The sequence below is a fragment of the Exiguobacterium sp. s26 genome (assembly GCF_018618235.1).
Classification (GTDB): Bacteria; Bacillota; Bacilli; order Exiguobacteriales; family Exiguobacteriaceae; genus Exiguobacterium; species Exiguobacterium chiriqhucha.
Genome location: NZ_JACSLS010000012.1, coordinates 1 through 53,631, shown reverse-complemented (window position 1 = coordinate 53,631; position 53,631 = coordinate 1). Strand labels below are relative to the sequence as shown.

The following is a 53,631-nucleotide window of genomic DNA, read 5'->3' as shown; positions in this document are numbered from 1 at the left end:
CCGCCAGCGTTCGTCCTGAGCCAGGATCAAACTCTCCAAAGAATTTGATATAGCTCTTTAAAAATGACGAAGCTTGCGCTTCATTCAAACATTGTAAAACTTTTTTTGCCTCATCGTTCAGTTTTCAAAGACCAAATGTTGTCGTGTTAGCGACTTTTTAATAATAGCGATTTGACCTTTTAAAGTCAACCGTTTTTTATTATTTTTTTAATTCGCATTCTGTTGTTCGTGTGTGAACAGCAGCGACGTTTATTAATATATCAGCGCCCCCTATTTTCGTCAACTGTTTTTCTAAAAAAACTTTATTTTTTGTTTTACGCTCTGTAACTGAACGAAAGAACGTTTCAAACAAACAAGCCCAGACGAATGTCTGAGCTTGTACTAGTACGCTGTCATGATGATTTAGATGACACACGTTTCTTCGTTTTGGCCTTTCCCGCTGTCGACGGTTTGACGCTCTCTGCCTGAGCAGGTGCTTGGAAGCGATGCAGCATCAAGACTTGATACGCATTGGCAAACACGAGCGTCGCTAACGCCGGCCACAAGAGGGCGATTTCATCCGTCGCCTGTAGGGCTGGAATCCATTCGATTAACGTGATGACGATCATCAAGAAGAGCGTCGGGATGAACGCACTCGCGTTCGTCTGCTTCGCCTTACTCGTCGCGATAATCCAAGATACCATCACCAACACGACCATTTCACCGATATAGCGCCACATATGATCGTTGCCGAACGCGAGCATGCGAAGATATACCGCATCAAATAACGCAAAGGCGATCAATAGCACTTGCACGCGATTCCATAACCTTGGTCCTCGGAACAAGTCCAATCCAACCCGGTGGACAATCAAATAAGCAAAGAATCCCATCATGCTAATTCCCGTCCACGTGCTCGAGTAGCTAAGCGCCGTGACGATCGCTTCCCAAGATTGACTCACTAAATAACCTGGATTGGCCAGTAAGTTCATCACAAACCCAAATAACGTCCCGAAGACGAGCGTCGTCCAAAACAACCTTAAAAATCCTTGTACCTTCATTTGTGAACCATTACCCTTCTATCTGTTGAATGACCGCTTGTGCCAATCCATCGTATGTTTTCTCAAACGGATGCCCGTCCCGATAAACCGATGGGGCAAAGTCTTCTTCGTTTTCGTACGGCTGACCGAGCGGAATTTGAGCGAGCAACTTGCTCTTCAATGCCTCGGACAACTTTTCGCCTCCGCCGTAACCGAAGACATACTCTTTCTCTCCAGTCACTTTGCTTTCGAAGTACGCCATGTTCTCGATGATGCCAAGCACTTTGTGGTTCGTCTTAATCGCCATCGCCCCAGCCCGTGCAGCGACGAACGCAGCCGTCGCATGCGGTGTCGTGACAATCAACTCTTGGCATGCCGGGAGCATCGAATGAATATCGAGCGCGACATCACCCGTCCCTGGCGGTAAATCGAGGAGCAAGTAATCTAGGTCGCCCCATTCGACGTCGTTAAAGAAATTATTGAGCATCTTCCCGAGCATCGGTCCACGCCAGATGACCGGCGCGTTATCTTCGACAAAGAAGCCCATTGAAATGACTTTCACACCGAACCGCTCGACCGGGATGATTTTTTCTCCACGCACGACTGGTCGTTCTTCGATTCCGAGCATATCCGGCACACTAAAGCCATAAATGTCCGCATCAATCAATCCGACTTTTTTCCCGGCCCGCGCGAGCGCGACGGCTAAGTTGACGGAGACCGTCGATTTCCCGACGCCGCCTTTCCCTGATGCGATTGCGATGAACGTCGTACCGGCGTTCTCACGAAGAATCGCCGGCTTTGTCGCTTCTTTCAAGCTCTCGTCATTGAGCGCCTCGAAGCGGAGGCCGACCGTCTTGAAACCTTTTCCTTTGAGCAACGTGACAATCTCTTGTTGAAGTTGAAGCTGTTCCCCGCTCCCGGTTTGACCGAGCGCGACTTTAACACTGACATAATCTTCTTTAATGCGAATATCCTTCACGCCAGCTGTATCTCCAAGCGTACGGTTGATTGTTGGATCGATCAACCCCGCCAATTCTTCACGAACTTGTTCTACTGTAAGCATGTGGTTTCCCCCTAATTTCTGTCTCGCTAACAGTATATCAAAAAAAGCGTTTTCTTGAGGGAACGGAATGCAACAATTTCATGAGCAACAAAAAAACTCTCCGCCCCAATGGACAGAGAGTTTGAACCAAATTGTTCGAAGATTAACGCTTCGAGAATTGTGGTGCGCGACGTGCAGCTTTAAGACCGTATTTTTTACGTTCTTTCATGCGAGCGTCACGAGTCAAGAAGCCTTTTTCTTTGAGGCTTGGACGGAATTCTGGGTCCGCTTGAAGAAGCGCACGTGATACGCCGTGGCGAATCGCTCCAGCTTGTCCTGTGAATCCACCACCGTTAACGTTAACGATTACATCGTATTTACCTTCTGTTTCAGTCAATACGAGTGGTGATTTTGCCATCATGATCAAAGTCTCATGACCGAAGTATTCTGAAATATCACGGCCATTTACAACAACTTTGCCGTCACCTGCAACGAGGTGAACGCGAGCCACCGAGTGTTTGCGGCGGCCTGTTCCGTAGTAACGTACATCTGCCATCGTTTAGTTCCTCCCTGTGTCCCGATTAACCGCGAAGTTCGTAAACTTCTGGTTTTTGTGCTGCGTGGTTGTGCTCAGCTCCAGCGTAAACGTGGAGTTTGTTGAATGATTGACGTCCAAGTGATCCTTTTGGAAGCATCCCTTTGATTGCGAGTTCAAGCATACGCTCTGGACGTTTTGCGAGAAGCTCTTTTGCAGTTTGTGATTTCAAACCGCCTGGATGACCTGAATGACGGTAGTAAATCTTGTCGTTCAATTTGTTACCAGTCAAGTGGATTTTCTCAGCGTTGATGATGATGACGTGGTCTCCGCAATCAACGTGTGGTGTGAAAGTCGGCTTGTGCTTACCGCGAAGAAGTGATGCTACTTCACTAGTCAAACGACCAAGTGTTTTGCCTTCTGCGTCGATAAGGAGCCATTTGCGTTCTACTTCAGATGCTTTTGCCATGAATGTCGTGCGCATGTGGAATACCTCCTAAAATGTCTGTTTACTTAATTTTTTTAGTGCTTGTTTGATGCTTTATCATAATCCTAGTTTACGGGGCTAAGATTGTGGTTCATCTCTCAATGTGAAAATGAAATGCCAATGAATATAATACGATTTTATAGGGGGAATGTCAATCTACTTTTTCATAATTCACATTCCACAAATATAGACCGTGCGGTGGGGCTGTAATCCCAGCGCTACGCCGGTCTTTAGAAGCGAGCATTCGACTCACATCTGCCGGTTCATATTTCCCTCGCCCGACCTCAAGCAACGTACCAACCATAATCCGAACTTGGTTATAGAGAAAGCCCGAGCCGACGAATCGGAAGTACATCTCATCGCCTGCTTCAACGAGCTCCGCTTCATAAATTGTTCTGACGCGGTCCTCCACTTCCGCCTTCGTCACCGAGAAGGACGTGAAGTCGTGGGTCCCGACTAATAGACGAAGCGCCTGGCGCATCCGCTCATGATCGAGCGTATACGTGACCGTCACGGCATGGTGGCGTCGGAACGGATCGGCGTCGCCTCGGAAGAAATAGCGATACTCTTTCCGTTTCGCCCCGTACCGTGCGTGAAACGAAGCATCGACTTCTTCAGCCGCTTGGACGAGGATATCATCCGGTAACATCGCATTCAACGCTTTGACGAACCGGTCGACCGGCATCGAGAGGTGCGTATCAAAGTGCAAGATTTGCCCTCTCGCGTGGACCCGAGCATCCGTACGGCCCGAGGCCACGACTTTCACGGCTCGGCTATGCATCCGCGCCAAGACGGCTTCTACTTCAGCTTGAATCGTGTTTCCGTTCGGTTGTACCTGATAGCCTGCATAGTGCGTCCCGTCATACGCTACCGTCAGTTTGATTCGTTTCATCCAATCCCTCGCAATCCGATTAGAATGAGTGTCACGATGACAAAGATGAGGAGTAACGCCGTATCACGACGATGCCACGTCATCTCACGCAACCGCGTCCGCCCTTCACCCCCACGGTACCCTCGAGCTTCCATCGCCGTAGCGAGGTCCTCAGCACGTTTAAACGCAGATACGAATAAAGGGATCATGAGCGGGACGACCGCCTTGAGGCGATCCATGATTGGACCGCTCTTCAAATCGACCCCTCTTGCCTGTTGGGCCTTCATGATCCGATCCGTCTCGTCGGCCAACGTCGGCAAGAACCGGAGCGAGATGGACAACATGAGGGCGATTTCATGGGCTGGTACCCGGAACCGCTCTAACGGACGGAGCCCGGCCTCAATCGAGTCGGTCAGTTCCATCGGCGTCGTCGTCAGCGTCACGAGCGTCGTCAACATGACGAGATAGAAGAAACGGAGCGAGACGATTAAGCCCATGCGGACACCTTCCGAATAAATTGCGAACGGTCCGAATGAAATCAACTCGGTTCCCTCGCGATTAAAGAACAACTGCAACAACAGCGTAAATAGGATCAGGAATAGAATCATCTTCAGTCCGTTCCATAAATACCGCCACGACAGTTGAGACAATCGCACGGCGAACAACGTGAAGGCCAGCAAGAATACGTTCGTCCACAAGTTATCCGCCAAAAAGACGATGGGAATGAAGGCGAGGATAAACAACGTCTTGGCTCGCGCGTCGAGTGTGTGGAGCCACGAGTGTCCGGGAATGTACTGTCCGATAATCAAGTCGCTCCCCCCCTTCCTAGCTCGAGCGCAATCCAGTCCGCCAATTCAGTCTCTGTTCGGAGAGACGGTGTGGCGACCCCAAACACAGGGGCGAGTTCATTAGCGAAACGGAGCACGTGTGGAATCTCGAGCTGGAGCGCCTCGACGAGCGCCTCGTCTTTGAATAAATTGAATGGATCTCCGTCAAAGGCGACCTGTCCGCGTTCCATGACGACGACACGTTCCGCATAAGCCAACACGTCATCCATATCGTGCGAGACGAGGATGAGTGTCAAATCGAGTTCTTGTTTTAATCGTTTGAATAACGCCAGCATCTCGCGACGGCCGAGCGGATCGAGCCCTGCCGTCGGTTCATCCACGACGAGAACGTCCGGACGGCTCGCGAGTACTCCGGCGATGGCGACACGGCGCATCTGTCCGCCGGAGAGATCGAACGGCGAACGGCTCCAAAGCGCTTCATCGAGCCCGACAAGGCGTAAGGCGACATGAGCCCGTTCTTTCGCTTCGTCTTCAGACGCCCCGAAGTTACGTGGACCGAACATGACGTCGCGTTCGACCGTCTCTTCAAATAATTGATGTTCCGGATATTGAAAGACGAGCCCAACGCGGCGCCGAAGCGGGAGTAAGCTTTGCTTTTTATCGCGACGCTTCGTGATCGCACGGACTTCGATATCATCGACGACGACACGACCTTTTGTCGGCCGCAACAGGCCGTTCATATGTTGAACGAGCGTTGATTTTCCAGAGCCGGTGTGGCCAAGAAACGCAACAAGCGCCCCCGACGGAATCATCACATTCACATCGCGCAGCGCGGTTCGTTCAAACGGAGTATTCAATTGATATTGGTAAGTCACTTCTTCAATGCTAATCGGCATAGATGGTTCACCAACTCCGAATGTTGTAGCATCAGACGATCGAGTGGTATGCCCCGTTCCTTCAGTTCGAGTTGCATCCGGACAATAAACGGTACGTCGAGCTGAATGGCTCGTAACGCCTCCGGATTTTGAAACACGTCTTCGGGTGTGCCGGTCATCGCGATCTTGCCTTTCGACAACGCAATGATACGGTCGGCAAACAACACTTCGTCGAGCTCGTGGGTAATGGCGACAACGGTCATCCCTTCTGAGACGAGCTGTTGCACCGTTTCAATCACCTCTTTGCGCCCAATCGGGTCGAGCATCGAGGTAGCTTCATCGAGCACGAGGACATGCGGGCGCATTGCGAGAGCCGAAGCAATCGCAACACGCTGCTTTTGTCCACCGGATAACTGATGCGGTTCACGGTCCGCTAGTTCCGATAATCCAACGCGCGCTAGACTGTCATCAATTCGACGAACCATTTCTTGACGTGGAAGTCCCATGTTTTCGAGAGAGAATGCCACATCATCGCGCACGGTCGCCCCGACAAACTGGTTGTCAGGATTTTGGAAGACGACACCGATCCGTTTCCGAACGTCCCACACGTCTGTGGCGTCCGTTGGATCGAGTGTCTCAACCCGGACTTCTCCTTCTTGAGGAAGCAAAAGCCCATTCCACAACTTCGTCAAAGTCGACTTGCCAGAACCGTTATGGCCAACGATTGCGAGCCATTCCCCTTTGTATACGTCGAGTGACAACCCATTGAGGGCTGGCTCGGTCTGTCCCGGGTAACGAAACACGATATCGCGTACCATAATTTGAGATTCCATCTGCCGACTCCTTTCCGATGTGGAAACAGGGCAATACGTCACCGCATGCCCTGTTGACTGCCTAATGAATTAGACGAGTTCGATGATTACGACTTCCGCACCGTCACCGCGGCGTGGGCCGACTTTCATGATGCGTGTGTATCCACCTTGACGTTCAGCGTAGCGTGGTGCCACGTCTTCGAACAATTTTTGGATTGCGTCTTTTTCTCCAGCGTTCTCTTTGCGAACGAATGAAGCTACTTGACGACGGGCATGAAGATCGCCACGTTTCCCAAGAGTGATCAATTTTTCAACGACTGGGCGAAGTTCTTTCGCTTTTTGTTCAGTTGTTTGAATGCGCTCGTTGATAATAAGGTCAGTTGCAAGATCACGTAAAAGTGCCTTACGTTGCGAGCTTGTACGGCCGAGTTTCGAATAAGCCATTACATTTCCCTCCTTCGTTTGAACTTAGTCTTCTTTACGCAAGCCCAAACCGAGTTCGTCCAACTTGAGTTGAACTTCTTCGAGTGATTTACGTCCGAGGTTACGAACTTTCATCATCTCTTCCTCTGATTTGTTTGCGAGTTCTTGAACCGTGTTGATGCCAGCGCGCTTCAAGCAGTTGTACGAACGAACTGAGAGATCGAGTTCTTCAATCGTCATTTCGAGTACTTTTTCTTTTTGGTCTTCTTCTTTCTCGACCATAATTTCTGCATTGAGAGCTTCGTCAGTCAAGCCAACAAAGATGTTCAAGTGTTCTGTCAAAATTTTCGCCCCGAGCGATACCGCTTCTTCCGGACGGATTGAACCATCTGTCCACACGTCTAATAGAAGCTTATCGAAGCTAGCATCTTGACCGACACGTGTTTTATCTACTTCGTAGTTCACGCGTTGAATCGGTGTGTAGATCGAATCGATTGGAATTACGCCAATCGGCATATCATCACGTTTGTTATCTTCTGCCTGGACGTAACCACGACCACGGCGAGCAGTCAAACGCATGCGAAGCGTCGCGTTGTCAGCGAGAGTCGCGATGTGGAGCTCAGGATTCAAGATTTCAACGTCGCTATCATGGGTAATGTCTGCCGCAGTGACAGCACCGGCACTTGAAACGTTAATCTCAAGCGTTTTCTCTTCGTCCGAGTACACTTTGAGTGCTAACTTCTTGAGGTTAAGTACGATTTGCGTGACGTCTTCGACGACTCCGTCAATCGTAGAGAACTCATGAAGTACGCCATCGATTTGAACCGCTGTTACCGCTGCACCAGGGAGCGATGACAAAAGAATTCGACGTAGTGAGTTGCCGAGAGTAGTGCCATATCCACGTTCAAGCGGTTCCACCACGAATTTACCAAACGTAGCATCCTCGCTGATTTCGACCGTTTCGATCTTTGGTTTTTCAATCTCGATCATCTGAACCCCTCCTTGAGTGTATCCTGCCATGCAGCGCGAGCTGCATTGTATATGCTGTTTGTGCTAGGTAAGCCCTTCACACGCACAAGCGATTATACGCGGCGACGTTTTGGAGGGCGGCAACCGTTGTGCGGAACTGGTGTTACGTCACGGATTGCAGTTACTTCAAGACCAGTAGCTTGGAGGGCACGGATAGCCGCTTCACGTCCAGCACCAGGACCTTTAACGTTAACTTCTACTGTACGCATACCGTTGTCCATTGCAACTTTCGCTGCAGTTTCAGCAGCCAATTGTGCTGCGAACGGAGTCGATTTACGTGATCCTTTAAATCCAAGGTTACCAGAAGTAGCCCATGAGATCGCGTTACCTTGCGTGTCAGTGATTGTAATGATTGTGTTGTTGAAAGTAGAACGGATGTGTACCACACCGACTTCAACATGTTTTTTGACTTTACGTTTTGAACGTACATTTTGCTTACGTTTCGCCATTGTTCAATTCCCTCCTTTACTTCTTCTTGTTCGCTACTGTACGGCGTGGGCCTTTACGAGTACGCGAGTTGTTCTTCGTGTTTTGTCCGCGAACAGGGAGACTACGACGGTGACGAACACCGCGATAAGCGCCGATCTCGATCAAACGTTTAATGTTGAGTGAAACTTCGCGACGAAGGTCACCTTCAACTTTGATTCCGTCAATTGCTTCACGGATACGGTTGATTTCGTCTTCTGTCAAATCACGTGTGCGTGAATCTTCAGATACGTTTGCAGTCTTCAAAATTTCTTGTGCTCTTGTTTTACCAATACCAAAGATGTATGTGAGCGAAATAACGATACGTTTTTCGCGTGGAATATCTACACCAGCAATACGTGCCATGTGTGCACCTCCTCTTAGATTAACCTTGTTTTTGTTTGTGTTTCGGGTTTTCGCAAATTACCATTACTTTACCCTTACGACGAATAACTTTACATTTTTCGCAGATCGGTTTTACCGACGGTCTTACTTTCATGATTATACCCTCCTCCTGGAAAAATCGGAGTTACTTGTAACGGTACGTAATCCGCCCGCGAGTCAAGTCGTACGGAGACAACTCGACAGTTACGCGGTCACCTGGAAGGATTCGAATATAGTGCATCCGAATTTTCCCTGAGACGTGCGCGAGCACCGTGTGGCCGTTTTCTAACTCCACTTTAAACATTGCGTTTGGAAGTGGTTCGACAACAGTGCCTTCCACTTCAATGACATCTTGTTTCGCCATCATTTATTCCCCTTTCTATATGAAGATATTTAGGAGCACAGACGATCTATCGCATTGTACTGTGAGAGAAGGATCCGTTACGGATCAGCACGAAGCAATAGAGCCTCATTCACCGGAATCGAGTTTCGTTAAAATCTCGTATCCATCGTCTGTGATGGCGATGGTGTGCTCAAAGTGGGCGCACATGCTACCGTCCACTGTCACAACTGTCCAGTTGTCAGCCAGTGTTCGAACATAGCGTTGACCAGCATTGACCATTGGTTCAATGGCTAACGTCATTCCAGTCTTCAGGCGCGGCCCTTTCCCCGGTGGACCATAGTGCGGAATTTGCGGTTCTTCATGCAAATTTTGTCCGACACCATGACCGACGTATTCGCGGACGACAGAGAAATCATGAGATTCCACATACGCTTGAATCGCATGCGAAATGTCTGTCAGACGCTGCCCAGCCTTAGCGTGCTCCAATCCTTTATACAGACTTTCTTCAGTTACGTCAAGTAACTGCTGCGTCTCTGCTGAGATTGTTCCCACTGGATACGTCCAAGCGGAATCTCCATGGTATCCGTTATAGTAGGCACCGATGTCGATTGAGATGATATCTCCATCGTTCAATACCCGCTTTCCGGGAATCCCATGAACAAGCTCTTCGTTCACTGAAGCACAAACGCTACCGGTAAACCCGTTGTAGCCTTTGAACGACGGTGTCGCACCTTGGCTGCGAATGTATTCTTCCGCGATCCGGTCGAGCTCAAGCGTCGTAATACCTGGTTTGATGTGCTCTTTGAGCACCTGGTGTGTTCGAGCAACAATTTGCCCAGCCTCACGCATAATCGCTATTTCACGAGGCGTCTTCGTGATGATCATTCAGTACCACCGAGTAACGCTTTGACATCGGCGTATACGACATCGATTGGACGATCTCCATCCAATGTACGAAGATACCCTTTTTCAGCGTAAAAGTCAATGAGTGGTTTCGATTGCTCGATGTTGACGTCAAGGCGACGGCGGACCGTTTCCTCTTTATCGTCTTCACGTTGCATGAGAGCCGACCCATCCACATCACAGATGCCTTCCACGTTAGGTGGGTTGAAGATCACATGATATGTCGCACCGCACGTTGGGCAGATCCAACGACCTGTCAAACGCGGGACGAGAATTTCCGCATCCACATCGATATTCACGACATGGTCAATCTGTTTTCCCAAATCTTTAAGCAAACTTTCGAGTGCCTCTGCTTGAGCAACAGTACGCGGGAATCCATCGAGTAGGAAGCCGTTTTTCGTATCATCTTGACTCAAACGCTCACGTACGATTCCGATTGTTACCTCATCCGGTACGAGTTCGCCTTTATCCATGAACGATTTTGCTTCTTTGCCGAGTGGCGTTCCGCCTTTGATTGCCGCACGAAACATGTCGCCTGTCGAAATGTGTGGGATTTGGTACTCTTCGACGATTTTAGCCGCTTGAGTCCCTTTCCCTGCACCCGGTAAGCCCATGAGTACTAGATTCATCTCAGTTAGCCTCCAGTTTTGATTTTCACAACACGTCGTAAACACGACAGGAAGGAAGGGTGTACCCTTCCTTCCGCTTTAACGGATAAAGCCTTTGTAGTGTCGTTTTACAAGTTGACTTTCGATTTGTTTCATCGTTTCGAGGGCTACCCCGATCACGATCAACAAGCTCGTTCCTCCGATTTGCACCGAAGTTGGGAGACCGGCAAGCTTAATGAAGATTGTCGGCATGATCGCAACGAGCGATAGGAAAATCGCTCCGAAGAATGTCAAACGATAGAGCAACTTCGTGATGTACTGTTCTGTTTGCGCCCCAGGACGAATCCCAGGAATATAGCCACCTTGCTTCTGCAGGTTTTCTGCCATCTGTTCAGGATTGACCTGAATGAATGTATAGAAGTAAGCGAATGCGATGATGAGCGCTACGTAGATTGACATTCCGATTGGAGCTGTCGTATCGAAGTAGGTCTGCAACTTCTGCGTCGTTTCCGGAGAAGCAATGAAGCTTGCAACAGTTGGTGGTGTCACCATGAAGGAAATCGCGAAGATAACCGGGATGACACCGGCAGCGTTTAGTTTGATTGGCAAGTGCGTCGACTGTCCGCCCACAGGGGTACGGTTCGCCGTGCGTTTTGCGTATTGAATCGGAATTTTGCGAGCGGCCTGTTGAACATAAATGATCCCCATAGTCACCGCAAGGATAACGAGCAATAGTACAACCAAGTAAACGATGTTAATGAATAACGCATCTCCAGCATTTTGGAGCTTCGTCTCATAAATCTGCGTGAAGATTCTTGGGAACCCAGCGACGATACCGGCGAAGATAATGATGGAAATACCATTCCCAACACCTTTCTCCGTCGTCATCTCACCAAGGAACATCAAGAACGCCGTACCGGCAGTCAGTACGATCGCGATCACGAAATAGGTTGCCGTGCCCCACGTCTCATTGACGAGACCTGGATAGAGGCGGTTAAATCCAAACGACAATGAAGTCGCTTGAATAAACCCTAAGATGATCGTCCCATAGCGCGTGACCGTCGCTAGCTTTTTACGTCCAGACTCGCCTTGTTTTGCCCATTCGGCAAACTTCGGAACGACGTCCATTTGTAAGAGCTGCACAACGATCGATGCCGTAATATACGGCATGATCCCCATTGCGAACAGGGAGAAGTTCTGTAAAGCATTTCCTCCAAACAAGTTCAAGAAGTCGAGTAGACCTCCTGAGTCAAAACGCAACACATCCGTATTCACCATCGGCACCGGGATATGGGCCCCGATGCGGAAAATGATGATGATTGCGAGTGTGAAGAGAATACGCTGTCGAATATCTTTCACGCGCCACATATTGGAGATCGTCTGAAACATCAGATCACCTCAACTGAACCGCCAGCTGCTTCGATCGCTTCTTTCGCTGCACCCGAGAATTTGTTGGCTTTTACAGTCAATTTTGTTTCAAGCTTGCCGTTAGCAAGTACTTTGATTCCGTCTTTAGCAGAGCTGACAACACCAGTCTCGATTAAGAGTTCTGGAGTAACTTCAGTACCTGCTTCGAAACGGTTAAGCGTGTCTAGGGAAACAACTGCATACTCTTTACGAGTAGGGTTGTTGAAACCGCGTTTTGGAAGACGACGGTAAAGTGGGTTTTGCCCACCTTCAAATCCTGGACGAACGCCACCGCCCGAACGAGCTTTTTGACCTTTATGTCCACGGCCAGAAGTTTTACCGTTACCAGTCGCCATACCGCGACCGACACGGTTGCGTTCGTGACGCGAACCTGGAGTTGGCTTCAATTCATGGAGTTTCATAGTGGCACCTCCTTATTTAGTAAGATCTTTATTATTCGTTGATTTCGTTTACAGTCACAAGGTGCGACACCTTTTTGATCATACCACGCATCGCTACGTTGTCAGGGACAACGACAGTCTGATGCATTTTACGAAGACCGAGTGTACGTACTGTTACACGCTGATCCTCAGGACGACCAATAGTGCTGCGTGTGAGGGTGATTGCGAGTTTCGCCATGTCTAATTCCCTCCCTTATTTAAGAAGTTCTTCTACGCTTTTACCGCGTAGTTTAGCAACTTCCTCTGCTTTTTTAAGCTCTGTCAAGCCTTTAACCGTCGCACGGACGATGTTGATTGGTGTGTTAGATCCAAGCGATTTCGAAAGGATGTCACCTACACCTGCAAGTTCGAGCACTGCACGAACCGGTCCACCTGCGATAACCCCAGTACCTTCAGAAGCTGGTTTCATGAATACACGACCTGCTCCGAATACTCCTGTGATTTCGTGTGGAATTGTTGTACCAACCATCGGTACTTGAACCATGTTTTTCTTAGCGGCTTCAATAGCCTTGCGGATCGCTTCTGGCACCTCTTGTGCCTTACCTGTACCGAAACCGACGTGACCATTCTTGTCACCTACGACGACGAGAGCGGCGAAACGGAAGCGACGGCCACCTTTCACGACTTTCGCGACGCGGTTTACGGTAACAACGCGTTCTTCAAGTTGTTCCATGTTAACGTCTAACTGGCGCATCGAGTGTCCCCTCCTTTTTGTTAGAATTTAAGACCTGCTTCACGAGCTGCTTCAGCAACAGCTTTGACGCGGCCATGATAGAGGTATCCACCACGGTCGAACACAACAGTGTCGATACCTTTCTCGAGTGCACGTTCAGCTGCAAGTTTACCAACAGCTTTCGCTGCTTCAACGTTGCCGCCGTTTGTAAGATCGAGAGCTTTATCTTTCGAAGATGCTGACACAAGCGTTGTTTGTGCTGCATCATCGATGAGTTGAACGTAGATGTGCTTGCTCGAGCGGAATACGTTCAAACGTGGACGAGCTGCTGTCCCCGTGATCGTACGACGTACACGAGCATGACGTTTCTTACGAACTGCATTTTTGTCTGCTTTTGTGATCATTTATGCCACTCCTTTCCGTTCATTTCGTGACGAATTACTTACCAGTCTTACCTTCTTTACGGCGAATACGTTCATCAGAGTAACGAACACCTTTACCTTTGTAAGGTTCTGGAGCACGGTACGAGCGGATTTGAGCTGCAACGTGACCGACGCGCTCTTTGTTAATCCCTTTAACGATGATTTGCGTGTTTGAAGGAACTTCAATCTCGATACCTTCTTCAGCAACGTACTCGATTGGGTGCGAGTAACCGAGGCTGAGGACGAGTTTGTTACCTTGCTTAGCTGCACGGTAACCAACCCCTGAGATCTCAAGTGTTTTCTGGAATCCGTTAGACACACCTTCCACCATGTTGGCGATAAGGGCACGTGTCGTACCGTGGATCGTACGGTTCTCTTTCGAGTCATCCGGACGAACAACAGTCAATTCGTTTTCTTCAACTTTGATTTCCAAGGCTGGGTTAGCTGAAAGCGAAAGTTCACCTTTAGCACCTTTTACTGTGACCGTGTTGTCTTCTGCAACCGATACAGTAACGCCAGCTGGAATCGTAACTGGTTTTTTACCAATACGTGACATTGATTACACCTCCGTTCTTGTTAGAAAAGTGACTTACCAGATGTAGGCGAGCACTTCGCCGCCGACTTGTTGTTGGCGAGCTTCTTTATCAGTCATAAGACCTTTTGATGTCGAAAGAACTGCGATACCGAGTCCTCCGAGTACTTTTGGTACTTCATCTGCTTTTGCGTATACACGAAGACCTGGTTTCGAAATGCGTTTGAGACCAGTGATAACACGTTCGTTGCTTGCTCCGTACTTAAGGAACAAACGAAGTGTACCTTGCTTAGCGTCCTCGATATATTCAACATCGCGAATGAAACCTTCACGCTTGAGGATCTCTGCAACCTCACGTTTGATATTAGAAGCTGGAAGCTCTAATTTTTCATGGCGAACCATGTTAGCGTTACGGATACGTGTAAGCATATCTGCAATTGGGTCTGTCATTACCATGCGATGTACCTCCTTTCACACTGTTAGTGGATTACCAACTTGCTTTTTTAACACCAGGGATTTGACCTTTGTATGCAAGATCACGGAACTTGATACGGCTGATCCCGAATTTACCCATGTAACCATGTGGACGACCTGTGATGCGGCAACGGTTATGAAGACGCACAGGTGAAGAGTTACGTGGCAATTTGCTGAGTCCGATGTAGTCGCCTTCAGCTTTCAATTGTGCACGTTTCTCAGCGTACTGGGCAACGAGTTTCTCGCGTTTTTGTTCGCGATTCACCATTGACTTTTTAGCCATGTTGTCGACCTCCCTTTAGATTATTTTTGGAATGGCATTCCGAGAAGTGTGAGCAATTCACGAGCTTCTTCGTCTGTGTTCGCTGTTGTAACAACAACGATATCCATACCGCGTACTTTTGTTACTTTATCGTAATCGATTTCAGGGAAAATAAGTTGCTCTTTCACACCAAGCGTGTAGTTACCGCGTCCGTCGAATGCTTTCTTCGATACACCGCGGAAGTCGCGTACACGTGGAAGTGAAACAGTTACCAATTTGTCGAGGAAATCGTACATACGCTCGCCACGAAGAGTAACCTTCGCACCGATTGGCATGCCTTCACGAAGTTTGAAACCAGCGATTGATTTCTTAGCCTTCGTTACGAGTGGTTTTTGACCAGAAAGAATTGATAATTCTTCCACTGCCATGTCAAGAGCCTTCGAGTTCGAAACAGCGTCACCTACACCCATGTTGATGACGATCTTGTCGACCTGTGGGACTTGCATAACTGAGTCATAGTTGAATTTATCCATCATCGCTTTCACGATGTCGCTTTTATACTTCTCTTGCAAACGGTTCATAGTCGAATGGACCTCCTTTCGTCACGTTCTTCTTATTTATCGAGTACTTCGCCCGATTTCGCGACACGAACTTTTTTACCATCGACTACTTTGAAACCAACGCGAGTTGGTTTGCCCGTTTTAGGGTCGAGTGGCATGACGTTCGAGACGTGAATTGGTGCTTCGATTTCAAGGATACCGCCTTGTGGATTCGCTTGTGATGGTTTCGAGTGTTTTTTAATCACGTTGATACCTTCTACGACTACGCGGTTCTTGCTTGGCATAGCTTTGAGGATAACCCCTTGCTTGCCTTTATCTTTACCAGACATTACCTGGACTGTATCGCCTTTTTTAACATGCATCGTTTTGCGCACCTCCTTATAGGATTGAAATTGGAAATTAAAGTACTTCCGGTGCCAACGAAACGATCTTCATGAATTCTTTTTCACGAAGTTCACGTGCAACTGGCCCGAAGATCCGAGTGCCGCGTGGGCTCTTGTCATCTTTGATGATGACTGCTGCGTTCTCATCGAAACGGATGTACGAACCATCTTTACGACGAGCGCCGCGTTTTGTACGAACGACAACTGCTCTGACAACGTCACCTTTTTTAACAACGCCACCTGGTGTTGCTTGTTTTACCGTTGCGACGATAATGTCACCGATGTTGGCAGTCTTACGACCTGAACCACCGAGGACTTTAATTGTCAACAGTTCACGCGCGCCAGAGTTGTCTGCTACTTTCAAGCGAGATTCTTGTTGAATCATGCGAGTGTACCTCCCTCCGGATGTTTATAGATCCGAACTGTTATTAGATGATTACTGACTCTTCTACTACTGTTACGAGACGGAAACGTTTGTCTTTAGAAAGCGGACGTGTTTCCGCGATGCGTACCACATCGCCGATTTTAGCGACATTGTTCTCATCGTGTGCTTTAAATTTCTTCGTGTAGTTTACACGTTTGCCATAAAGCTTATGACGTACTTTTGTTTCAACTGCAACGACGATCGTTTTGTCCATTTTGTCAGACACGACGCGTCCAGTGAGTACTTTACGCTTATTGCGTTCCATGAGTGTTACCTCCTCTTAAAGAATCCGATTAGATTAGCCGTTGTTGATGCCGAGTTCGCGTTCACGAAGAATCGTTTTAGCACGCGCAATCGACTTGCGTACTTCACGGATACGAGCAGGATTCTCAAGCTGACCTGTAGCCAATTGGAAACGAAGGTTAAAGAGTTCTTCTTTCCACTCGCCTACTTTACCGTTGAGCTCTTCAGTTGTTGATTGACGGAGATCAGTTGCTTTCATTCGTATCACCACCATTTTCTTCACGTTTCACGAACTTACATTTAACTGGAAGTTTGTGTGCAGCAAGACGAAGCGCCTCACGTGCTACTTCCTCAGATACACCCGCGATTTCAAACATAACTTTGCCAGGCTTAACTACAGCTACCCAGCCTTCTGGAGCACCTTTACCCGAACCCATTCGGACTTCGAGAGGCTTTTTCGTGTATGGCTTGTGTGGGAAGATCTTGATCCACACTTTACCACCACGTTTCATATAACGTGTCATTGCGATACGTGCTGATTCGATTTGACGGTTTGTGATCCAGCTCGCTTCGAGCGATTGGAGACCGAATTCACCGAAATGAACTGTTGTGCCGCGTTTTGCATTTCCGCGCATTTTACCACGGTGTACACGACGATATTTCACGCGTTTAGGTAACAACATAGTGTGTTGCCTCCTTCCTGAAAGAGTGTTTATTATTCAGCGTTTTTAGCTGTGTTGTTTTTTGTTGGAAGAACTTCACCATGGTACAACCAGACTTTAATTCCGATTTTACCATAAGTTGTGTCAGCTTCAGCTGTTCCGTAGTCGATGTCGGCACGGAGCGTGTGAAGTGGAACTGTTCCTTCCGAGTACTTCTCTGAACGAGCGATATCAGCGCCACCAAGACGACCAGAAACTTCTGTTTTGATCCCTTTGATGCCAGTGCGCATCGAACGTTGGATTGATTGTTTCATTGCACGACGGAATGACACACGGCCTTCCAATTGACGAGCGATGTTTTCAGCAACAAGTTTAGCGACAGCGTCCGCGTTTTTCACTTCAACAACGTTGATGTGAACACGTTTGCCTTCAGCAAGCTTGATGATGTTTTTACGGAGTGATTCGATTTCCGAACCACCTTTACCGATAACCATACCTGGTTTCGCAGTGTGAAGTGAAATGTTTACGCGATTTGCAGCGCGTTCGATTTCTACTTTAGAAACACTAGCATCCTTCATTTTGTTTTCGATGTATTCACGAATAACGAAGTCTTCATGAAGGAGATCTGCGTAGTCTTTCTCAGCGTACCAACGCGAATCCCAGTCTTTGATAATACCAACGCGAAGACCGTGCGGATTTACCTTTTGACCCACTACATATCCCTCCTTATTTCTCAGTTACCACGATGTGGATGTGGCTTGTGCGTTTGTTAATGCGGCTTGCGCGACCCATCGCACGTGGGCGGAAGCGTTTGAGTGTTGGACCTTCGTTGACGAAGATTTCCGACACTACAAGGTTCTCAATATTCATATCGTAGTTGTGCTCTGCGTTTGCAATCGCTGACTTCAATACTTTTTCAACGATTGGCGACGCTGCCTTGTTCGTGTGAGCAAGGACAGAGAGCGCTTCGCCGACTTGTTTCCCGCGAATTAAGTCTACAACGAGACGTGCTTTGCGAGGAGCAAGACGGACCATATTAGCTGATGCTTTAGCTTGCATGGATTTGACCTCCCCTCAAATTACCGTTTCGTTTTCTTGTCTGATCCGTGACCTTTGTACGTACGTGTTGGAGCGAATTCACCAAGTTTGTGACCGACCATGTCTTCTGTCACGAATACTGGTACGTGTTTACGACCATCGTGTACACCGAACGTGTGACCCATGAATTCTGGGAAGATTGTCGAGCGACGTGACCAAGTTTTGATGACTTGCTTCTCACCAGATTCGTTAAGTTTGTCAACTTTAGCGAGCAAATGGTGATCTGCGAATGGACCTTTTTTCAAGCTGCGACCCATGATAGAACCTCCCTTTGGAATGATTCGGGAACGGCCCTTTCGAACCGCCCGAGAATCATGTAGTAATTATTTCTTACGGCGACGAAGGATGTACATGTCGCTCGATTTGTTTTTCTTACGTGTTTTAAGACCAAGAGCTGGTTTACCCCAAGGAGTAAGTGGGCCCGAACGACCGATTGGCGCACGACCTTCACCACCACCGTGTGGGTGATCAACCGGGTTCATTACAGAACCACGTACTGTTGGGCGTTTGCCTAACCAACGTGAACGTCCTGCTTTACCGATGTTTACGAGTTCGTGTTCTTCGTTACCAACTGAACCGACTGTCGCGCGGCAAGTGCCGAGGAACAAGCGTGATTCACCTGATTGAAGACGAACGATAACGTACTTGCCGTCACGTCCTTGGATTTGTGCCGATGCACCAGCCGCACGAACAAGCTGACCGCCCTTACCAGGCTTAAGCTCGATGTTGTGGATAGTAGTACCGACAGGGATGTTCATAAGTGGAAGAGCGTTCCCCACTTTGATATCCGCTTCTGGGCCAGCCATGATTTCCATGCCTACTTTGATGCCCTTAGGAGCGAGGATGTAACGTTTCTCACCATCTGCATAGTTGATGAGGGCGATGTTTGCTGAACGGTTTGGATCGTATTCGATCGTAGCAACGCGTCCGACGATGCCATCTTTGTTACGTTTGAAATCGATGATACGGTATTTACGTTTGTGTCCGCCACCTTGGTGACGTACTGTCAAACGACCTTGGTTGTTACGACCGCCTTTTTTCGAAAGCTTTTCAGTTAACGATTTTTCAGGGCGATTCGTTGTGATCTCTGCAAAGTCGAGAGATGTCATGTTACGGCGACCGTTAGTGGTCGGCTTAAACTTTTTAATTGCCATCGAGGATTCCCTCCTTTTCTTCTAAGGTAGTAAATTAACCGAGGAAGTCGATTGTGTTGCCTTCAGCAAGAGTTACGATCGCTTTTTTACGACGCGATGTGTAACCAGAGTGACGACCGACACGTTTCGCTTTCGGTTTCATGTTCATTGTGTTTACCGAAGCAACTTTCACGTTGAAGATTGTTTCGATAGCGTGCTTCACTTGTGATTTAGTCGCTTTAACGTCGATCTCGAAAACGTATTTGTTAGCTTCCATGAGGCTAACAGAACGCTCAGTGATGATAGGACGTTTGATGATATCGTATGCTTGAGCCATTATGCAAGCACCTCCTCTACCTTCGCAACCGCATCTTTAGTGAAGATGACTTTGTCGTTAGCAACGAGGTCAAGAACGTTAACGCCGGCTGCTTCGATCACAGTCACTCCTGGGATGTTACGAGCTGCGAGAGCGATAGTCTCATTGTAGTCCGCTGTGACTACGAGAGCCTTACGTTCTACTGATAGGCCAAGAAGTACAGCGACCATATCTTTTGTTTTTGGTGCATCGAAAGCAAGGCCTTCGAGGACGATCATTTCGTTGTTTTTCACTTTTGACGACAAAGCCGAGAGAAGTGCAAGACGACGAACTTTTTTAGGAAGCTTGTAAGAGTATGAACGTGGTGTTGGACCGAAGACTGTACCACCACCAACCCATTGTGGTGAGCGGATAGAACCTTGGCGCGCACGACCAGTTCCCTTTTGTTTCCATGGTTTACGGCCGCCACCGCGTACTTCCGAGCGACCTTTCGTATCGTGAGTACCTTGACGGCGTGATGCTTGTTGCATAACGATCGCGTCATAAAGTACTGAGTCATTTGGCTCGATACCGAAGATGGCTTCTGCCAATTCGATTTCGCCAACTTGTGAACCTGTTTGGTTAAGCAAAGCTACTTTAGGCATTCGTAATTCCTCCTTTCCGTGCAGTTAATTAGTTACCCTTTACCGCTGTTTTGATGATGACGTTCGACTTGCGAGCGCCTGGGATTGCGCCTTTAACGAGTACAAGGCCGCGTTCCACGTCAACTTTGACAACTTCAAGGTTTTGAATCGTTTTACGCTCGCCACCCATTTGACCAGGAAGAAGCTTCCCTTTAAATACGCGGTTAGGAGCTACAGGACCCATCGAACCAGGACGACGGTGGTAGCGCGAACCGTGAGCCATTGGTCCACGTGATTGTCCGTGACGCTTGATCGCACCTTGGAATCCTTTACCTTTCGATGTACCTGTTACGTCTACTAATTCACCTGCAGCGAAAATGTCCGCCTTGATCTCTTGACCGATTTCGTATCCTTCTACTGAAGTACGAATCTCTTTGATGAAGCGCTTAGGTGTCGCACTTGCTTTCGCAGCGTGACCTTTTGCTGGTTTGTTTTGACGTGATTCTTTGATGTCTCCGAAACCGAGTTGAAGTGCCTCGTAACCGTCTGTTTCAACTGTTTTAAGTTGAAGAACGACGTTTCCTTCGACAGCAACTACTGTTACTGGTACGACTTCGCCTGCTTCGTTGAAGATTTGAGTCATACCGAGTTTTGTTCCTAAGATTCCTTTAGCCATGAGATACACCTCCTGTTTAATAATTATTGTCTCTTCTGGCTAGTATCTACTATATGAAGAATTAAAGTTTGATTTCGATGTCAACACCTGATGGTAATTCGAGACGCATAAGCGCATCAACCGTTTTTGGTGTTGGGTTAACGATGTCGATCAAGCGTTTGTGTGTACGCATTTCGAACTGTTCACGAGCATCTTTGTACTTGTGAACGGCACGAAGGATCGTGTAGATCGATTTGTCAGTTGGAAGCGGGATTGGTCCCGAAACCTTTGCACCTGAACGCTTCGCAGTATCAACGATTTTCTCAGCTGATTGATCGAGTACGCGATGGTCGTATGCTTTTAAACGAATACGGATTTTTTCATTTGCCATGTAAGTTTCCCTCCTTTGTCGCCTATTTTTAAAAATAGACAGTTCTCCGCGGAAATTTCCACACCGGCCATGGCAAAGCTGCCTGGCGTGTCATAACCTCCCGCTTCATCGCAGCGTGCTTGTGTCAGCAGAGGTATCCGATCATTGCAAATCAACGATTGGACCCGATTTCTGCTGTAAAGTCTCTCACCACTCGCACAAACACTTAATCATTATATCGAATCTACATATGAAATGCAAGATTTGATTTTTTAATTGTGCCGGATGTCTGATGAGTTGTTCAACGTTCACTAATGTAACAAGATTCGAACCCATTTGCAAGCTATTTTCCTTCTTTTGTTGAACTATTTCTTTCGAGAACCGCCGTGCCAACTCGACCTAGCGTTTCATATAGGTTCCGAAGCGTTCGGTGACGGCTTCAATGACAGAGGCGGGGGCTCGTTTGAGACATGCATGGACGATCCCTTCATTGAGCTCATGCGTCTCAAAATAATCCGCCAGTCGATTAAGCCGATCTTCCCGACCGATGACCGTATACAGCACGACCCACTCTTCGAGCCGCATCCAGCTGCCGACCGGTTCAATGTAAGGATGCGTATAAATCCCATCGGTACACTTCATCCGGAAACTGGCCATCACATCGATGTCGCCCCCTTCAAACACATATTCACTAAAATAAGTCGGCATGTAGTCGGCATGCGGTTTCGTTTCGACTTTCTCGCCGACTCGGCTCAACACTTGATCCAATCGTTCGAATTGATCCGGCTCCACGAATACATCCAAGTCATTCGTCGTTTCGATGAGTCCATGATGCTTCAATAACGTCGACCCACCGAACCGACACGCAATCCCATTTAAGCGGCATAACGTCTCGACTTGTTTTTCCATCCTCGTCACCCCTTCCTGCAACATATGTCCCATCTTACCACGTCTCGCCATAAAACAAAAAAGCAGCCCGCAAAATGCGGACTGCTTGAAAGGTCAGTGTATCAATCGATTACTCGATGATTTCAGTTACTGAACCAGCGCCTACTGTACGGCCACCCTCACGGATTGAGAAACGTGTTCCGTCTTCGATCGCGATTGTAGAAATCAATTCGATCGTCAACTCGATGTTGTCTCCTGGCATTACCATTTCAGTACCTTCTGGAAGGTGAACGATACCTGTTACGTCAGTTGTACGGAAGTAGAACTGCGGACGGTAGTTCGCGAAGAATGGCGTGTGACGGCCACCCTCTTCTTTAGAAAGAACGTAGATTGAAGCTTTGAACTTTGAGTGCGGCGTGATTGAACCTGGCTTAGCAAGTACTTGTCCACGCTCGATGTCTTCACGTGATACACCACGGAGAAGAGCACCGATGTTGTCGCCAGCTTCAGCGTAGTCGAGAAGCTTACGGAACATCTCTACACCAGTACATACAGTTTTCTTAGTTTCTTCTGTAAGACCAACGATTTCAACTTCGTCGTTGACGCGGAGAACACCACGCTCAACACGACCAGTCGCTACAGTACCGCGACCAGTGATTGAGAATACGTCCTCAACTGGCATCATGAATTCTTTGTCCGTGTCACGAACTGGCTCAGGGATGTACTCATCAACTGCGTTCATGAGTTCCATGATTTTTTCTTCCCACTGTGGTTCGCCGTTAAGCGCGCCAAGTGCAGAACCTTTGATTACAGGGAGGTCGTCGCCTGGGAAGTCGTACTCAGAAAGAAGTTCACGGATTTCCATTTCAACGAGCTCAAGGAGTTCTTCGTCGTCAACCATGTCAACTTTGTTCATGAATACGACGATGAAAGGAACACCTACTTGACGTGAAAGAAGGATGTGCTCACGTGTTTGTGGCATTGGGCCATCAGTTGCCGAAACAACGAGGATCGCGCCGTCCATTTGTGCAGCACCAGTGATCATGTTTTTAACATAGTCAGCGTGACCTGGGCAGTCAACGTGTGCATAGTGGCGTTTGTCAGTTTCGTACTCGATGTGAGCTGTTGCGATTGTGATACCGCGCTCACGCTCTTCAGGAGCACCATCGATTGCGTCAAACTTTGTAGCTGTTTTACCTTGTGCTTTTGAAAGTACAGCTGAGATCGCTGCAGTCAAAGTTGTTTTACCGTGGTCGACGTGGCCGATTGTACCAACGTTAACGTGCGGTTTAGAACGGTCGAATTTTTCTTTACCCATTCTAGATTCCTCCTCTATTAGACAATTAGTTTTTTATTTAACTAGGAAGACGTAGGCTACTTTTAACATACGTCCTCCTTAGCTTACAACAATCAATTAAGCGTTACAACCGTTATTAGCCGTTCGCTTTTTTGATGATTTCTTCTGCGATTGACTTCGGTACTTCTTCGTAGTGATCGAAGTGCATCGAGTACGTTCCGCGTCCTTGCGTACGTGAACGAAGCGATGTCGCATATCCAAACATTTCTGAAAGTGGAACCATTGCTTTAACGACTTGAGCGTTACCGCGTGCTTCCATACCTTCTACGCGTCCACGGCGTGACGTGACGTCACCCATGATGTCTCCCAAGTATTCTTCTGGGATAACAACTTCGACACGCATCATTGGCTCAAGGATTACAGCTTTCGCTTGTTCCTTAAGTTGTTTAACCGCCATCGAAGCAGCAACTTTAAACGCCATCTCGTTCGAGTCGACATCGTGGTACGATCCGAAGACGAGGGCAGCTTTAACGTCAACTACTGGGTAACCAGCGAGGATACCGTTTTCGAGAGCTTCTTCAATCCCGTTCTGAACAGCTGGGACGTATTCACGTGGTACAACACCACCGACGATCTTGTTCTCGAATGCGAATCCAGCGCCTTCTTCGTTCGGCTCGAATTCTACGACAACGTGACCGTACTGACCGCGTCCACCTGATTGACGTACGAATTTCGAATCGATCTTCGCAGCGCCACGGATTGTCTCACGGTAAGCAACTTGTGGTGCACCAACGTTAGCTTCTACTTTGAATTCGCGACGCATACGGTCAACGAGGATATCAAGGTGAAGCTCACCCATACCAGAGATGATCGTTTGACCAGTCTCTTGGTTTGTTTCAGTGCGGAAAGTTGGATCCTCTTCTGCGAGTTTCGCGAGGGCTTGACCCATCTTGTCTTGGTCAGCTTTCGATTTAGGCTCGATAGCGACCGAGATAACCGGTTCTGGGAATGTCATTGACTCGAGAACGACGTTGTCTTTCTCTGAGCAAAGCGTATCACCAGTCGTAGTATCTTTAAGACCAACGGCTGCGGCGATGTCACCAGCGAATACCATTGGGATTTCTTCACGGCTGTTCGCGTGCATTTGAAGGATACGACCGAGGCGCTCACGCTTACCTTTAGTCGAGTTCTTCACATACGAACCAGCTTGTGCTGTACCAGAGTACACGCGGAAGAACGTCAATTTACCGACGTAAGGATCCGTCATGACTTTGAACGCAAGTGCCGAGAACGGAGCTTCGTCAGAAGGCTCACGCGTGATTTCTTCTTCTGTGTCGAGGTTAACACCTTTGATTGACTCAACATCAACTGGTGATGGGAGGTAATCAACAACAGCGTCCAACATCAATTGAACACCTTTGTTTTTGAAGGCAGAACCAACGAGTACAGGGTAGAATTCTACGCTGAGTGTTGCTTGACGGATACCAGCTTTGAGTTCTTCGATTGAGATCTCTTCGCCTTCGAGGTATTTCATCATCAACTCTTCGTTGTAGTCAGCAACCGCTTCGATCAATTGACCGCGAAGTTCTTCAGCTTCGTCAGCCATGTCAGCTGGGTAGCCATCCGTTACTTCGATGTCAGTACCGAGGTCGTTCGTGTACATGTATGTCTTCTTCTCAACGAGGTCGATGATTCCTTTGAATTCATCTTCCGCACCGATTGGAAGTTGGATTGGATGTGCGTTTGCGTGTAAACGTTCGTGAAGTGTTTTCACCGAGTACAAGAAGTCCGCACCGATTTTATCCATCTTGTTGACGAATACGACACGTGGAACACCGTAAGTCGTCGCTTGACGCCATACAGTTTCTGTTTGTGGTTCAACACCTGACTGAGCGTCAAGTACCGCAACAGCGCCATCAAGTACACGGAGTGAACGTTCAACTTCAACTGTGAAGTCTACGTGTCCAGGTGTATCGATGATGTTTACACGGTGGCCATTCCACTGTGCAGTTGTCGCTGCAGAAGTGATCGTGATTCCACGCTCTTGCTCCTGCTCCATCCAGTCCATTTGTGAAGCTCCTTCATGAGTTTCACCAATCTTGTGGATACGACCTGTGTAATAAAGAATACGTTCAGTTGTTGTCGTCTTACCGGCATCGATGTGAGCCATGATCCCGATGTTACGAGTATTCTTTAGGGAGAATTCTCTTGCCATACTGGGTATTCTCCTTCCGCATGTGTTTTTCGTGTGCTGGCACACGATATGATTATACCCGAAAGCCACTCCATTAAGCCACCGCTTGGTGACGTGGAGTGGTCTTTACGTTTAACTTACCAACGATAGTGAGCAAACGCTTTGTTCGCTTCTGCCATCTTATGCATGTCTTCGCGTTTCTTAACAGACGCACCAGTGTTATTGGCTGCATCCATGATTTCATTCGCGATACGTTGCTCCATCGTTTTCTCGTTGCGGAGACGAGCGTAGTTCACGAGGTAACGAAGACCAAGTGTCGTACGGCGCTCTGGACGAACTTCAACAGGAACTTGGTAGTTTGCTCCACCAACACGGCGAGCTTTAACTTCAAGTACAGGCATGATGTTGTTCATTGCTTCTTCGAACACTTCCATAGGCTCTTTGCCTGAGCGTTCAGCGATGAGGCCAAATGCGTTGTAAATGATAGTTTGAGCTGTACCTTTTTTACCGTCTAACATGACACGGTTAATGAGGCGAGTTACCAATTTCGAGTTGTAGATCGGATCTGCGATAACGTCACGACGTTCTGCACGGTTTTTACGCATCCGAGTACCCTCCTTTCAAAATTTCAGTAGTTTTTAGTTTTGCGAGAATTACTTCTTCGCAGCTTTCGGACGTTTCGTACCGTATTTAGAACGGCCTTGCATACGTCCGTCAACACCTGCAGTGTCAAGCGCACCACGAACGATGTGGTAACGTACCCCTGGTAAGTCTTTTACACGTCCTCCACGGATAAGAACAACGCTGTGCTCTTGAAGGTTGTGGCCAATACCTGGAATGTACGCAGTCACTTCGATTTGGTTAGTCAAACGAACACGAGCATACTTACGTAATGCCGAGTTCGGTTTCTTCGGAGTCATTGTACCAACACGTGTACAAACACCACGTTTCTGTGGCGAGCTCACGTTAGTTTGTGACTTGATGAAACTGTTGTAACCTTTGTTAAGTGCTGGAGAGTCAGATTTAACGACTTTCGATTTACGTCCTTTACGGACTAACTGGTTGATAGTAGGCATCTTTGAAGATCCTCCCTTCCTGAATTATGCTATTTTCTAGACCCACCGACCCGGGTGGTTCATTTAAGGTCATAACGAAACGCTTTTACGAGGCGTAGGCATTCCATGACCTCGCAAAAACGTGAGTTATACCTTGAAAGTGGCAATAATAGCAGCCAAACCTTTCCGGAGAAAGATCGGGTGACGTCCAAGTAGCTTGCCGACTGCTGGACACCGTTGTCATCGACAACAACCGATTGGCGGCACTAAATCATAGTAGCACCGCCAACCCATGCTGTCAAGACGTTTTTATTCTACCGTCGTGTCTTCGAGAACGGCTTTCGTCTCTTCTTCTTTGAGTTTAACATCACGGTAAACCGGCATCCCAGTACCAGCTGGAACGAGTTTCCCGATGATGACGTTCTCTTTGAGTCCGAGGAGATAGTCGCGCTTGCCTTTGATGGCAGCGTCTGTCAATACACGAGTCGTTTCTTGGAACGAAGCGGCCGAGAGGAACGAATCTGTCTCAAGCGACGCTTTTGTGATTCCGAGAAGGACCGGTTTCGCTGTTGCCGGGCTCTTGCCTTCGCGAAGCGTATCTTTACACGCTTCTTTGAAGACGCTGATATCGACGAGCGAACCAGGGAGAAGTGGCGTGTCACCAGACTCGATGACTTTGACGCGGCGAAGCATTTGGCGAACCATGACTTCGACGTGTTTGTCGCCGATTTCTACCCCTTGCATGCGGTAAACTTTTTGTACTTCTTGGAGCAAGTAGTTTTGAACACCAGATACACCACGGACGGCGAGCAATTCTTTCGGATCGATCGAACCTTCCGTGAAGACTTCTCCGGCTTCTACTGTATCTCCGATTTGAACACGAAGACGTGCTCCGAACGGAATCGTGTACGTACGTGTCTCACTGAGTCCTTCGACGGTGAGTTCACGCTTGTCACGCGATTCTGTGAAGTCGATGACCGTACCAGGGATTTCCGAGATGACCGCTTGCCCTTTCGGGTTACGAGCCTCGAATACCTCTTGGATACGTGGAAGACCTTGTGTGATATCATCTCCGGCTACCCCACCTGTGTGGAAGGTACGCATTGTAAGCTGCGTTCCTGGCTCACCGATTGATTGCGCGGCGATGATTCCGACAGCTTCGCCGACTTCAACGTTCGAGCCAGTCGCCAAGTTGCGGCCGTAACATTTCTTACATACGCCGTGTGACGTGTTACATGTAAAGGCTGTACGGATTTCAACTCGTTCGATTCCAGCGTCGACGATGTCGCGAGCGAGATCTTCGGTAATCAATTGGTTCTTCTCGACCATGACTTCACCCGTTTCCGGATGTGCCACTGTCTCGAACGCTGTACGGCCGACGAGGCGGTCATACAAGTTTTCGATTTCTTCCGTGCCTTCGCGGAGAGCGGCAACGCGGATTCCGCGGTCCGTTCCACAATCTTCTTCACGGATGATGACATCTTGGGCTACGTCAACAAGACGACGCGTCAAGTAACCTGAGTCAGCCGTCTTAAGGGCTGTATCGGCAAGACCTTTACGCGCACCGTGCGTCGAGATGAAGTACTCTTGTACCGTCAGACCTTCACGGAATGAAGATTTGATCGGAAGTTCGATGATGCGGCCAGATGGAGCGGCCATCAAACCACGCATCCCTGCGAGCTGCGTGAAGTTGGACGCGTTACCACGGGCACCTGAGTCAGACATCATGAAGATTGGGTTCAAGCGATTGAGGGATTTCATCAATCGTGATTGAATCTCATCCTTCGCTTCGTTCCAAGAGCGTACAACGCGCTCGTAACGCTCATCTTCAGTGATGAGACCGCGACGGAATGACTTCATGATTTGATCGACTTGAGTTTGCGCTTCATCAAGGATTTCTTGTTTGTCCGGAAGAACGATGATATCAGCGATTCCGACCGTCACACCGGCTTTCGTCGAGTGTTTGAAGCCGAGATCTTTCATCCGGTCAAGCATGCGGCTTGTTTCAGTCGTTTCGAACTTCTGGAACACTTCCGCGATGACTTTTCCAAGGAATCCTTTTTTGAACGGCTCGACCAAAGGACGTGAGGCGATTTCTTCTGCCACGTTGGCACCTTTGTCGATGAAGTACTTGTCAGGCGTTGCTTCCTGTAAGTTTTCCATCGTCGGCTCGTTCAAGTATGGGAACGTGTTCGGCAAGATCTCGTTAAAGATCATCTTACCGACCGTTGTGATCAACATTTTCTCGTTTTGCTCATCTGTGAACGTCGGGTTGTTGAGCGTACGTGCTGGAAGAGCGACACGTGTATGCAAGTGGACATAGCCATTTTGATACGCGATGAGCGCTTCGTTCACGTTCGACAAAATTTTCCCTTGTCCGACGGCATCGTCGCGTTCAAGCGAGATGTAGTAGTTACCGAGGACCATATCCTGCGATGGTGTAACAACTGGTTTTCCGTCTTTCGGGTTCAAGATGTTTTGCGCTGCGAGCATGAGAAGACGAGCTTCAGCTTGCGCTTCAGCAGAAAGTGGTACGTGAACCGCCATTTGGTCACCATCAAAGTCGGCGTTATAAGCCGTACATACGAGCGGGTGAAGGCGAATCGCGCGACCTTCGACGAGAATCGGTTCGAAAGCTTGAATCCCTAGGCGGTGAAGCGTTGGGGCACGGTTCAAGAGAACCGGATGCTCACGAATGACTTCTTCAAGGACGCCCCAGATTTCTGGTTGCATCTTCTCAATCTTACGTTTGGCGTTCTTGATGTTCGACGCGATGCCGCGACCGACAAGTTCTTTCATCACGAACGGTTTGAAGAGTTCAAGGGCCATCTCTTTCGGGAGACCACATTGGTACATCTTCAAGTTTGGACCAACTACGATAACCGAACGTCCTGAATAGTCGACCCGTTTACCAAGAAGGTTTTGACGGAAACGACCTTGTTTCCCTTTCAACATGTGTGAAAGTGATTTAAGGGGACGGTTACCTGGTCCTGTGACCGGACGACCACGACGACCGTTGTCGATGAGGGCGTCAACCGCTTCTTGAAGCATACGCTTCTCGTTTTGCACGATGATGTTCGGCGCGCCGAGATCGAGCAAACGTTTAAGACGGTTGTTTCGGTTGATGACTCGACGATACAAATCGTTCAAGTCAGATGTCGCAAAGCGTCCACCGTCGAGCTGCACCATCGGGCGAAGCTCTGGCGGAATGACAGGAAGTACTTCAAGAATCATCCAATCTGGATCATTACCTGACGTGAAGAACGCATCGAGCACTTCAAGACGTTTAATCGCACGTGTACGACGTTGGCCTTGAACCGTCTTCAATTCTTCGCGGAGTTCTCCGACTTCCTTCTCGAGTTGAACGTCTTGAAGGAGTGTGCGGATGGCTTCTGCACCCATGTCTGCTCTGAAGTCACTGCCGTATTTTTCACGGTAGAGACGGTATTCTTTTTCCGAGAGAAGTTGTTTCTTCTCAAGCGGAGTGTCACCTGGCTCCGTCACAACGTACGACGCGAAGTAGATTACTTCTTCGAGCGCACGTGGTGACATATCGAGAACAAGCCCCATTCGGCTTGGAATCCCTTTGAAGTACCAGATGTGCGAAACTGGTGCCGCGAGCTCGATATGGCCCATACGCTCGCGACGCACTTTCGCTTTCGTCACTTCAACGCCACAACGGTCACAAATGACTCCTTTATAACGGATTCGTTTGTATTTCCCGCAGTAACATTCCCAGTCTTTCGTAGGACCGAAGATTCGTTCACAGAACAATCCGTCCTTCTCTGGTTTAAGTGTACGATAGTTGATCGTTTCCGGCTTTTTGACTTCCCCGTAAGACCACGAACGGATCTTCTCGGGTGAAGCCAAGCCGATTTTCATATATTCAAATCGATTAACATCTACCAAGGGGCCGACCTCCCTTTTCGCCTTATTCCTCTTCCGTAACAGTCGGTTGAACGACTTGTTCTAACGCCGATGTTGCGTTCGGGATGTTGTCGTCATCTTCATCTTTCATTTCAACTTCTTCATCGTCCGCAGACATCATCTTGACTTCCATACCGAGCGCTTGGAGCTCTTTGATCAAGACGCGGAACGACTCAGGAACGCCCGCTTTCGGAACGCTCTCACCTTTCACGATCGCCTCATATGCTTTCACACGGCCAACCGTGTCATCCGACTTGATTGTAAGAATCTCTTGGAGCGTGTAGGCTGCGCCGTACGCTTCAAGTGCCCATACTTCCATCTCACCGAAACGCTGTCCACCGAACTGTGCTTTACCACCGAGCGGTTGTTGCGTGACGAGCGAGTATGGTCCTGTCGAACGAGCGTGAAGTTTATCATCAACCATGTGCGCGAGTTTGATCATATACATGACACCGACCGAGACGCGGTTATCGAACGGTTCACCAGTACGACCGTCATAGAGACGAGTCTTGGCATCTTTGTCCATTCCAGCTTCTTCAATCGTTGCCCATACGTCTTCCTCACGCGCACCATCGAATACAGGTGTCGCCACTTTGATGCCGAGCTTTTTAGCCGCCATTCCAAGGTGGAGTTCGAGTACCTGACCGATGTTCATCCGTGATGGTACACCTAGTGGGTTAAGCATGATGTCAATCGGTGTGCCGTCCGGCATGTATGGCATGTCTTCTTCAGGGAGAATGCGCGAGATAACACCTTTGTTACCGTGACGTCCCGCCATCTTATCCCCTTCGTGAATCTTACGTTTTTGAACGATGTAGACACGAACCATTTGGTTCACGCCTGGTGAGAGTTCGTCACCGTTTTCACGATCGAACACTTTGACGTCCAAGATGATGCCGTCGCCGCCGTTTGGTACACGGAGTGACGTATCACGGACTTCACGTGCCTTCTCACCGAAGATTGCGTGCAAGAGACGCTCTTCCGCCGTCAATTCAGTCACACCTTTAGGCGTAACTTTACCGACGAGGATATCGCCATCCTTGACTTCCGCACCGATGCGGATAATCCCACGGTCGTCCAAGTTGCGAAGTGCGTCATCACCGACGTTTGGAATATCACGTGTGATTTCCTCAGGTCCGAGTTTCGTGTCGCGTGACTCTGATTCGTACTCTTCGATATGAATCGACGTGTACACATCATCTTTCACGAGGCGTTCACTCATGATGATCGCATCCTCATAGTTGTAACCGTCCCATGTCATGAAGGCGACGACGACGTTACGACCGAGCGCGAGCTCACCCATATCCATCGACGGTCCGTCAGCAAGGATTTCTCCTTTTTCGACACGGTCACCAGCAGCGATGATCGGCTTCTGGTTGTAGCATGTCCCTTGGTTCGAACGGACATACTTTTGAAGTTTGTAGCGGTCAAGGTCACCTGATACCTCAGAACCGTTCACGTCAGACGTGCGGCGGACTAAGATTTCGCGTGCTGTGACACGCTCGACGACACCTGGGAATTTCGCGATAATCGCGGCCCCAGAGTCTTTCGCTGACACGTACTCCATCCCAGTACCGATAATCGGTGAATCTGGTTGAAGAAGTGGTACAGCTTGACGTTGCATGTTCGCTCCCATGAGGGCACGGTTCGAGTCATCGTTCTCAAGGAACGGGATACATGCCGTCGCAGCAGAAACAACCTGTTTCGGCGAGACGTCCATGTAATCGACTCGGTTCGGCTCAACTGACAAGTTTTGTCCGCGGAAACGGCAAAGGACTTGTTCGTTGGCGAACCCGCCTTCTTCTGTGAGCGGCATGTTCGCCTGAGCGACGACGTAGAGATCTTCTTCATCCGCCGTCATATATTGAATCTCGCTCGTGACGAGACCTGTTTCAGGGTCGACTCGACGGTACGGAGCTTCAATGAAGCCGTACTCGTTTACTTTCGCATAAGACGAAAGCGAGTTGATGAGACCGATGTTTGGTCCCTCCGGCGTTTCGATTGGACACATCCGACCGTAGTGCGAATAGTGAACGTCTCGAACTTCGAAGCCGGCACGCTCACGTGTCAAACCACCCGGTCCAAGTGCAGAGAGACGACGCTTGTGCGTGAGCTCTGCGAGCGGGTTTGTTTGGTCCATGAACTGTGACAACTGCGAACTACCGAAGAACTCTTTAAGCGACGCAATAACTGGGCGAATGTTGATTAACGCCTGTGGTGTGATCGCGTTTTGATCTTGAATCGACATCCGTTCTTTAACGACACGTTCCATACGAGAAAGCCCGATCCGGAATTGGTTTTGGAGAAGTTCTCCGACTGAACGAAGACGACGGTTTCCTAAGTGGTCAATGTCATCTGTTGTTCCGACTTCGTGTAATAAGTTAAAGAAGTAGTTGATCGATGCGATGATATCAGCCGGTGTGATGTGTTTCACGCTGCGGTCGATATTGCCGTTACCGATAATGTTCAAGATACGCTCTCCATCTGGGTCATCTGGTGAGATTACTTTGATCGATTGAAGACCGAACGGTTCACCTTCAGCGACGCCGCCTGTCGGCTCAGCATCCATATAACCAAGGCCGTTCTCCAAGTGTGGAAGAACGCGGTCAAGGTTGCGACGATCGAGGACAGTTCCAGCTTCGGCGATGACTTCACCTGTTTCTGGGTCAACGAGCGTCTCGGCCAATTTTTGACCGAAGAGACGGTTTTTAAGATGAAGTTTTTTGTTCATCTTATAGCGACCGACGTTTGCAAGGTCGTAACGTTTTGGGTCGAAGAAACGAGAAACGAGAAGTGACTTCGCGTTCTCAACCGTTGGTGGTTCACCAGGGCGGAGACGCTCGTAAATTTCGATTAACGCTTTTTCTGTTGATTCTGTATTATCTTTTTCAAGGGTGTTACGAAGATACTCGTCATCCCCGAGAAGGTCGATAATCTCTTGGTCCGTACCGAAACCGAGGGCACGCAACAACACCGTTACCGGGATTTTGCGGGTACGGTCAATACGAACGTAAACGATATCTTTGGCATCTGTCTCAAGTTCGAGCCATGCACCACGGTTCGGAATAACAGTCGCTCCGAAGCCACGCTTACCGTTTTTATCGAGTTTCGCGTTGTAATAAACGCTTGGTGAACGAACGAGCTGGGAAACGATAACGCGTTCTGCACCGTTAATGATAAACGTTCCCGATTCTGTCATGAGCGGGAAATCCCCCATGAACACTTCTTGTTCTTTGAGCTCACCTGTCTCTTTGTTTTGCAAACGTACTTTTACGCGCAATGGCGCAGAGTAAGTTACGTCTCGCTCCTTCGACTCATCGATCGAATACTTCGGCTCACTGAGCGAATAGTCGATGAACTCGAGCACGAGGTTTCCGGTGAAGTCGGAGATTGGCGAAATGTCCGTAAACATCTCTTTCAATCCTTCACGCAAGAACCACTCGTAAGAAGCAGTTTGAATTTCAATCAAATTCGGAAGCTCTAATACCTCACTGATACGGGCAAAGCTTCTTCTCTGACGGTGACGACCGTACTGAACAAGTTGACCAGTCAACTGATTCACCTCTCAGACCCCCAATTCTCTATCGAATTTTTCGGGCGTAATAATCGAACATTGTCATTGAATGTCGCCTCTTTTCCGCGTCTAAAAAGCGGCAAACGCGGCAGTTCAAAGCGAATTCCATTCCAATGGCATTTTATAATGTTAGCATATACGTTATAGCGAGTCAACAAGACTTCACCGTTTGTCAAGAGCGAATTGCCCGGAAAATGAAATAGCCCTTTTCTTTCGCAACCGTCTCGACTTGACCGAACACATCTTCAAGCAACTTCTTGGCAGAAGGCGCTCCTTGTTTCTTTTGAATAACGACGTAGAGCGCTCCACCTACGACAAGGTGTGTATACGCATCGCGCAAAATCGTGTGGACCACTTGCTTCCCGGCCCGAATCGGCGGATTGGTCACGATTGCGGCGAACTGTTCATCACCGACTCCGTCATAAGCGTGGCTGAGTCGCGTCTCAATCGTCACCCCATTTTGGGCGGCGTTTTGCTCTGACAAGGCAAGCGCTCGCTCGTTCACGTCGACGAGGAGTGCTTCACGCCCAGAGGCGTCGGCAAGCGAGATCCCCATCGGACCGTAGCCGCAGCCCACATCTAAAATGCGTCCTTCAACATCAGGCACTTCAAATGATTCGATTAAGAGACGTGACCCAAAATCGACCGATCCTTTCGAGAACACGCCGCGGTCCGAGGTGAAGCGATATGTCTTCCCTCGCAACTCAAACGTCCATGTCTCAGGGGCACTTTTCGAACTAGGGTCGTTCGTATAGTAATGATCTCCCATGCATTGAACCTCCTAACCCACTCTTCAAGGAAATAAAAGAAGCTCGCCATAGCGAGCTTCTATAGGTTGTAGAAGTAAAAGTTAGATTACTTAACTTCGACAGTTGCGCCAGCTTCTTCAAGCTTAGCTTTGACTGCGTCTGCATCTTCTTTAGAAACGCCTTCTTTGACTGGAGCTGGAGTTCCGTCAACGAGTGCTTTCGCTTCTTTAAGACCGAGGCCTGTAAGTTCACGTACCGCTTTGATGACGTTGATTTTACCAGCGCCAGCGTTTGTGAGGATTACGTCGAATTCAGTTTGCTCTTCAGCTACTGCTGCGCCTGCACCTGCAACTGCTACTGGAGCTGCTGCTGATACGCCGAATTCTTCTTCGATTGTTTTTACGAGTTCGTTAAGTTCGAGAACCGTCATTGATTTGAGGTCTTCGATGAATTGCTCTTTGTTGAAAGCCATTATGGTTTTCCTCCTTTGATGTTGTAAAGATTGGTTTTTGTTACGCTACGAGACAAAAATTAAGCAGTTTGCTCTTCTTTTTGTTCTGCGATTGCGTTTGTTGCGACTGCGAGCCCACGGATTGGAGCTTGAAGTACGCTGAGAAGCATCGAGAGAAGACCTTCGCGTGATGGAAGTTCTGCAAGGGCTTTAACTTCTTCAAGTGAAGAAACTTTACCTTCGATGATTCCGCCTTTCAATTCGAGCGCTTTGTGCTCTTTCGAGAAGTCGTTCAAGATCTTCGCTGGAGCTACAACGTCTTCGTTCGAGAACGCGATTGCTGTAGGGCCAGTGAAGACTTCGTCAAGACCTTCGAAGTTCGACTGAACTGCTGCGCGGCGAAGGAGACCGTTTTTGTATACTTTGAACTCGATTCCAGCGTCACGGAGTGATTTACGGAGTGTAGTCACTTCTTCAACTGTAAGTCCACGGTAGTCAACAACGATTGTCCCAACGCTTGCTTGCATTTTCTCAGCGATTTCATCGACGAGTGCCGATTTCTGAGATACGATTTTTTCGCTTGCCATGTGTTTGCACCTCCTAGTCATTTCTTATACCGGACGAGAGGCTGCTCTTCAAAAAGAAATCCCTCGTATGAAGACATACGAGGGCGTAATTGTTTGAAAGTAAACCTGTGACAACAGGCTCAAGTTCGAGCAAAGACACCTCGGAAGGGTTTACGGACCGATGTCCACCTTCTGTCTACGGTAATCCAACATATTCGGTTGAACGTGTATTACTTTAACAGCGGTATCACACGTTGTCAACAGTTTATTTCAAGTAGATTACTTGATGAAGTCGGCAGTCGCGACACGGATCCCAGGACCCATTGTCGAAGAAAGCGCGATGTTTTTAAGGTAAGTTCCTTTTGCAGTAGCAGGCTTCACTTTCATGAGCGTCTCGATGATTGTCTCGATGTTCTCAGTAAGTTTAGTTGCTTCAAACGATTTCTTACCAACTGGTACGTGGATGTTACCGGCTTTGTCAACGCGGTACTCTACTTTACCAGCTTTGATGTCCGCGATTGCTTTCGTCACGTCGAACGTCACTGTGCCTGTTTTCGGGTTAGGCATGAGGCCTTTTGGTCCGAGAACGCGACCAAGTTTACCAACTTCGCCCATCATGTCAGGTGTCGCAACGATAACATCGAAGTCGAACCATCCTTGTTGGATTTTAGTGATGAACTCAGAGTCACCGACGTAGTCAGCGCCAGCCGCTTCAGCTTCTTTAACTTTTTCGCCTTTTGCGAAGACGAGAACTTTTTGTGTTTTACCAGTACCGTGTGGAAGTACGACGGCACCGCGGATTTGTTGGTCCGCTTTCTTCGGATCTACGCCGAGACGGACAGCAACTTCGATTGTTTCATCGAATTTAGCAGTAGCTGTTTTTTGAACGAGTTCAACGGCCTCAGTGAGTTCGTATGACTTCATGCGATCAACAAGCTTAGCTGCTTCTTGGTGTTTTTTACCCATGATTCTTTTCCTCCTTGTGGTTAGCGGAATTTCCTCCCACATAATGAAGGGATTGAAGGTGAGCATAATATTCACCGACAATCCCAGAGACTAATAAATTAGTCTTCGATTACAATACCCATACTACGCGCAGTACCTTCAACCATAAGCATCGCTGTTTCAACAGACGACGCGTTAAGGTCAGGCATTTTAAGTTCAGCGATTTCGCGAACTTTATCACGCTTAACCGTTGCTACCTTCTTACGGTTTGGTTCACCAGAACCGCTCTCGATACCAGCAGCTTTCTTCAAAAGAACTGCAGCTGGTGGAGTTTTCGTAATGAATGTAAACGAACGATCTTCGTATACCGTAATGACTACAGGAATAATCAATCCGGCTTGGTCTTGTGTACGAGCGTTGAACTCTTTACAGAATCCCATGATGTTAACACCTGCTTGACCAAGTGCTGGTCCTACTGGTGGTGCTGGGTTAGCTTTACCAGCTGGGATTTGAAGTTTAACGAGTTTAGTAACTTTTTTCGCCACGAGACACACCTCCTTAAGTCTAAAATGTGGTTTCTTGGACGTTGTGCGCCCTCCCACTCAATCTATTAGGTCGAGTTTGTACCGAAATAAAGCACAACATCAAACATTTCCGATTGTACCATCCGTTCCCGAGAATGGCAAGTGGGTTTAGTTAATTTTCTGAACTTGTTCGAAATCAAGTTCAATTTTTGTTTCACGGCCGAACATGTCAACGACAACTTTGAGCTTCTCTTTCTCGGTTTCGATTTCATCAATCGTACCTTCAAAGTTCTCAAATGCGCCTTCTTTGACACGGACGAGGTCGCCGAGTTCGTAGTTGTAACGATCTTTCTTCTCGATGAGACCCATCTGTGACAATACGTTCGTCACTTCGTCCGGTTGAAGCGGAATCGGCTTAGCGCCGCCGCCCGTCGAACCGAGGAAGCCGGTGACGTTCGGTGTGTTCCGAACGACATACCATGAATCATCCGTCATGATCATTTCGACGAAGACGTAACCTGGGAAGCTTTTCACTTCTTTTTCTTTAATCTTCTTCTCGCCACTCTTGAGAGTGACTTCTTCTTGCGTTGTTTCAGTCGGAACGAGGACGCGGAAAATTTTATCTTCCATGTTCATCGAACCGATTCGACGTTCTAGGTTTTCTTTGACGTTGTTTTCAAATCCAGAATACGTCTGGACAACAAACCATTGTTTCTCCACGGCTTTCACCTCTTTCCTTAGTTAATCAATAGGTTGACGAGATAACTGACACCAGTATCTACGCCGAACACGAACAGGCCGACCACGACGACCGTCGCGATGACCGTGATGGTATATTTTGTGAGCTCTTTACGAGTCGGCCAACTCGTTTTCTTTAACTCTTTCCATACATCGCGCAAAAAGTTCATGATAGCTTCCTCCTACGTTGAATGCCAATCTACGTTACTTTGATTCTCGATGTGTCGTATGTGCATTGCAACGACGACAGAACTTTTTCAGTTCGAGCCGCGTCGTCACGTCGTCTTGCTTAACGGTCGAATAACCGCTCGACCCGCAATCCGAACACGCGAGACTTACTTTCTTTGCCATTCATAAGCGCCCCTTTCGACAGCTCTCCCACTAAAAAAGAGCGAAAAAAAAACGCCTCCTGTAAATGGCGTCTACGGACAAGGCGCTGCCTTAAAAGTATCACATAGGAGGCTTGCGGTCAATATCGGTTAGCTCGTCAGCGTTTTGACGTCGACATGCCGCTCAAACTTTTTCTTCACGCGCTGTAGCGCATTATCAATCGACTTCACGTGACGGTCGAGGTCGTCTGAGATTTCTTGATACGAACGGCCGTCCAAATAAAGACGTAACACTTTTCGTTCCAAGTCACTCAGGAGCTCTTCCATCTTTTCTTCCATGAACAGTTGCTCTTCACGCGTGACGAGCAAATCTTGCGGGTCTGTCGGATGCGGCGGCAAAATCACATCAAGAAGCGTCCGATCCGACTCGTCGTCAAAAATCGGCTTATCGAGCGAGACGTAAGAGTTGAGCGGAATATGTTTTTGACGCGTCGCCGTTTTAATGGCGGTGATCATTTGACGCGTGATGCACATCTCAGCAAAACTTTTGAACGAAGCGAGCCGTTCGTCCCGATAGTCCCGAACCCCTTTATACAGACCGATCATCCCTTCTTGGACGATATCCTCGTGGTCGGCACCAATCAAAAAGTAAGACCGCGCCTTCGCCCGAACGAAATATCGGTAACGTTCAATCAAAAACTCAAGAGCGTCGCTATCCCCTTCGTTACGCGCAAGAAAGACGAGCTCTTCGTCGGACATGTTTTCAAACTGCTCGTATGGCCATCCGTTCATGTTTCCTACCCCCCGGCGATTGATGAACTTATGTAAGTTTGTGCTCTCATTATAGGCGCCGTTTAAAACGACCGTCAAATAAAATTCTAAAAATTCCGTCAATTACAATTCGTGTAACTCATACATGTAATAGTATACAACATTTCTTTCCAAAAAAATGTCAAATTAAAAACAAAGACGAGTCCATTTCATGAACTCGTCCGTGAGTTTCGTCACCGCTTCATTTACGACGACGAATTTCTTCCAATCGGGCCCGCACATCTGGCGTGAGGTCGATTGTTTTTCGGTTGGATCGGTCCTGCTCAAGCGCCGACCGCTCTTGGGCGATTAACTGCTGCGCTTGTTTCCAATCTTTGAGCAGTTCGGCCGCGGGCACGCGGAGGGCGCCTTGACCGAAGATGACCCATTGCTCGGTGAAATCGTTCGTCGCGACGAATAACGTGACGAGACGATCATCGACGAGTTCATGGGCTCGCCGCTCAATCCATTCGTCCGCGGTCTCGTTCTCTTTCGTGTAGATGACCGCGATCCGACTCTGTTTCGCTTTCGACTCTCGTCCATAACGCATATGCGCATCGAAGACAATCGTCACTTCACGACCTGTGACCGCCTGATACTCGGCCATCGCTTCAATCAAGTCGGTACGTGCCTTCTCAAAATCGATGTCGCGCAGTTTGCGAAGGTGTGGCCAAGCGCCAATGATGTTATACCCATCCACGAGGAGCAGTTCCCGTTTCTTGATACTCATGACAATGGGTTACGTGAGCGGTGCACTTCATACAATAGAAGCGCGGCCGCGACCGAGGCGTTCAGCGATGTGACATGACCAACCATCGGCATATGGACGAGGAAGTCACACGACTCCCGCACGAGGCGGCTCATCCCTTTGCCCTCACTACCGATGACAACGACGAGCGGCATGTTCCCATCGAGGCGGCGATAATCTTGGCTCTCGCTCGCGTCCGTCCCGACGACCCATAGTCCTTTCTCTTTCAACTCTTCAAGCGTCCGCGTCAAGTTCGTGACGCGTGCGACCGGGATATACTCAATCGCACCCGTCGAGGCTTTCGCCACCGTCTGCGTCAATCCAACCGAGCGGCGCTTCGGAATGATGATTCCGTGGGCTCCGACCGCATCCGCCGTCCGAAGAATCGAACCGAGGTTGTGCGGGTCTTCGAGCTCATCGAGCAAGATGAAGAGCGGCGTTTCACCTTTCGACTCAGCGAGTGCGAACATGTCTTCAACCGACTTATATTCGTAAGCGGCGACCGCGGCGACAACGCCTTGGTGATGTTCACTGCCGGCCATCTTCTCGAGTTTCGTCTTCGGGACGAATGAGATTTGGACCGACGCCTCGTTAGCCATCCCGATGATTTGGGCGAGTGGCCCTTTCTGTTGGCCTTCCATGATGAAGACCTTGTTCATGTCACGTCCGCTCCGGAGTGCTTCCATGACCGGGTTGCGCCCGTATAAAAAATCGATTCCTTCTTCCATCACATCGACTTCTTGGTAGTCCGGACGTTCTAGTTTCTGACGTTGCGGACGGTCGTTCCGTTCACCACGTGGGCGGTCATTCCGTTCGCCGCGTGGACGATCGAATGAGCGTTGCTCCCTTGCTCCGTCATGTCGTTTCGAATGACTCGGTTTCGAGCCATGCGAACGCTTGTTCGATGAGTTCTTCAAGACGATCCCTTCTTTCCATTAGATATGTGTAACCAATCAATGCTTCGAATGCGGTCGAGTAGCGATACGTATGAACATCTGTCCGCTTTGGGATTGAACCAGATTTCGCGTTCTTCCCGCGGCGGACAACGGCCGTTTCATCTTCGCTCAAGATGCCTGTCTCGAGCCAGTGGGTCACGACCCCAGCCTGGGCGCCCGCATTTACGTAGCGAATGGCGCCGCGGTGGAGATCGTTCGGCTTCGTCATCCCTTGTCCGAGCAGTCGTTTGCGTACCGCCATCTCATAGACGGCGTCCCCCATATAGGCGAGGGCGAGAGCGTTCAGTTGAGGAGCCTGTTGCTTCATAACCGCTTCCACCGCACCCCTTGGGCCGTATCTTCGAGTTGAATGTTCTGGTCTTTCAAGAGGTCACGAATCTCATCGGCACGCGCGAAGTTTCGCTCCGCCCGGGCCGTGTTCCGCTCTTGAATCAATTGATCGATTTCCGCGTCAAGCAATTCCACTTCGTTCGCAATCGTTAAACCGAGCACGCCCGTCAACTCTTCGAACAAGGCGATCACGTGTTCCAACGTCGTTTTCGAGACGTGGTCCGCCTTTGCGTAGATATTGGCTTCACGCGCCAAGTCGAATAAGACCGTCACCGCGTTCGCCGTATTGATATCATCATCCATCGCTTCGATGAATGTGGTTTTAATTGTCGCGAGCTTGCGTTCCATCGCTTCACTCGGTTCTTCAAGACCAGCTGTGACCGACAGGCGGTACGCGACGTTTTGGTATGCTTCCTTGATGCGATCCCATCCGTTCGCCGCTTGTTCAATCAACTCACGACTGTAGTTGATCGGATGGCGATAATGGACCGACAACATGAAGAAGCGGAGCACCATCGCATCGACTTCTTTCAACGCCTCATGGACGAGTAGGAAGTTGCCGAGCGATTTGGACATCTTCTCGTTCTCGATATTGATGAATCCGTTATGCAGCCAATAGTTGGCGAACTTCGTATGGTTGCACGCCTCCGATTGGGCAATCTCGTTCTCGTGGTGCGGGAACTTCAAGTCATGGCCCCCGGCGTGAATGTCGATCGTCGTGCCAAGGTGTTTTTTCGCCATCGCTGAACACTCGATGTGCCAGCCTGGACGACCTTGTCCCCATGGACTCTCCCATGCCGGCTCACCTGGTTTCGCGGCTTTCCACAAGACGAAATCGAGCGGGTCTTCTTTCTTTTCCCCGACGTCGACACGTGATCCCGCGCGTAAGTCTTCAATCGACTGCTGGCTCAATTTGCCATACGTCTCAAACTTACGCGTCCGGAAATAGACGTCCCCGCCTGCTTCATACGCAAAGTCCTGCGTCTCGAGTTCGCGGATGAATGTGATAATCTCTTCCATCGTGTCCGTGACACGTGGATGGACGTCCGCCGGCAATACGTTCAAGGCACCCGTGTCTGCCAAATACGCGTCGATATACCGATTCGTCAACGTACCGACGTCTTCTCCGAGCTCATTGGCGGTCCGAATGATTTTATCGTCGACATCTGTAAAGTTGAGGACGTATTTGACGTCATAGCCTCGATACGTCAAGTAGCGGCGGACCGTATCAAAGGCAATCGCTGGACGAGCATTGCCGACGTGAATGTAATTGTAAACGGTCGGTCCACATACATACATCGACACTTTCCCAGGTACGATTGGTACAAACGGCTCTTTTTTATTCGTGAGGCTGTTGTAAAACTGAATCATGTGTATTCTCCTCCATCCGTTTCTCTAATGAAGCAAGTTTGTCTTCTAGCTGAGCGACGGCACGTTCCAGCCGCTCTTGGCACTCGCGGTCCGGGTCGGGGAAGCGGTGATCGAGATCATGCTGCTTAACCCGTTCGCCGTTCCGGATGACGACCCGGCCTGGAATCCCGACGACCGTCGAGTCGGATGGGACGTCTTTTAAAACGACAGAACTCGCCCCGATTTTGACGCAATCGCCAATCGTGATATTGCCGAGCACTTTCGCCCCGGCAGAGATGAGGACATCATTCCCGATCGTCGGGTGACGTTTCCCTTTCTCTTTTCCCGTTCCGCCGAGCGTCACGCCCTGATAAATCGTTACATTGTTACCGATAATCGCCGTCTCACCAATGACGATGCCAAACCCGTGATCGATAAAGAGACGTTCACCGATGACCGCACCGGGATGAATCTCAATTCCCGTCAACCAACGGCTCGTCTGCGCGATTAACTTCGCCATTAACTTGACTTTGCGCGTCCATAGACCGTGCGCGATTCGATGTGCCCACAGGGCGTGTAACCCTGGATAGGTCAAGACGACCTCTATTTTTGATCTTGCGGCCGGGTCGAGTTCGAGCACGTTTCGTATATCGGCGCTCACACTTTTCCAAAATCCCATAATTGTTCTCCTTTTCCATATCAAAAACAAAGACGCCCCTGTGCCAAGGCACAGAGACGCCGTAAGCGCGGTTCCACTCTGTTTGGGAAAGTTCCCCTCTCATGTCTCGTTAACGCCGAGTCGCGGTCCCGACTACGTATCGCCGGAACGGCTCCGAGGTGCACTTCGACGGGGGACGCTTCTAGAACTTCCAGCCTAGGTTCTAGTCTCTGTTAAGTGTCATACCGCTTACTTTCCTCATCGTTGCCTTTAAGCTAATAATGTTGTGAGACGTGCCAAGACACGCTCTTTGCCAATTAGTGAAATGGCGTTCGGAAGCTCTGGTCCGTGCGTCTGCCCGGTCGTCGCGACCCGGATCGGCATGAACAAGTTCTTTCCTTTTTGGCCAGTCGCCTTTTGTGTCGTTTTCGTCGCTGCTTTGACGGCTTCCGGTGTGAAGTCTTCGATTGCTTCAAGTTGAGCCTTGAATTCGGCGAGGACAGCCGGTACCGTTTCTCCAGCGAGGACCGCATTGGCCTCTTCGTCGTATTCGACCTCGTCTTTAAAGAACAGGTCCGTCAACGTCACGATTTCAGCACCGTGTGTCATTTGTTCTTTATAGAGGGCGATCAACGCTGTCGCCCAATCGGCTTGTTCCATCGACAAGGCGTTCGGTAAACGTCCTGCTTCTTGTAAGAATGGTAAACTGAGTGCCACCACTTCGTCAAGCGAAGCCTGTTTCATATAGACGCTGTTGATCCAAGCAAGCTTCTGTTGGTCAAAGACGGCCGGGCTCTTCGACAAACGACTCGCATCAAACATCTCGATGAACGCTTCTTTCGTGAAGATCTCCTCTTCTCCGACCGGCGACCAACCGAGGAGCGAGATGAAGTTAAAGAGTGCCCCTGGAAGGTATCCGAGATCAGCGTATTGTTCGATAAACTGAATGATCGACTCATCACGCTTCGATAACTTCTTATGGTTCTCGTTATAAATCAATGTCATATGACCAAACGCCGGATAGTCCCAACCGAGTGCGTCATAGATCATCATCTGTTTCGGTGTGTTGGCGATATGATCATCCCCGCGCAAGACGTGGCTGATTTTCATCAAGTGATCGTCGACGACGACAGCGAAGTTGTACGTCGGGATGCCGTCCTGTTTGACGATGACCCAGTCGCCGAAGTCTTTCGACTCGAACGAGACGTCGCCTTTGACGACATCGGTCCACTTGTATGTGACCGACTCTGGTACACGAATCCGAATCGACGGTTTACGTCCTTCGGCTTCGAACGCAGCTTGCTCTTCGTCGCTCAAGTTACGATGTGCACCCGAATACCGCGGTGCCTCGCCGCGTGCGATTTGAGCCTCACGCTCCGCCTCGAGTTCTTCAGACGTCATATAGCATTTATAGGCGAGTCCGTTGTCCATCAACTCGTTCACATATTTATTGTAAAGGTCGAGTCGTTCCATTTGGAAGTAAGGACCATGATCGCCGCCGCGACCTGGACCTTCATCCCAATCGATTCCGAGCCATTCCAAATACTTCATCTGACTCTCGACACCGTTTTCCACGTTCCGCTTTTGGTCCGTGTCCTCGATTCGGAGAATCATCTTCCCGCCGGCATGGCGAGCATACAAATAGTTAAATAGCGCGGTCCGGGCGTTCCCAATATGAAGGTGACCCGTCGGACTCGGCGCATAGCGTACGCGCACTTCACTCATAATATTTCCACCTTTCTTCTCTTCTGCCCAAATAGTATACCACTTTTGTCAAGCGCGGTTGAGCAGGATGACCGCCTGGGCGGCAATTCCTTCTTCACGTCCGGTGAAGCCTAGCTTTTCAGTCGTCGTCGCTTTGACGTTCACTTGGCTGATGTCTGCCTCGAGCAACTCGGCGATGACCGCTCGCATATCGTCGATGTACGTGCGAAGCTTTGGCCGCTCCGCCATCACTGTCGCATCGACGTTGCCGAGCACATAGCCTTCCGCTTTGACGAGTTGCCAGACGTGCTGCAACAACACTTTCGAGTCCGCGTCCTTAAATTCCGGGTCCGTATCCGGGAAATGCTTGCCGATATCCCCCGCCGCAATCGCTCCGAGCGCTGCATCGGCAATCGTATGCAACAAGACGTCCGCATCCGAGTGGCCAAGCAGGCCGCGGTCGTGTGGAATCTCGATTCCCCCTAAAATGAGCGGACGCCCTTCGGCGAACGCATGTACATCAAATCCTTGTCCGATTCTCATCGATAGTCCTCCTTCGTTAAAATCGCTTCACCAAATAATAAATCTTCCGGGGTCGTCATTTTAATGTTGTGGTAATCCCCCGGGATAATCATCACCCGTTGCCCGGTCCATTCGAATAGACTGGCATCATCCGTCCCGATAAAACGAGCAGCTTCTGCCCGCTCATGGGCGGCTTGAATGGCGCCTGCCGGAAACGCTTGGGGCGTCTGCGCCAACCATAGTGCCTCACGCGGCACCGTCTGCGTGATGTGTCCGTCCATCACTTGTTTCACCGTATCTTTGACCGGAACAGCGAGAATCGCCCCTGCCGTCTTGGCCGCTTCGGCGATGGCATGAAGTTGGTCAAGGCGCACAAATGGCCGTGCCCCGTCATGAATCAAGACGACATCTTCGGGATTGACGACTTGCAATCCGGCTCGAACGCTCTGTTGTCGTTCTTCCCCACCCGTCACATATGTAATCGGGGTTTGGACATGACGCAACTGCTGCTCGAACCACGCTTGCTCCTCAGGACGCACCGCGAGCACGATGCGCGAGCACCATGCATCTCTCGCGAACGCTGCCACGGTCCACACGATAATCGGTTTTCCTTGCAGCGTCAGCATCAACTTATTCTCATCGGCTCCCATCCGCTTTCCTTTTCCTGCGGCCGGAATGACAACCGTATAGCGTACCATTCCATTCACCCCTTTTCGCGAAAAAAGAGAGCGCCGATGCGTCTCTTTTTCCACTTATTTATTCAGGACGAGCAAAAATCATGCGGCCAGCCGACGTCTGAAGCACGCTCGTGACGACAACAGGTAACGTCTTCGAGATCAGCTTGCGCCCACCTTCAACGACGACCATCGTGCCATCTTCGAGATAGGCGACACCTTGATTTTGTTCTTTTCCTTCTTTAATGACCGTCACGACCATCTCTTCTCCTGGAATGACGATCTGTTTGACCGAGTTGGCCAAATCGTTAATGTTCAATACTGGGACGTTCCGAACTTCACACACTTTGTTCAAGTTGTAGTCGTTCGTGACGACGATGCCTTTTTTCAATTCGGCCAACTTGATCAATTTGATATCTACTTCGGCGACGTCTTCAAAGTCCCCATCGTAGATTTCCACTTCGATCCGGTCGTTGTCTTGTAACTCTTTTAAAATATCAAGACCGCGACGGCCCCGGTTACGCTTCAGCGTATCCGACGAGTCCGCAATATATTGAAGCTCACCGATGACGAACTGCGGCACGATGAGTGTCCCTTCGATGAAACCGGTCTTCGAGATATCAGCGATTCGACCATCGATGATGACGCTCGTATCCAAAATTTTATCGTTAGAGCGGCGCAATGGTTCCGCGGCCGGCTTCTCTCGTTCACTTTTGACGAACAGTTTAATCCATTCATTCCGCTTCCGGTAACCGACGGCAAAGCCGAAGTAACCGAACAGAGCGGTCACAAAAATCGGTACAATCTTGCTGAGCAAGAAGATATTCGTCACTTCTAACGAGACGCTGATCAAAAAGGCGATCAACAAACCAATAATCAATCCGATTGAGCCAAACAAAATATCGCCGACCGGCAAACGGACAAGCCGTTCTTCGATAAAACGGATAAATTTAACGACCCCATCGGTCAAGAACAAACTAAGAATGAAGAAGATAAGTCCACCAATCAAACTAGCAACGTAAGGAATCGTCAACCAAGCCGGTACACTCACACCAAGGTCGCCTAATAGCAACATCGCTTCGATAATTCCAAACCAACCGACGACGAGTCCGATCAATATAAATCCGATTCGTACAGCAATCTTCACTCATTCCACCTCCTTCATTATGAATTAAAATTTCAAGAAATTAACACTTTCATTGTAACACGGTTCTTTTGAAAGCGTTCGTTACAAAGCGTTAAAAACTGCCGGAAGCGCCCCGTCAGAACGGGATAGCGAGTTGGAGCGCTTCATCGACAGTACTGACACCGACGACATCGATACCAGGCGGGGCTGTCCAGCCCCCGAGGTTGTTTTTCGGAATGATGGCCCGGGTGAAACCAAGCTTGGCCGCTTCAGCGACACGTTGCTCAATCCGTGACACCCGCCGTACCTCACCGGTCAATCCGACTTCGCCGATACATACATCCGTCGGACGGGTCGGACGGTCCCGGAAGCTTGATGCGATCGAAATACAAATGGCCAAGTCGATGGCCGGTTCGTCCAATTTAACGCCCCCGGCCGCCTTCAAATAAGCGTCTTGCGTTTGGAGCAAGAGACCCGAACGCTTCTCGAGCACAGCCATGAGAAGGGCGACCCGGTTCTGGTCAATCCCGGTCGCCATCCGGCGCGGGTTCCCGAACGAGGTCGGCGAGATGAGCGCCTGTAACTCGACGAGCACGGTCCGCGTCCCTTCCATCGATGCGACGACGGTGGAGCCCGAGACGCCAGCAGTTCGTTCTTCCAGGAAGATTTCAGACGGATTGAGCACTTCTTCGAGCCCGCCTTCTTTCATTTCAAAGATGCCAATCTCGTTCGTCGAACCGAACCGATTTTTGACGGCCCGTAAAATTCGGAATGTATGGTGACGCTCCCCTTCGAAGTAAAGGACCGCATCCACCATGTGCTCGAGCAGACGAGGACCGGCAATCGAACCTTGTTTCGTCACGTGACCGACGATAAAGACGGCCACTCCTCGCGTTTTAGCGATTTTCATGAGCGCCGCTGTACATTCTCGGACTTGAGCGACACTACCTGGCGCTGATTGAATTTCATCCATATAAACGGTTTGAATCGAGTCGATGATGACGAACCCCGGTTCTTCTTCATCGATGACTCGTTCAATCATCAACATGTCCGTCTCTGCGAGGACATATAAGTCTTCAGTCGGCAGACCGAGCCGTTCGGCTCGGAGTTTCGTCTGTTTGAGCGATTCTTCCCCGGAAATATAGAGCACTTTCCGTCCACTATGTGCCAAATGGGCACTCACTTGAAGCAGAATCGTCGACTTCCCGATTCCCGGGTCCCCACCGACGAGGACGAGCGAGCCCGGGACAATCCCGCCCCCAAGCACACGGTCAAACTCTTGACTATTCGTATGGACGCGCGTCTCTTCTTGCGATACGACGTCCGACAGACGTTCTGGCTTCAACTGTCTCGAGGAGCTATGGACGAATGCGGCCCCCCGCTTCGCCTTTTTCTCTTCGACAAATTCTTCGACGAGCGTATTCCACTCGTTACAACCTGGGCAACGTCCCATCCATTTTGCGGATTCGTATCCGCATGACTGACATACGTACTTCGTTTTAATTTTTGCCATGATGTTCCTTTCCGTCTAAAAAAGCCCCCTCACACGAGAGAGGGAGCCTTGTAGTTACTGAACGACACCTTCATTACGGACGACGAATTCGCCATCTTGTACATCGAGCGCCACTTTGCTGCCTTTTGTGATGCTGCCACTGAGCATCGCTTCTGAGAGTCGGTCCTCAACCTCACGCTGGAGCGCACGGCGGAGTGGACGAGCCCCGTATTCCGGATCGTACCCGACTTCGGCGATTTTCTCGAGCGCCGATTCCGTCAAGCTGAAATCAATCCCTTGTTCCCCGAGACGTTTTGTAAGTGTCTCGGCCATAAGTTTGACGATTTCTTGGATGTGTTCTTTTTGGAGCGAGTGGAAGACGGTGATTTCGTCAATCCGGTTCAAGAACTCAGGACGGAACGCCTTCTTCAACTCTTCCATAACTTTATCTTTCATTTCCGTATATTCACGCTTCACGTCATCTTCAACCGTGAACCCGACGTACTTGTTCCGTTTGAGCGCTGCCGCACCGACGTTTGACGTCATGATGATGACCGTGTTCCGGAAGTCGACCGTACGCCCTTTCGAGTCGGTCAAGCGACCGTCATCGAGCACTTGGAGCAAGATGTTGAACACTTCAGGGTGAGCCTTTTCAATCTCATCAAGCAAGATGACCGAATATGGTTTGCGGCGAACTTTCTCTGTCAATTGACCGCCCTCTTCATAACCGACGTAACCTGGAGGCGATCCAACGAGACGACTCGTCGCGTGTTTCTCCATGTACTCCGACATGTCGATTCGGATGATGGCGTCTTCGTCACCGAACAACGCTTCAGCTACAGCACGAGCCAGCTCGGTTTTCCCGACACCAGTTGGTCCGAGGAAGACGAACGAACCAATCGGACGTTTCGGATCTTTCAATCCAGCACGTGCTCGGCGAATCGCCCGCGAAATCGATTTAACGGCTTCATCTTGACCGATGACTCGGCCGTGGAGAATTGATTCGAGTTTGAGGAGACGGTCTGTCTCTTCTTCAGCAATCTTCGTCACAGGTACTCCTGTCCAGTTGGCGACGACTTGCGCGATGTCTTCTTTCGTTACTTCGAGTTTTTCGTTCCCTTGCTTATTCTGCCATTCCGATTTGAGCTGTTCGAGTTCATCTCGAAGTTTCTGTTCGGTATCGCGTAGTGAGGCAGCCTTCTCGAACTCTTGACTCTGTACAGCCGAATCTTTTTCTTTGCGAATCGACTCAAGACGAGCCTCGAGTTCTTTCAAGTTCGGCGGTGCCGTGAATGAGCGAAGTCTTACTTTCGAAGCAGCCTCATCGACGAGGTCGATCGCTTTATCTGGAAGGAAGCGGTCCGAGATGTAGCGGTCCGAGAGAACAACGGCCTCATGAATCGCTTCATCTGTGATTGTGACGCGATGGTGCGCTTCGTAACGGTCACGTAACCCGAAGAGAATTTGTTCTGCCTCATCCGTCGTCGGTTCATTGACTTGAATTGGTTGGAAGCGACGTTCGAGCGCGGCATCCTTCTCGATATATTTACGATACTCATCGAGTGTCGTCGCACCGATACATTGAAGTTCGCCACGTGCGAGTGACGGTTTCAAGATATTCGATGCATCGATGGCGCCTTCTGCACCCCCAGCACCAATTAACGTATGCAACTCGTCAATGAAAAGAATGACGTTCCCAGCTTGGCGAATCTCATCCATCACTTTTTTCAAACGATCTTCAAATTCACCGCGGTACTTCGTTCCAGCGACGAGTGTACCCATATCGAGCACCATGACGCGTTTATTCCGAAGTGTTTCCGGTACTTCATTGTTGATGATCTGTTGGGCGAGCCCTTCGACGACTGCCGTCTTCCCGACCCCTGGTTCCCCGATGAGGACCGGGTTGTTTTTCGTCCGGCGTGATAACACTTCGATGACACGTTGAATTTCGCCTGAGCGACCGATGACCGGATCAAGACGGGATTCTCGCGCTTGCTGTGTCAAGTCACGAGCTAAGCCATCAAGCGTCGGTGTAGCAGCACTTGTACCTGGTTGTGATGCATTAGCTGACGACTCAGTGTTTCCTAAGAGCTGGAGCACTTGCTGACGCGCCTTCGTCAAGCTGATCCCAAGGTTGTTCAAGACTCGAGCTGCTACCCCTTCTCCTTCGCGAATGACGCCGAGGAGAATGTGTTCAGTCCCGACATAAGAGTGACCAAGTTTCCGTGCTTCATCCATCGATAGCTCAATCACTTTTTTCGCACGTGGCGTATAGTGAATCGTCGATCCGTTTTCTGAACCTCGTCCGATGAGTGCCTCCACTTCTTGCTGAATCTTTTCAGACGTAAGTCCGAGAGCGAACAGTGCCTTAGCGGCAATCCCTTCTCCCTCGCGAACAAGTCCGAGTAAAATGTGCTCCGTACCGATATTATGATGGCCAAGCCGTACTGCTTCCTCTTGTGCTAAAGCTAATACGCGCTGAGCTCGTTCTGTAAATCGACCAAACATCATTGACAAAACCTCCTTAAAGTTGGATCAAACTAACCCATGATCTAACGTTCGACGAACGAGCGTCGCACGTTCGCGATCTCGTTCTTTCGTAGATAATGTTTTCCCGAAATGCTTTTGTAGGAAACCTGATTGAAGCTTTACAATCAATTCGTGAAACTGAGGTGGACTCCAATCCGATAAAATACCCAGGTCACTCGCCAAGTGAAGATCGGATAGGCGTTCGACAGCTTCTGTTGACGATAGCAGTTTTGCATAGCGTAAAATCCCATACGAGCGATAAAACTGATCTTCTAACTCGTCCTGGTTGCGAGCCAATAACTCTTCGCGGGCTTGTCGCTCTGCCTGAATGACTTGTTCCGTAATCTCCATGAAGTCGGTTAACAGTTGGGTTTCATGGCTCCCTAACGTGCGTTGGTTCGATAATTGGAACAGTCGCCCCGCCGCATCACTGCCTTCCCCGTAACGTCCCCGAATCGTATATCCGAGCTTCCGAAGTTCTTTTAGAATAGGAGTTATCCGTCCGGTCAACGTCAATCCTGGCAGATGAAGCATCACCGAGGCTCGTAAACCCGTCCCGATATTACTCGGACATGTTGTCAAATAACCTAGCTGTTCATCAAATGCGTAAGGAAGGGACTCCCCACAGAGAGCATCGACACGTCTTGCCAGTTCGAAAGCCTCTTCTACTTGATAACCTGGGAGTAGAGTTTGAATTCGTAAATGGTCTTCTTCATTGATGAGTACGCTGATCGTCTCATCATCACTTAAAAAGACGGCACTTTGTTCTTTCGCGGCAATCGTAGGGCTAATCAAATGCTTTTCAACGAGCGCTTGTCGGGTCACCTGATCATAAGCACCCATATGCAAATACTCAAAACCTTGCAATCCTCCAAGTGACGCTTCAATCCGTTCACAAAGTTGTTGCTGTCCTTCCTCCGATAATACAGGAGAAAAGACGGTGTCTTTTAAATTGCGCGCTAGACGAATGCGAGTCGAGATGACCAAATCATCTAACTTGGCTCGCTCTCTCATTTTAGGACCAAGTGGATGTTTAAGATAAGACTCCATCACGCCTCACCTCGCCCTTTCAATTGATTGATTTCTTTTTTCAGCCTGGCTGCGCGTTCATAATCTTCTTGTTCGACGGCTCGTTCCAACTCCCCTGCTAACTTTGCAAGTCGCTCTTCGATTCGCTCGTCGGGAGTCCGTAACGCATCTGGCATCGAACCTACATGTTCATCATGGCCTTGTTGATACTGACGTGTGATTTTAATCAATTCTTCGCGAAAGACGGTATAACAAGTGGTACAGCCCGCTTTTCGAAGATGAGCTAATTCAGTTTGTGTCAATTGACAGCCCGGGCACCGTTTCACAGCTGGTACGTAACCTGCCATCAGTTCAACTGTACATTGACGACATAGTCGTCTCGTCACCGGTATCCCGTTCTCGACTACTTGGATCTCATTGATGGCAGGTCGCCGTTTGCATCGTTCGCATAACATCTCTTTATGCCTCCGTCGGTCAATGGTAACTAAGTAACTTCATTAATGCGAGTAACTGTTGTCTTCGAATCAAGTGACGATCGTCAGCGTGTAACCCAAGCGCTTCATCAGACAATAAATGATACAACAAGCGCACTTCCCGCTCACTCAACATCCCTTCTTCAAATAAGCGAATCAAGATGTTCTCGACAAGCTGTTCGGAAAGACGAGGATGGTCTTGTAAAATATCCATCAAGCTGACCAACACGTCTTGCTTTTCATGTAAAATTACGCGGCGAATGCGAATATATCCCCCGCCCCCACGCTTACTTTCGACAAGATAGCCCTTCTCGACCGTAAAGCGCGTATTAATGACGTAGTTGATTTGAGACGGAACACATTCGAAACGCTTGGCAATATCTTGCCGTTTAATCTCGATTGCTTCGGCCTGGCTCTCCTTCAGCACTTGTTTTAAATACTGTTCGATTACATCCGATATGTTTCTCATCTCCACCACCCTCTGACCATCTTTGACTTTTGACTATATTCTATCATTGATTCAAAAAAAGGCAAACGAAAAGCGATGTCGCAACTGCGACACCGCTTTAAACAGAAAAAAGACGACCGAGCGGATGCTCGATCGTCTTTCGCGTTGGCCTGGCAACGTCCTATCCTCACAGGGGGAGACCCCCAACTACTTTCGGCGCTGAAGCGCTTAACTTCCGTGTTCGGCATGGGAACGGGTGTGGCCGC

68 protein-coding genes, 1 rRNA gene and 2 other annotated features are annotated in these 53,631 nt (G+C 49.2%); all 69 genes read right to left on the bottom strand.

Features of this window, described 5'->3' with window-relative positions; translation table 11 throughout:
* Positions 1 to 392: 392 nt before the first annotated feature.
* Positions 393 to 1,013 carry a KinB-signaling pathway activation protein gene (locus KNP82_RS13890; RefSeq protein ID WP_021066633.1) on the bottom strand — a complete coding sequence of 207 codons (621 nt, stop codon included), beginning with the start codon at positions 1,011 to 1,013 and terminating at the stop codon, positions 393 to 395.
* Positions 1,014 to 1,047: 34 nt separating this feature from the next.
* The gene (locus KNP82_RS13885; protein ID WP_021066632.1) at positions 1,048 to 2,079 is read right to left on the bottom strand and encodes an Mrp/NBP35 family ATP-binding protein; all 1,032 of its coding nucleotides are present in this window, start codon (positions 2,077 to 2,079) and stop codon (positions 1,048 to 1,050) included.
* A 142-nt stretch (positions 2,080 to 2,221) separates the two neighbouring features.
* The gene (rpsI, locus tag KNP82_RS13880; RefSeq protein ID WP_021066631.1) at positions 2,222 to 2,614 is read right to left on the bottom strand and encodes a 30S ribosomal protein S9; all 393 of its coding nucleotides are present in this window, start codon (positions 2,612 to 2,614) and stop codon (positions 2,222 to 2,224) included.
* Positions 2,615 to 2,639: 25 nt separating this feature from the next.
* Positions 2,640 to 3,077: a 50S ribosomal protein L13 gene (gene rplM / locus KNP82_RS13875; protein WP_021066630.1), complete on the bottom strand. Its 438-nt coding sequence runs from the start codon at positions 3,075 to 3,077 to the stop codon at positions 2,640 to 2,642.
* 154 nt (positions 3,078 to 3,231) lie between these two features.
* Positions 3,232 to 3,972 (bottom strand): tRNA pseudouridine(38-40) synthase TruA, encoded by a 741-nt coding sequence (gene truA / locus KNP82_RS13870; protein WP_021066629.1) that lies wholly within the window; start codon positions 3,970 to 3,972, stop codon positions 3,232 to 3,234.
* Positions 3,969 to 4,760, bottom strand: a complete 792-nt coding sequence (locus KNP82_RS13865) for an energy-coupling factor transporter transmembrane component T family protein (RefSeq protein ID WP_021066628.1) — start codon at positions 4,758 to 4,760, stop codon at positions 3,969 to 3,971. Before KNP82_RS13865 ends, truA begins: the two co-directional genes overlap by 4 nt.
* Positions 4,757 to 5,635 carry an energy-coupling factor transporter ATPase gene (locus tag KNP82_RS13860; protein ID WP_021066627.1) on the bottom strand — a complete coding sequence of 293 codons (879 nt, stop codon included), beginning with the start codon at positions 5,633 to 5,635 and terminating at the stop codon, positions 4,757 to 4,759. The genes KNP82_RS13865 and KNP82_RS13860 overlap by 4 nt, the downstream gene beginning before the upstream one ends.
* The gene (locus tag KNP82_RS13855; protein WP_021066626.1) at positions 5,611 to 6,447 is read right to left on the bottom strand and encodes an energy-coupling factor transporter ATPase; all 837 of its coding nucleotides are present in this window, start codon (positions 6,445 to 6,447) and stop codon (positions 5,611 to 5,613) included. Before KNP82_RS13855 ends, KNP82_RS13860 begins: the two co-directional genes overlap by 25 nt.
* Positions 6,448 to 6,516: 69 nt before the next feature.
* On the bottom strand, positions 6,517 to 6,870 hold the full coding sequence (rplQ, locus tag KNP82_RS13850; RefSeq protein WP_012727650.1) for a 50S ribosomal protein L17: 354 nt from the start codon (positions 6,868 to 6,870) through the stop codon (positions 6,517 to 6,519).
* Positions 6,871 to 6,894: 24 nt separating this feature from the next.
* Complete coding sequence (locus KNP82_RS13845; RefSeq protein WP_021066625.1) at positions 6,895 to 7,839, bottom strand: DNA-directed RNA polymerase subunit alpha; 945 nt, start codon at positions 7,837 to 7,839, stop codon at positions 6,895 to 6,897.
* Between the two features lie 92 nt (positions 7,840 to 7,931).
* On the bottom strand, positions 7,932 to 8,327 hold the full coding sequence (rpsK, locus tag KNP82_RS13840; RefSeq protein WP_021066624.1) for a 30S ribosomal protein S11: 396 nt from the start codon (positions 8,325 to 8,327) through the stop codon (positions 7,932 to 7,934).
* Positions 8,328 to 8,343: 16 nt separating this feature from the next.
* A complete protein-coding gene (gene rpsM, locus KNP82_RS13835) occupies positions 8,344 to 8,709 on the bottom strand; it encodes a 30S ribosomal protein S13 (protein WP_021066623.1) in 366 nt (121 codons plus the stop codon).
* A gap of 19 nt (positions 8,710 to 8,728) precedes the next feature.
* On the bottom strand, positions 8,729 to 8,842 hold the full coding sequence (gene rpmJ / locus KNP82_RS13830) for a 50S ribosomal protein L36 (RefSeq protein ID WP_003156543.1): 114 nt from the start codon (positions 8,840 to 8,842) through the stop codon (positions 8,729 to 8,731).
* Between the two features lie 30 nt (positions 8,843 to 8,872).
* Entirely contained in the window at positions 8,873 to 9,091 is a 219-nt protein-coding gene (infA, locus tag KNP82_RS13825) for a translation initiation factor IF-1 (protein WP_021066622.1), read from the bottom strand.
* Positions 9,092 to 9,196: 105 nt separating this feature from the next.
* Complete coding sequence (map, locus tag KNP82_RS13820) at positions 9,197 to 9,955, bottom strand: type I methionyl aminopeptidase (protein ID WP_021066621.1); 759 nt, start codon at positions 9,953 to 9,955, stop codon at positions 9,197 to 9,199.
* Positions 9,952 to 10,602, bottom strand: coding sequence for an adenylate kinase (locus tag KNP82_RS13815; protein WP_214828451.1), 651 nt, complete (start codon positions 10,600 to 10,602; stop codon positions 9,952 to 9,954). Before KNP82_RS13815 ends, map begins: the two co-directional genes overlap by 4 nt.
* A gap of 78 nt (positions 10,603 to 10,680) precedes the next feature.
* On the bottom strand, positions 10,681 to 11,970 hold the full coding sequence (secY, locus tag KNP82_RS13810) for a preprotein translocase subunit SecY (RefSeq protein ID WP_021066619.1): 1,290 nt from the start codon (positions 11,968 to 11,970) through the stop codon (positions 10,681 to 10,683).
* Positions 11,970 to 12,410 carry a 50S ribosomal protein L15 gene (rplO, locus tag KNP82_RS13805; protein ID WP_021066618.1) on the bottom strand — a complete coding sequence of 147 codons (441 nt, stop codon included), beginning with the start codon at positions 12,408 to 12,410 and terminating at the stop codon, positions 11,970 to 11,972. The genes secY and rplO overlap by 1 nt, the downstream gene beginning before the upstream one ends.
* Positions 12,411 to 12,441: 31 nt before the next feature.
* Complete coding sequence (gene rpmD / locus KNP82_RS13800; RefSeq protein WP_021066617.1) at positions 12,442 to 12,627, bottom strand: 50S ribosomal protein L30; 186 nt, start codon at positions 12,625 to 12,627, stop codon at positions 12,442 to 12,444.
* A gap of 15 nt (positions 12,628 to 12,642) precedes the next feature.
* Positions 12,643 to 13,143 (bottom strand): 30S ribosomal protein S5, encoded by a 501-nt coding sequence (gene rpsE / locus KNP82_RS13795; RefSeq protein ID WP_021066616.1) that lies wholly within the window; start codon positions 13,141 to 13,143, stop codon positions 12,643 to 12,645.
* A 20-nt stretch (positions 13,144 to 13,163) separates the two neighbouring features.
* Complete coding sequence (rplR, locus tag KNP82_RS13790; RefSeq protein ID WP_012727661.1) at positions 13,164 to 13,526, bottom strand: 50S ribosomal protein L18; 363 nt, start codon at positions 13,524 to 13,526, stop codon at positions 13,164 to 13,166.
* A gap of 34 nt (positions 13,527 to 13,560) precedes the next feature.
* Positions 13,561 to 14,100 (bottom strand): 50S ribosomal protein L6, encoded by a 540-nt coding sequence (gene rplF, locus KNP82_RS13785; protein WP_021066615.1) that lies wholly within the window; start codon positions 14,098 to 14,100, stop codon positions 13,561 to 13,563.
* A gap of 33 nt (positions 14,101 to 14,133) precedes the next feature.
* The gene (rpsH, locus tag KNP82_RS13780) at positions 14,134 to 14,532 is read right to left on the bottom strand and encodes a 30S ribosomal protein S8 (protein WP_021066614.1); all 399 of its coding nucleotides are present in this window, start codon (positions 14,530 to 14,532) and stop codon (positions 14,134 to 14,136) included.
* Between the two features lie 31 nt (positions 14,533 to 14,563).
* Entirely contained in the window at positions 14,564 to 14,833 is a 270-nt protein-coding gene (gene rpsN / locus KNP82_RS13775) for a 30S ribosomal protein S14 (protein WP_021066613.1), read from the bottom strand.
* A 20-nt stretch (positions 14,834 to 14,853) separates the two neighbouring features.
* Positions 14,854 to 15,393, bottom strand: a complete 540-nt coding sequence (rplE, locus tag KNP82_RS13770) for a 50S ribosomal protein L5 (RefSeq protein ID WP_016508927.1) — start codon at positions 15,391 to 15,393, stop codon at positions 14,854 to 14,856.
* A gap of 32 nt (positions 15,394 to 15,425) precedes the next feature.
* Complete coding sequence (gene rplX / locus KNP82_RS13765; protein ID WP_021066612.1) at positions 15,426 to 15,734, bottom strand: 50S ribosomal protein L24; 309 nt, start codon at positions 15,732 to 15,734, stop codon at positions 15,426 to 15,428.
* Positions 15,735 to 15,771: 37 nt separating this feature from the next.
* A complete protein-coding gene (rplN, locus tag KNP82_RS13760) occupies positions 15,772 to 16,140 on the bottom strand; it encodes a 50S ribosomal protein L14 (protein WP_012727667.1) in 369 nt (122 codons plus the stop codon).
* 43 nt (positions 16,141 to 16,183) lie between these two features.
* On the bottom strand, positions 16,184 to 16,444 hold the full coding sequence (gene rpsQ / locus KNP82_RS13755; protein ID WP_021066611.1) for a 30S ribosomal protein S17: 261 nt from the start codon (positions 16,442 to 16,444) through the stop codon (positions 16,184 to 16,186).
* A 33-nt stretch (positions 16,445 to 16,477) separates the two neighbouring features.
* On the bottom strand, positions 16,478 to 16,681 hold the full coding sequence (gene rpmC, locus KNP82_RS13750) for a 50S ribosomal protein L29 (protein ID WP_012727669.1): 204 nt from the start codon (positions 16,679 to 16,681) through the stop codon (positions 16,478 to 16,480).
* Positions 16,668 to 17,105: a 50S ribosomal protein L16 gene (gene rplP / locus KNP82_RS13745; RefSeq protein ID WP_016508922.1), complete on the bottom strand. Its 438-nt coding sequence runs from the start codon at positions 17,103 to 17,105 to the stop codon at positions 16,668 to 16,670. The genes rpmC and rplP overlap by 14 nt, the downstream gene beginning before the upstream one ends.
* 32 nt (positions 17,106 to 17,137) lie before the next feature.
* Complete coding sequence (gene rpsC, locus KNP82_RS13740; RefSeq protein ID WP_021066610.1) at positions 17,138 to 17,797, bottom strand: 30S ribosomal protein S3; 660 nt, start codon at positions 17,795 to 17,797, stop codon at positions 17,138 to 17,140.
* Positions 17,798 to 17,810: 13 nt separating this feature from the next.
* The gene (gene rplV, locus KNP82_RS13735; protein ID WP_021066609.1) at positions 17,811 to 18,143 is read right to left on the bottom strand and encodes a 50S ribosomal protein L22; all 333 of its coding nucleotides are present in this window, start codon (positions 18,141 to 18,143) and stop codon (positions 17,811 to 17,813) included.
* A 20-nt stretch (positions 18,144 to 18,163) separates the two neighbouring features.
* Positions 18,164 to 18,439 (bottom strand): 30S ribosomal protein S19, encoded by a 276-nt coding sequence (gene rpsS / locus KNP82_RS13730; RefSeq protein ID WP_012727673.1) that lies wholly within the window; start codon positions 18,437 to 18,439, stop codon positions 18,164 to 18,166.
* Positions 18,440 to 18,505: 66 nt separating this feature from the next.
* Positions 18,506 to 19,336, bottom strand: a complete 831-nt coding sequence (gene rplB, locus KNP82_RS13725) for a 50S ribosomal protein L2 (RefSeq protein WP_021066608.1) — start codon at positions 19,334 to 19,336, stop codon at positions 18,506 to 18,508.
* 34 nt (positions 19,337 to 19,370) lie between these two features.
* Positions 19,371 to 19,652 carry a 50S ribosomal protein L23 gene (gene rplW, locus KNP82_RS13720; RefSeq protein ID WP_021066607.1) on the bottom strand — a complete coding sequence of 94 codons (282 nt, stop codon included), beginning with the start codon at positions 19,650 to 19,652 and terminating at the stop codon, positions 19,371 to 19,373.
* Positions 19,652 to 20,275 (bottom strand): 50S ribosomal protein L4, encoded by a 624-nt coding sequence (rplD, locus tag KNP82_RS13715; protein ID WP_021066606.1) that lies wholly within the window; start codon positions 20,273 to 20,275, stop codon positions 19,652 to 19,654. The genes rplW and rplD overlap by 1 nt, the downstream gene beginning before the upstream one ends.
* Positions 20,276 to 20,303: 28 nt before the next feature.
* Positions 20,304 to 20,930: a 50S ribosomal protein L3 gene (gene rplC / locus KNP82_RS13710; RefSeq protein ID WP_021066605.1), complete on the bottom strand. Its 627-nt coding sequence runs from the start codon at positions 20,928 to 20,930 to the stop codon at positions 20,304 to 20,306.
* 61 nt (positions 20,931 to 20,991) lie between these two features.
* Positions 20,992 to 21,300 carry a 30S ribosomal protein S10 gene (rpsJ, locus tag KNP82_RS13705; protein ID WP_021066604.1) on the bottom strand — a complete coding sequence of 103 codons (309 nt, stop codon included), beginning with the start codon at positions 21,298 to 21,300 and terminating at the stop codon, positions 20,992 to 20,994.
* A 378-nt stretch (positions 21,301 to 21,678) separates the two neighbouring features.
* Complete coding sequence (locus KNP82_RS13700) at positions 21,679 to 22,188, bottom strand: hypothetical protein (RefSeq protein ID WP_131472935.1); 510 nt, start codon at positions 22,186 to 22,188, stop codon at positions 21,679 to 21,681.
* 109 nt (positions 22,189 to 22,297) lie between these two features.
* Entirely contained in the window at positions 22,298 to 23,485 is a 1,188-nt protein-coding gene (gene tuf, locus KNP82_RS13695) for an elongation factor Tu (protein WP_021066602.1), read from the bottom strand.
* A 115-nt stretch (positions 23,486 to 23,600) separates the two neighbouring features.
* Complete coding sequence (gene fusA, locus KNP82_RS13690; protein ID WP_029594429.1) at positions 23,601 to 25,679, bottom strand: elongation factor G; 2,079 nt, start codon at positions 25,677 to 25,679, stop codon at positions 23,601 to 23,603.
* Between the two features lie 116 nt (positions 25,680 to 25,795).
* Entirely contained in the window at positions 25,796 to 26,263 is a 468-nt protein-coding gene (gene rpsG, locus KNP82_RS13685) for a 30S ribosomal protein S7 (protein ID WP_021066600.1), read from the bottom strand.
* A 48-nt stretch (positions 26,264 to 26,311) separates the two neighbouring features.
* Positions 26,312 to 26,734 carry a 30S ribosomal protein S12 gene (gene rpsL / locus KNP82_RS13680; RefSeq protein ID WP_012727683.1) on the bottom strand — a complete coding sequence of 141 codons (423 nt, stop codon included), beginning with the start codon at positions 26,732 to 26,734 and terminating at the stop codon, positions 26,312 to 26,314.
* 288 nt (positions 26,735 to 27,022) lie between these two features.
* A complete protein-coding gene (rpoC, locus tag KNP82_RS13675) occupies positions 27,023 to 30,622 on the bottom strand; it encodes a DNA-directed RNA polymerase subunit beta' (protein ID WP_021066599.1) in 3,600 nt (1,199 codons plus the stop codon).
* 22 nt (positions 30,623 to 30,644) lie between these two features.
* Positions 30,645 to 34,193 carry a DNA-directed RNA polymerase subunit beta gene (gene rpoB / locus KNP82_RS13670; RefSeq protein WP_058765118.1) on the bottom strand — a complete coding sequence of 1,183 codons (3,549 nt, stop codon included), beginning with the start codon at positions 34,191 to 34,193 and terminating at the stop codon, positions 30,645 to 30,647.
* 193 nt (positions 34,194 to 34,386) lie between these two features.
* Positions 34,387 to 34,983 (bottom strand): class I SAM-dependent methyltransferase, encoded by a 597-nt coding sequence (locus KNP82_RS13665; protein WP_029594426.1) that lies wholly within the window; start codon positions 34,981 to 34,983, stop codon positions 34,387 to 34,389.
* A gap of 86 nt (positions 34,984 to 35,069) precedes the next feature.
* Positions 35,070 to 35,435: a 50S ribosomal protein L7/L12 gene (rplL, locus tag KNP82_RS13660; protein ID WP_021066596.1), complete on the bottom strand. Its 366-nt coding sequence runs from the start codon at positions 35,433 to 35,435 to the stop codon at positions 35,070 to 35,072.
* A gap of 59 nt (positions 35,436 to 35,494) precedes the next feature.
* A complete protein-coding gene (gene rplJ, locus KNP82_RS13655) occupies positions 35,495 to 36,001 on the bottom strand; it encodes a 50S ribosomal protein L10 (protein ID WP_021066595.1) in 507 nt (168 codons plus the stop codon).
* A 45-nt stretch (positions 36,002 to 36,046) separates the two neighbouring features.
* Positions 36,047 to 36,200 (bottom strand) — a sequence feature (ribosomal protein L10 leader region).
* Between the two features lie 59 nt (positions 36,201 to 36,259).
* The gene (rplA, locus tag KNP82_RS13650) at positions 36,260 to 36,946 is read right to left on the bottom strand and encodes a 50S ribosomal protein L1 (RefSeq protein ID WP_021066594.1); all 687 of its coding nucleotides are present in this window, start codon (positions 36,944 to 36,946) and stop codon (positions 36,260 to 36,262) included.
* A gap of 98 nt (positions 36,947 to 37,044) precedes the next feature.
* Positions 37,045 to 37,470: a 50S ribosomal protein L11 gene (gene rplK / locus KNP82_RS13645; RefSeq protein WP_021066593.1), complete on the bottom strand. Its 426-nt coding sequence runs from the start codon at positions 37,468 to 37,470 to the stop codon at positions 37,045 to 37,047.
* 147 nt (positions 37,471 to 37,617) lie between these two features.
* Entirely contained in the window at positions 37,618 to 38,169 is a 552-nt protein-coding gene (gene nusG / locus KNP82_RS13640) for a transcription termination/antitermination protein NusG (protein WP_021066592.1), read from the bottom strand.
* A gap of 17 nt (positions 38,170 to 38,186) precedes the next feature.
* The gene (gene secE, locus KNP82_RS13635) at positions 38,187 to 38,357 is read right to left on the bottom strand and encodes a preprotein translocase subunit SecE (RefSeq protein ID WP_021066591.1); all 171 of its coding nucleotides are present in this window, start codon (positions 38,355 to 38,357) and stop codon (positions 38,187 to 38,189) included.
* A 34-nt stretch (positions 38,358 to 38,391) separates the two neighbouring features.
* Positions 38,392 to 38,538 carry a 50S ribosomal protein L33 gene (gene rpmG / locus KNP82_RS13630; protein ID WP_214828449.1) on the bottom strand — a complete coding sequence of 49 codons (147 nt, stop codon included), beginning with the start codon at positions 38,536 to 38,538 and terminating at the stop codon, positions 38,392 to 38,394.
* A gap of 128 nt (positions 38,539 to 38,666) precedes the next feature.
* Positions 38,667 to 39,308 carry an RNA polymerase sporulation sigma factor SigH gene (gene sigH, locus KNP82_RS13625; RefSeq protein WP_021066589.1) on the bottom strand — a complete coding sequence of 214 codons (642 nt, stop codon included), beginning with the start codon at positions 39,306 to 39,308 and terminating at the stop codon, positions 38,667 to 38,669.
* A 220-nt stretch (positions 39,309 to 39,528) separates the two neighbouring features.
* Positions 39,529 to 40,056, bottom strand: coding sequence for an NYN domain-containing protein (locus KNP82_RS13620; protein WP_029594425.1), 528 nt, complete (start codon positions 40,054 to 40,056; stop codon positions 39,529 to 39,531).
* Positions 40,053 to 40,802 carry a 23S rRNA (guanosine(2251)-2'-O)-methyltransferase RlmB gene (rlmB, locus tag KNP82_RS13615; RefSeq protein WP_029594424.1) on the bottom strand — a complete coding sequence of 250 codons (750 nt, stop codon included), beginning with the start codon at positions 40,800 to 40,802 and terminating at the stop codon, positions 40,053 to 40,055. Before rlmB ends, KNP82_RS13620 begins: the two co-directional genes overlap by 4 nt.
* A gap of 127 nt (positions 40,803 to 40,929) precedes the next feature.
* Positions 40,930 to 41,337 (bottom strand): Mini-ribonuclease 3, encoded by a 408-nt coding sequence (locus KNP82_RS13610; RefSeq protein WP_029594423.1) that lies wholly within the window; start codon positions 41,335 to 41,337, stop codon positions 40,930 to 40,932.
* A complete protein-coding gene (gene cysS, locus KNP82_RS13605; protein WP_021066585.1) occupies positions 41,334 to 42,731 on the bottom strand; it encodes a cysteine--tRNA ligase in 1,398 nt (465 codons plus the stop codon). Before cysS ends, KNP82_RS13610 begins: the two co-directional genes overlap by 4 nt.
* Positions 42,700 to 43,389: a serine O-acetyltransferase gene (gene cysE / locus KNP82_RS13600; protein WP_021066584.1), complete on the bottom strand. Its 690-nt coding sequence runs from the start codon at positions 43,387 to 43,389 to the stop codon at positions 42,700 to 42,702. The genes cysS and cysE overlap by 32 nt, the downstream gene beginning before the upstream one ends.
* A 49-nt stretch (positions 43,390 to 43,438) precedes the next feature.
* Positions 43,439 to 43,642 (bottom strand) — a binding site (T-box leader).
* Positions 43,639 to 45,096 (bottom strand): glutamate--tRNA ligase, encoded by a 1,458-nt coding sequence (gltX, locus tag KNP82_RS13595; protein ID WP_214799956.1) that lies wholly within the window; start codon positions 45,094 to 45,096, stop codon positions 43,639 to 43,641. (Overlaps the previous feature by 4 nt.)
* Before the next feature lie 45 nt (positions 45,097 to 45,141).
* Positions 45,142 to 45,615: a 2-C-methyl-D-erythritol 2,4-cyclodiphosphate synthase gene (ispF, locus tag KNP82_RS13590; protein WP_021066582.1), complete on the bottom strand. Its 474-nt coding sequence runs from the start codon at positions 45,613 to 45,615 to the stop codon at positions 45,142 to 45,144.
* Positions 45,612 to 46,292, bottom strand: coding sequence for a 2-C-methyl-D-erythritol 4-phosphate cytidylyltransferase (ispD, locus tag KNP82_RS13585; protein WP_214756835.1), 681 nt, complete (start codon positions 46,290 to 46,292; stop codon positions 45,612 to 45,614). The genes ispF and ispD overlap by 4 nt, the downstream gene beginning before the upstream one ends.
* 58 nt (positions 46,293 to 46,350) lie before the next feature.
* Positions 46,351 to 47,415, bottom strand: coding sequence for a PIN/TRAM domain-containing protein (locus tag KNP82_RS13580; protein WP_021066580.1), 1,065 nt, complete (start codon positions 47,413 to 47,415; stop codon positions 46,351 to 46,353).
* A 115-nt stretch (positions 47,416 to 47,530) separates the two neighbouring features.
* Positions 47,531 to 48,907: a DNA repair protein RadA gene (radA, locus tag KNP82_RS13575; protein ID WP_021066579.1), complete on the bottom strand. Its 1,377-nt coding sequence runs from the start codon at positions 48,905 to 48,907 to the stop codon at positions 47,531 to 47,533.
* A gap of 54 nt (positions 48,908 to 48,961) precedes the next feature.
* Positions 48,962 to 51,397, bottom strand: coding sequence for an ATP-dependent protease ATP-binding subunit ClpC (gene clpC, locus KNP82_RS13570; protein ID WP_029594418.1), 2,436 nt, complete (start codon positions 51,395 to 51,397; stop codon positions 48,962 to 48,964).
* A 24-nt stretch (positions 51,398 to 51,421) separates the two neighbouring features.
* Complete coding sequence (locus KNP82_RS13565) at positions 51,422 to 52,465, bottom strand: protein arginine kinase (protein ID WP_021066577.1); 1,044 nt, start codon at positions 52,463 to 52,465, stop codon at positions 51,422 to 51,424.
* Positions 52,465 to 52,899, bottom strand: coding sequence for a UvrB/UvrC motif-containing protein (locus tag KNP82_RS13560; RefSeq protein ID WP_029594416.1), 435 nt, complete (start codon positions 52,897 to 52,899; stop codon positions 52,465 to 52,467). Before KNP82_RS13560 ends, KNP82_RS13565 begins: the two co-directional genes overlap by 1 nt.
* Before the next feature lie 19 nt (positions 52,900 to 52,918).
* Positions 52,919 to 53,386: a CtsR family transcriptional regulator gene (locus tag KNP82_RS13555; protein ID WP_021066575.1), complete on the bottom strand. Its 468-nt coding sequence runs from the start codon at positions 53,384 to 53,386 to the stop codon at positions 52,919 to 52,921.
* A gap of 147 nt (positions 53,387 to 53,533) precedes the next feature.
* Positions 53,534 to 53,631: ribosomal RNA gene (rrf, locus tag KNP82_RS13550) — 5S ribosomal RNA — on the bottom strand; the annotation flags it as partial.

Bases quoted from the DNA above. Each gene is read 5' to 3' on its own strand.
- KNP82_RS13885 (WP_021066632.1), bottom strand. From the start codon at position 2,079: ATGCTTACAGTAGAACAAGTTCGTGAAGAATTGGCGGGGTTGATCGAT.
- rpsI (WP_021066631.1), bottom strand. From the start codon at position 2,614: ATGGCAGATGTACGTTACTACGGAACAGGCCGCCGCAAACACTCGGTG.
- rplM (WP_021066630.1), bottom strand. From the start codon at position 3,077: ATGCGCACGACATTCATGGCAAAAGCATCTGAAGTAGAACGCAAATGG.
- truA (WP_021066629.1), bottom strand. From the start codon at position 3,972: ATGAAACGAATCAAACTGACGGTAGCGTATGACGGGACGCACTATGCA.
- KNP82_RS13860 (WP_021066627.1), bottom strand. From the start codon at position 5,635: ATGCCGATTAGCATTGAAGAAGTGACTTACCAATATCAATTGAATACT.
- KNP82_RS13855 (WP_021066626.1), bottom strand. From the start codon at position 6,447: ATGGAATCTCAAATTATGGTACGCGATATCGTGTTTCGTTACCCGGGA.
- rplQ (WP_012727650.1), bottom strand. From the start codon at position 6,870: ATGGCTTATTCGAAACTCGGCCGTACAAGCTCGCAACGTAAGGCACTT.
- KNP82_RS13845 (WP_021066625.1), bottom strand. From the start codon at position 7,839: ATGATCGAGATTGAAAAACCAAAGATCGAAACGGTCGAAATCAGCGAG.
- rpsK (WP_021066624.1), bottom strand. From the start codon at position 8,327: ATGGCGAAACGTAAGCAAAATGTACGTTCAAAACGTAAAGTCAAAAAA.
- rpsM (WP_021066623.1), bottom strand. From the start codon at position 8,709: ATGGCACGTATTGCTGGTGTAGATATTCCACGCGAAAAACGTATCGTT.
- rpmJ (WP_003156543.1), bottom strand. From the start codon at position 8,842: ATGAAAGTAAGACCGTCGGTAAAACCGATCTGCGAAAAATGTAAAGTT.
- infA (WP_021066622.1), bottom strand. From the start codon at position 9,091: ATGGCGAAACAAGATGTCATTGAAGTGGAAGGCACTGTTGTCGAACCA.
- map (WP_021066621.1), bottom strand. From the start codon at position 9,955: ATGATCATCACGAAGACGCCTCGTGAAATAGCGATTATGCGTGAGGCT.
- KNP82_RS13815 (WP_214828451.1), bottom strand. From the start codon at position 10,602: ATGAATCTAGTACTCATGGGCTTACCGGGTGCAGGGAAAGGGACTCAA.
- secY (WP_021066619.1), bottom strand. From the start codon at position 11,970: ATGTTTCAGACGATCTCCAATATGTGGCGCGTGAAAGATATTCGACAG.
- rplO (WP_021066618.1), bottom strand. From the start codon at position 12,410: ATGAAACTCCATGAATTGAAGCCAACTCCAGGTTCGCGTCACGAACGC.
- rpmD (WP_021066617.1), bottom strand. From the start codon at position 12,627: ATGGCGAAACTCGCAATCACCCTCACACGCAGCACTATTGGTCGTCCT.
- rpsE (WP_021066616.1), bottom strand. From the start codon at position 13,143: ATGCGCCAGTTAGACGTTAACATGGAACAACTTGAAGAACGCGTTGTT.
- rplR (WP_012727661.1), bottom strand. From the start codon at position 13,526: ATGATCACAAAAGCAGACAAAAATGCAGTTCGTAAGAAACGTCATGCT.
- rplF (WP_021066615.1), bottom strand. From the start codon at position 14,100: ATGTCACGTATTGGTAAAAAACCAGTTACGATTCCAGCTGGCGTTACT.
- rpsH (WP_021066614.1), bottom strand. From the start codon at position 14,532: ATGGTAATGACAGACCCAATTGCAGATATGCTTACACGTATCCGTAAC.
- rpsN (WP_021066613.1), bottom strand. From the start codon at position 14,833: ATGGCTAAAAAGTCAATGGTGAATCGCGAACAAAAACGCGAGAAACTC.
- rplE (WP_016508927.1), bottom strand. From the start codon at position 15,393: ATGAACCGTTTGCAAGAGAAGTATAAAAGCGACATCGTGAAAGCGATG.
- rplX (WP_021066612.1), bottom strand. From the start codon at position 15,734: ATGCATGTTAAAAAAGGCGATACAGTCCAGGTAATGTCTGGTAAAGAT.
- rplN (WP_012727667.1), bottom strand. From the start codon at position 16,140: ATGATTCAACAAGAATCTCGCTTGAAAGTAGCAGACAACTCTGGCGCG.
- rpsQ (WP_021066611.1), bottom strand. From the start codon at position 16,444: ATGGAACGCAATAAGCGTAAAGTACTCACTGGACGCGTCGTGTCTGAC.
- rpmC (WP_012727669.1), bottom strand. From the start codon at position 16,681: ATGAAAGCAACTGATCTCCGTCAATCAACAACTGAAGAGCTCAACGGT.
- rplP (WP_016508922.1), bottom strand. From the start codon at position 17,105: ATGTTGTTACCTAAACGCGTGAAATATCGTCGTGTACACCGTGGTAAA.
- rplV (WP_021066609.1), bottom strand. From the start codon at position 18,143: ATGCAAGCTAAAGCATCAGCTAATATGGTCCGTCTTGCTCCTCGCAAA.
- rpsS (WP_012727673.1), bottom strand. From the start codon at position 18,439: ATGGGTCGCAGCTTGAAAAAAGGTCCATTCGCAGATCACCATTTGCTC.
- rplB (WP_021066608.1), bottom strand. From the start codon at position 19,336: ATGGCAATTAAAAAGTTTAAGCCGACCACTAACGGTCGCCGTAACATG.
- rplW (WP_021066607.1), bottom strand. From the start codon at position 19,652: ATGGCTCAAGCATACGATATCATCAAACGTCCTATCATCACTGAGCGT.
- rplD (WP_021066606.1), bottom strand. From the start codon at position 20,275: ATGCCTAAAGTAGCTTTGCTTAACCAAACAGGTTCACAAGTTGGCGAA.
- rplC (WP_021066605.1), bottom strand. From the start codon at position 20,930: ATGGCTAAAGGAATCTTAGGAACAAAACTCGGTATGACTCAAATCTTC.
- rpsJ (WP_021066604.1), bottom strand. From the start codon at position 21,300: ATGGCAAATGAAAAAATCCGTATTCGTTTAAAAGCATACGACCATCGC.
- KNP82_RS13700 (WP_131472935.1), bottom strand. From the start codon at position 22,188: ATGGAAAAACAAGTCGAGACGTTATGCCGCTTAAATGGGATTGCGTGT.
- tuf (WP_021066602.1), bottom strand. From the start codon at position 23,485: ATGGGTAAAGAAAAATTCGACCGTTCTAAACCGCACGTTAACGTTGGT.
- fusA (WP_029594429.1), bottom strand. From the start codon at position 25,679: ATGGCAAGAGAATTCTCCCTAAAGAATACTCGTAACATCGGGATCATG.
- rpsG (WP_021066600.1), bottom strand. From the start codon at position 26,263: ATGCGTAAAAACCGTGCAGAACGTCGTGACGTTATCGCAGATCCGATC.
- rpsL (WP_012727683.1), bottom strand. From the start codon at position 26,734: ATGCCTACTATCAACCAGTTAGTCCGTAAAGGACGTAAATCGAAAGTC.
- KNP82_RS13665 (WP_029594426.1), bottom strand. From the start codon at position 34,983: ATGGGAGATCATTACTATACGAACGACCCTAGTTCGAAAAGTGCCCCT.
- rplL (WP_021066596.1), bottom strand. From the start codon at position 35,435: ATGGCTTTCAACAAAGAGCAATTCATCGAAGACCTCAAATCAATGACG.
- rplJ (WP_021066595.1), bottom strand. From the start codon at position 36,001: ATGGCAAGCGAAAAAATCGTATCTCAGAAATCGGCACTCGTCGATGAA.
- rplA (WP_021066594.1), bottom strand. From the start codon at position 36,946: ATGGGTAAAAAACACCAAGAAGCAGCTAAGCTTGTTGATCGCATGAAG.
- secE (WP_021066591.1), bottom strand. From the start codon at position 38,357: ATGAACTTTTTGCGCGATGTATGGAAAGAGTTAAAGAAAACGAGTTGG.
- rpmG (WP_214828449.1), bottom strand. From the start codon at position 38,538: ATGGCAAAGAAAGTAAGTCTCGCGTGTTCGGATTGCGGGTCGAGCGGT.
- sigH (WP_021066589.1), bottom strand. From the start codon at position 39,308: ATGAACGGATGGCCATACGAGCAGTTTGAAAACATGTCCGACGAAGAG.
- KNP82_RS13620 (WP_029594425.1), bottom strand. From the start codon at position 40,056: ATGAGTATCAAGAAACGGGAACTGCTCCTCGTGGATGGGTATAACATC.
- rlmB (WP_029594424.1), bottom strand. From the start codon at position 40,802: ATGGAAGAAGGAATCGATTTTTTATACGGGCGCAACCCGGTCATGGAA.
- KNP82_RS13610 (WP_029594423.1), bottom strand. From the start codon at position 41,337: ATGAAGCAACAGGCTCCTCAACTGAACGCTCTCGCCCTCGCCTATATG.
- cysS (WP_021066585.1), bottom strand. From the start codon at position 42,731: ATGATTCAGTTTTACAACAGCCTCACGAATAAAAAAGAGCCGTTTGTA.
- cysE (WP_021066584.1), bottom strand. From the start codon at position 43,389: ATGGGATTTTGGAAAAGTGTGAGCGCCGATATACGAAACGTGCTCGAA.
- ispF (WP_021066582.1), bottom strand. From the start codon at position 45,615: ATGAGAATCGGACAAGGATTTGATGTACATGCGTTCGCCGAAGGGCGT.
- ispD (WP_214756835.1), bottom strand. From the start codon at position 46,292: ATGGTACGCTATACGGTTGTCATTCCGGCCGCAGGAAAAGGAAAGCGG.
- radA (WP_021066579.1), bottom strand. From the start codon at position 48,907: ATGGCAAAAATTAAAACGAAGTACGTATGTCAGTCATGCGGATACGAA.
- clpC (WP_029594418.1), bottom strand. From the start codon at position 51,397: ATGATGTTTGGTCGATTTACAGAACGAGCTCAGCGCGTATTAGCTTTA.
- KNP82_RS13565 (WP_021066577.1), bottom strand. From the start codon at position 52,465: ATGGAGTCTTATCTTAAACATCCACTTGGTCCTAAAATGAGAGAGCGA.
- KNP82_RS13560 (WP_029594416.1), bottom strand. From the start codon at position 52,899: ATGTTATGCGAACGATGCAAACGGCGACCTGCCATCAATGAGATCCAA.
- KNP82_RS13555 (WP_021066575.1), bottom strand. From the start codon at position 53,386: ATGAGAAACATATCGGATGTAATCGAACAGTATTTAAAACAAGTGCTG.